This window comes from Shewanella sp. SM68, assembly GCF_025653925.1.
Lineage (GTDB): Bacteria > Pseudomonadota > Gammaproteobacteria > Enterobacterales > Shewanellaceae > Shewanella > Shewanella oncorhynchi.
This window is the reverse complement of the sequence record NZ_JAKKRU010000001.1, coordinates 346,030-403,700: the sequence shown is the minus strand read 5'-3', so window position 1 is coordinate 403,700 and position 57,671 is coordinate 346,030. Positions and strand designations below refer to the sequence as shown.

Here is a 57,671-nt window from a genome sequence, read left to right as displayed (position 1 = left end):
AGTGCCGATCCTCAAGCGAGTATTGACGAGCTATATCAATCTTTTGCGCAGTACCGCGCGCAACTCACTCAGCAATTGACTCAACTGTTAACCAGTGAGCAGGCTGAAGATGCATTGTTAGCGGCAGATCAAGTTCGCAAACTCAAATTTATGGCAAAATTACACGACGAGTTGACCAGAGTCGAAGACGCTCTGTTAGATTGATTTTCCGTGTTTATGTTACTTTGCTGACTCAAGTACGCTTGAGTTGGCATTACTAAGTTGGATATATATGGCCCTTTTGCAGATAGCTGAGCCCGGTCAAAGTGCCGCGCCGCACCAACATAGACTTGCCGTTGGCATCGATTTAGGTACGACCAATTCTTTGGTGGCGGCCGTTCGAAGTGGAGAGACGGCAACCCTGCCGGACGAACTTGGACAGCATTCATTACCTTCTATCGTGCGTTATACCCAAGATTCAGTCGAAGTCGGCGCACTTGCGGCGTTGAGTTCGGCGCAGGATCCGCAAAACACGATCGTTTCGGTAAAGCGTTTTATGGGCCGCAGCCTAGCGGATATTCAAGCTGGCGAGCAATCATTACCCTACGAGTTTGCCGAAAGCGAAAACGGTTTACCTTTATTTGTGACTCCCCAAGGCCAAGTGAATCCCGTGCAAGTATCTGCGGAGATTTTACGTCCGCTGATCGCCCGCGCTGAAAAAACCTTAGGCGGCGAACTGCAAGGCGTGGTGATCACTGTGCCTGCGTATTTCGATGATGCCCAGCGCCAAGGCACAAAAGATGCCGCAGCTTTGCTGGGTGTTAAAGTGCTACGTTTGTTGAATGAACCGACTGCTGCTGCGATTGCCTATGGTTTAGATTCTAAGCAAGAGGGCGTGATTGCCATCTATGATTTAGGCGGCGGTACTTTCGATATTTCTATTTTGCGCTTGAATCGCGGTGTATTCGAAGTGTTAGCCACTGGTGGTGATTCAGCGCTTGGCGGCGATGATTTCGATCATTTACTGCAAGCACATATGCAACAAGTGTGGCAGCTTAGCGACATCGACTCACAATTAAGTCGTCAGTTGTTGATTGAATCGCGTCGAGTCAAAGAAGCCTTAACGGATGCAGCAGAAACTGAAGCAAAAGTGATCCTTGCCGATGGTACTGAACTGACGCAAATCGTTACTAAAGCTGAATTTGATGCCATGATTGCGGCATTGGTGAAAAAGACGATTGCCAGCTGTCGCCGTACCCTGCGTGATGCGGGCGTGACGACGGATGAAGTGCTTGAAACTGTGATGGTTGGCGGTTCAACGCGCGTGCCATTAGTGCGTGAACAGGTCGAAGCTTTCTTCGGTAAACCACCCCTGACGTCTATCGATCCCGATCGTGTTGTCGCCATTGGCGCGGCCATTCAAGCCGACATTTTAGTGGGTAACAAACCCGAATCGGATTTGTTATTGCTCGATGTGATCCCTTTGTCATTAGGCATAGAGACCATGGGCGGCTTAGTGGAAAAAGTGGTATCGCGTAATACCACGATTCCGGTTGCACGGGCGCAGGAATTTACCACCTTTAAAGATGGTCAAACGGCCATGGCATTCCATGTGGTGCAGGGCGAGCGTGAGCTCGTCGCTGATTGCCGCTCACTGGCGCGTTTTACCTTAAAGGGTATTCCGCCGTTAGCCGCTGGTGCTGCGCATATTCGTGTGACCTTTCAAGTGGATGCCGATGGTTTACTTAGCGTGACCGCGATGGAGAAATCCACCGGCGTGCAGTCTAGTATTCAAGTTAAGCCGTCTTTTGGTTTATCGGATACTGAAATTGCCACTATGCTGAAAGATTCGATGAAGTATGCCAAAGACGATATAGGTCGTCGTATGCTGGCCGAGCAGCAAGTGGAGGCGGCGAGGGTACTCGAGTCTTTACATGCAGCGTTAGCGAAGGATGGCGATTTGCTGAATGCCGATGAGCGTGCTCAGATCGATGCTACTATGGCCAATGTGGCGCAAGTTGCCGCGGGCGATGATGCCGATGCGATTAAACTCGCGATTGAAAAACTGGATGAGCAAACCCAAGATTTTGCTGCCAGACGTATGGACAATTCTATTCGAGTGGCATTTAAAGGCCAGTCGATCGACAACATATAGGTGATGTAATGCCCCAATTAGTCTTTCTTCCCCATGCCGAGTTGTGCCCTGATGGCGCTGTGCTTGAGGCGAATGTTGGTGAGACCATTCTCGATGTTGCGCTGCGTAATGGCATCAATATCGAGCATGCCTGTGAAAAGTCCTGTGCTTGCACGACGTGTCACTGTATCGTGCGTGAAGGCTTTAATGATCTTGAGCCAAGTGATGAGCTAGAAGATGACATGTTAGACAAAGCATGGGGACTCGAGCCCGAAAGCCGTCTATCTTGTCAGGCTAAAGTGGTCGACACTGACATGGTGATTGAGATCCCTAAATACACGGTTAACATGGTTAGCGAAGGCAATTAATATTGCTTCGATAATGATTAAAACCAGTCCACGTGACTGGTTTTTTGCTTTTGGCGTTGAGCATTTGTGCAACTAATCTTGTCTATGCCTCTAGTTGTTTGATTTATCCTTGCGCAGGCGTATTATGCGCTCAAAATTAATGGTTGCCGGAGACCAAATGAGAATAGCGATTTTATCGCAAGGGCCAGAGTTATATTCAACGAAGCGACTCGTTGAAGCGGCTCAATTACGTGGTCATGAAGTACACGTAATCAATCCCCTTGAATGTTATATGAATATCAACATGCGGCAATCGAGTATCCACATTGGCGGGCGAGAGTTACCTGCATTTGATGCCGTGATCCCCCGTATTGGGGCGTCGATTACCTTTTATGGTTCGGCGGTGTTGCGCCAATTTGAGATGATGGGCGTCTATGCCTTAAATGATTCAGTTGGAATTTCCCGCTCACGGGACAAATTGCGTTCTATGCAGCTGATGTCACGCCGCGGTATTGGTTTGCCTATTACCGGTTTTGCCAATAAACCGAGTGATATTCCAGACTTAATTGATATGGTGGGTGGCGCGCCTCTGGTGATTAAATTACTCGAAGGCACCCAAGGCATTGGCGTGGTATTAGCCGAGACCCGCAAAGCGGCTGAGAGTGTGATTGAAGCCTTTATGGGCCTTAAAGCCAACATCATGGTGCAGGAATATATCAAAGAAGCCAACGGCGCAGACATTCGCTGTTTTGTGCTCGGCGATAAAGTGATTGCCGCCATGAAACGTCAAGCTATGCCCGGTGAGTTTCGCTCTAATTTGCACCGTGGTGGCACGGCGAGTTTAGTCAAACTGACTCCTGAAGAGCGCTCTGTAGCTATTCGTGCGGCGAAGACGATGGGATTGAATGTGGCAGGGGTTGATTTGTTACGCTCAAACCACGGTCCAGTGATCATGGAAGTGAACTCCTCACCAGGGCTTGAGGGGATTGAAGGCGCCACCACGAAAGATGTGGCGGGTGCTATTATTGATTTTGTTGAAAAAAATGCGATTAAAGTAAAAAAGGTGACGCAAGCACAGGGTTAGCACCCTTGGTGTCGAGTATTGACTACGGAATATCAACACTTGATTCACCTCCTTATGGGTAACGGCGTTAAGCACTAGCTTACCCATTCAAGCGAACCGAATAGGGGAAAACGATGACATTAACTTGGATAGATTCGTTAGATATTGCGTTGGAATTACTCGAAGCACACCCAGAGGTTAATCCTACTCAACTGCATTTCACCCAACTGTATGAGTGGGTGTTAGCTTTGAATGATTTTGCTGATGATCCTAAGCATTGCAATGAAAAAATACTGGAAGCAATTCAGCAGTGTTGGATTGATGAAAAGTAGTGAGCACAGTTGTAGTCCGGCTTTTTATGTGAGGCATCTTGTCCTTCAGAAGATTAACTAAGGTGATTTATCTCACGTATTTGCAGTGGCGCAGAGAATATTTGGCGAGAGTTTGATCACAGTCAAGTTCATTTTCAGTGGATATCGTAATTTGTTGTATATTGGTTAAGGCATTTATATGGCTTAACTTTATTATCGCAACTGCAAGGATGTTCACATGAAACTTTTGCTTGTATTGTTATGTATGCTTGTCCCTTCAATGGCTTGGGCTCATCCAGGTCATGGCGGTGTTGGTTTATTCCATCACTTGTTAGATCTTGCTCCCGCAGTCATTTTAGTCGCTTTAATTGCATGGGCTGGTATTTGGGCAAAAAACAAAAAATAATCCCATTTTTTAATGAGTTAATGAACCCTGCTAAGGATTTATCCTCCTAGCGGGGTATTTTGCGTGATCAAGCTGATTACGAATAAAGCGAATGTGCGCAATATCTCAGACTAATTTGCTATAAAGATAGGATTTAGCTTTTAAATTTCGTATAATCCGCGCGAATTTTTTAAACTTGCTGACAAAGGAAGCTAGTTATTATGGCGATCGAACGCACATTTTCTATTATCAAGCCAGATGCTGTTGCAAAAAACCACATCGGTGCTATCTACAATCGTTTTGAAACTGCTGGTCTTAAGATCGTTGCAGCTAAAATGTTACACCTGACCAAAGAACAAGCTGAAGGTTTCTATGCTGAGCATAGCGAGCGCGGTTTCTTCGGTGCTCTGGTTGCATTTATGACTTCTGGTCCAATCATGGTCCAAGTATTAGAAGGCGAAAACGCTGTTTTAGCTCACCGTGAAATTTTAGGTGCAACTAATCCAGCTCAAGCAGCTCCTGGTACTATCCGTGCTGATTTCGCAGAAAGCATTGACGAAAACGCGGCTCACGGTTCAGATGCTGTTGAATCTGCTGCTCGTGAAATTGCTTACTTCTTCAGCGCTGAAGAATTGTGTCCACGCACTCGTTAATTCGATGCTAAGACTGAAAAAGGAGCCTAGGCTCCTTTTTTATTGGCTGCAATTTAGCGAATATAGATTTCCGTGTTGCAATGAAGCTAATGCCTCTATACAAATCACACGTCAATTCAAAGTGTTAAAACTTAATTAGAGTTTGTTTTTATTAGTCTTTTTAAATTTTGCACATTTTTTTAATTTTCTTGCTTGAAATTTTCTCTCCCGTCCTTATATCTATTTCAGGATCGCTCGATGAGGATCCTAGTGTGAATTCTGTGCCGTAAGGACAGAAGATTTAACTCGGCAGACTCTACAAGCGTTTTCATCGTGAAAACCGTCCGCCAATTCTCCATATTGCTTAAGACAAGGATATGAATATGCGTAATTATGATCTAGCTCCCCTGTACCGTAGTGCCATTGGTTTTGACCGTTTAGCTCAGCTGGCAGAACATGCCGCCGCTAATAATGGCAATACTGGCTATCCCCCATATAACATTGAATTATTAGGCGAAAATCGCTATCGCATTACTATGGCCGTGGCCGGATTCTCAATGAATGAACTTGAGATCAGCAGTGAGGGTGAGAAATTACTGGTGAAAGGCAACAAAGCTGAAAGCCAAACCGAGCGTAAATACTTGTACCAAGGCATAGCGGAACGCGGTTTTGAGCGCACTTTCCAACTGGCAGACTATGTCACTGTGCTCGGCGCAAGTTTAGAAAATGGCTTACTCAATATTGATTTAGTGCGTGAAATCCCTGAAGCGTTGAAACCACGCAAAATCGAGATCACTTCATCGCGCTTGCTAGACAGCCAGTCATAATTGACACTGTGGTAACCACCTAAAAACAAGGGGAGCATAATGCTCCCCTTGATGTTTTTGTGTTCACGCAAAAATGTCCGCGAGATTTCCGTGAGAAAGCTACGCTTTCATGGCCTTTTCTCCGCGAGCCAAACCCACCACACCGGAGCGAGAGACTTCGACCAATTTAGTCACTTCACCTAGTGCATGGATAAACGCATCGAGTTTCTCTGATGTGCCGACCATTTGGATGGTATATAAATTGGCGGTGACATCGACAATTTGGCCGCGGAAAATGTCCGCCATCCGTTTAACTTCTTCCCTAAACTCGCCTTGGGCGCGGACCTTGATAAGGGCTAATTCCCGTTCAATATAAGCAGACTCGGTAATATTCGAAACTTTTAACACATCGATGAGTTTATGTAGCTGCTTCTCTATTTGCTCTAACACCATTTCATCGGCAACGACTGTGATGTTAAGCCGCGACAGTGTGATATCGTCCGTTGGCGCCACCGTTAAACTTTCAATGTTATAGCCGCGCTGTGAAAACAAACCGACCACACGAGAAAGGGCGCCGGATTGGTTTTCTAATAATACAGATATAATTCGACGCATTAGCATTTCTCCGTCTTGGTCAGCCACATTTCATTCATCGCACCACCACGGATCAACATTGGGTACACGTGCTCAGTTTCATCCACCATGATGTCGATAAAGACCAGTCTGTCTTTCATCGCCAGCGCTTCTGCCATTTTTGACTCAAGTTCGGCGGGATCGCTGATCGTCATACCTACATGGCCATAGGCCTCGGCAATTTTGGCAAAATTAGGTACTGAATCCATATAGGAATGTGAGTGACGGCCAGAGTAAATCATGTCCTGCCATTGTTTAACCATGCCAAGGAAACGATTGTTTAAGTTGATAATTTTAACCGGCGTATCATATTGCAGCGCGGTCGAAAGCTCTTGAATGTTCATCTGGATTGAACCATCACCCGTGACACAGACAACCGTGGCATCAGGCATCGCCATTTTAACCCCCATTGCGGCGGGTAGGCCAAACCCCATGGTGCCTAGACCCCCTGAGTTGATCCAGCGGCGCGGCTTATCGAACGGATAGTACAAGGCGGCAAACATCTGGTGCTGGCCAACATCAGAGGCGACATAGGCATCGCCATTGGTCAGCTTATACAAGGTTTCAATCACTTGCTGTGGTTTGATGCGACCACTGTTTTTGTCATAGGCCAGACAATCGCGGCCGCGCCATTGCTCAATATCATTCCACCAAGTGGCGATGGCATCGTTGTCATTGTGCTCGTTCGATTCATCTAACAGTGTCAACATGCTGTCTAAAATACTGTCGGCCGACCCTACGATGGGAATATCGACGTGGATAGTTTTTGAAATAGACGAGGGGTCGATATCTATGTGCAAAATGGTCGCGTTCGGGCAATATTTTTCCACATTATTAGTGGTTCTATCGTCGAAGCGCACACCAATACCGAAGATCAAATCGCAGTTATGCATTGTCATGTTGGCTTCGTAGCGACCGTGCATCCCTAACATGCCTAGGCTGTTTTTGTGGGTACTTGGAAAAGCCCCTAGTCCCATAAGTGTGCTGACGACGGGAATATTTAATCTCTCAGCTAATTGTAAAATTTGCTTATCACAACCCGAGATAATGGCGCCGCCACCGACATAGAGCACAGGCTTTTTAGCCGCTAATAGTGCCTGTAGTCCACGACGGATCTGTCCTTTATGCCCCGAGGTTGTCGGGTTGTATGAGCGCATTTTCACGCTTTCGGGATAAATATATTCGTGCAGTAGCGCTGGGTTTAAGCAATCTTTTGGCAGGTCGACGACCACAGGCCCAGGACGGCCGGTAGAGGCAATATAAAAGGCTTTTTTTATCGTTTCAGGGATTTGAGTGGGATCTTTAACTAAAAAGCTATGTTTGACCACTGGACGAGAGATGCCGATCATATCGCATTCTTGGAAGGCGTCATTACCGATAAGGTTGCTCGGTACTTGACCCGATAATACGACGAGGGGAATAGAGTCCATGTAGGCGGTGGCAATACCGGTAATCGCGTTGGTGGCACCGGGTCCTGAAGTGACTAATACCACACCCACTTTACCCGTGGCGCGGGCGTAGCCATCGGCCATGTGTACGGCGGCTTGTTCGTGGCGAACGAGTATGTGTTCAATACCTGGGATAACGTGCAGGGCATCGTAGATATCTAAAACTGAACCGCCAGGATAGCCAAAAATGTGCTTTACGCCTTCATCAATCAAAGAACGCACTATCATGCTGGCGCCGGATAACATCTCCATGTGGAACTCCTATTGCATAGTACCGTTACGGTAAACAGTATTTTGTTACAGCGACGGTAATCGCTCTAAAAATTAAGCCTGAAGGGTAATTCAGACTCCGAAATGCTGAACTGACTTCGTAGAAGACAAGTGATTCATCCTTAGGATGCAGCAACTGTTGCAATGAACAGAATTTCATCATATTCAAAAAAAACAACATTTCAAGCCTTTTATGTAAAAAGTAACCAACTTGAAACAATTTCACGTTTGAATGGGTGGAGAACTTGCTGGAATCGCCAAGTAATCTAGGCTGATTTATGGACTTATCTTATATTTTTCAGATTGTTAGATGTTTAAAAAGCAAAAACGGCACTAAAAGTGCCGTTTTGGTGTGGGACGTTAGATAAGCAGATACTTAACTGTTGCGATTAAATATTACTTATTTGCTACATTAGTGAAAGCCAATGCGCTGTTTTATGCGATCAAACATGTGTTGTAGATGAGGCATTGGCATCCATGATTTCTTAAAAATAGATCCTTAAATCGTCGGCTGTATTTGATGCTTTGGACGATTGAATTGGCAAATGCCGACTAACGCAATAGAGCCTAACATGAGGGCGGAGAAGGGCACTGCTGTGCCATCATAGAACACCGCTAATAACGGCCCCGCTAACGCGCCACAGCCAAATCTTAAGGTGCCAATAACCGCTGTTGCCGTTCCGGTTTCTTGTTTGAACTTCATCAGCACTATCGCATCGGCGTTGACCGACATCACCCCTAGGCTGCCCATCAAAGGAATAAGCATGATCACGGTAAAATGATAGCTCATATCCAGTAGGTTGACGGTTAATAAACCAGCTCCCGCAATAGCGCCAAAAAAGGTCGATACGTGCAACATACGCAGCGAACCATAGCGGCCGACAATGCGAGTATTAATGATATTGGCCAACATCAAGGCGCCAACGTTGGTGCTAAACAAGATGGCAAAATAGGATTTATCTAAGGCAAAGACTTCCATATAAACGAAGGGTGATGCGGTGAGATAACAGAAAAACGCAAAAGACGTTAACACGCCGCTGGCAATGTTTAACTTAACGCCAGGTCGGGAAAATACGGTCGCATAGGCACCAAGAAACGATTTTTGGCTGCGGGTATCCATATCTTTATCGCTGGGCATTTTTAGCGCAAACAGCACGAGTAATAACAGGGTTGCGGCATAGGCAGATTGAATGAAGAAGATTAAATGCCAATCACCGAGCTCGAGGATCACGCTGCCAATACTAGGGGCCAGTAATGGCGCTAACATCATGATTAAACTCACGTAAGACATACCTTTGGCGGTATTATCGCCATAGACTTCTTTGATGTATCCCGGTACCACCACAGTCGCTGCTGCGCCGATAAAGGCCTGCAAAAAGCGTAGCCCAAGAAAGACTTCGACTTGACCAGCAAAACCAATCAGTAAACTGGTTAGCATAAAGCCACTCAGCCCCATTATCACCATAGGGCGACGGCCAATGCGGTCAGCTAAGGGACCGAAACACAACATGCCCAGTGCATAACCTGCTAAGTAGATACTCAGGGACTGTTGCACTGTTGTGATATCGGTATGAAAACTAAGGGCCAATGTCGACATCGCAGGTAAGTACATGTCGATGGCTAATGGTGTGATCGCGACAATCGCCGCTAGCATGGGAATAAGCAGTGCTAAATTCGGTATACGTCTACCGTTATGGGCAGAAGGTTGTGATTGTGGGTCCACTGTTACCTCGGGTGGCGAAAGAATTGAAAGCGTATTTCTCAGGGTTATGCGGCGTGGTTTAAATTGTACTAGGACAATTCACTCTAATCCGTCCATTTTTAGCCAGCATCTTGCGCTAATTGGCAGTGTTTGGGGAAAAGTGAATTGTGCTTCGATCAATTTTCACGGTAAGGCATTAAGCAATAGCATAGTAAAGCGCTAGGACAAATAAACCAATCTTTGCGATGATTTCTTTACCGTATTTTACCGATTAAATTGTAACTAAGTAGCAAGTCTCGATAATCGAGGCATAACCTTGGCGGCTCGAGCCGTTATCCTCCAATATGCTTCATTCAAAAGTGTTAGTTGTCATCTGAGTGTCACTGCTTTGTCATCTAGGTGTCTTTTATGCTGACTAATTTAGTGGGCTTTAGCTTCACCTTACTAAAAATAAAATATTCAGGAATGACACGATGAAAACACAACGACTCCCGCTTGCAGCCGCCATTATGGCGAGCTTATTACTCGGTGCTTGCAGCGGTGATGATGGCGCTGCAGGTGATAAAGGCGACAACGGCCTAAATTCACTGGTTAAAGTGACCGCATTAACTATCGGTGATGCAAATTGTCCCGCCGGTGGTCAGCGAATCGATACCGGATTAGATGCCAACCATAATGGACAATTGGATGACAATGAAATTGCGGTCGCGCAAACCCAATATGTTTGCCAGCCACAAACTGCAAGCTTAAAAGCTGAGTTAATTGGTCGTCATCAGACTGGCGTTTATGGCTTAAGTGCCGCCGAAATCGTTGAATATCACAGTGCATCTAACCGTATTTTTGTGGTTAATGCGATCAGCGGCAAAGTTGACATCATAGATGGCAGCTTATTAGGGACCTCATCAAACGCCACAGATCCTTTAGCATTGAATAATCTCGACAAATTAGCAGAACTCGATGTTGCTAAGGATGTGGGTCAAGCCTTTATGGGTAGCGTTAACAGCGTGAGTATTTCAGGCAACTTGTTAGCGGCTGCCATTGAGCGTGGTGACGCTGCAGGCAATAAAACTCAAGCCAATGGTTTTGTAGCTTTTTATCAGCTTAATGGCACAGATGCTCCGCAGTTTATCAGCGCCGTCGAAGTCGGTGCTTTACCCGATAATGTAGTGTTCACCCACGACGGTAAAACCTTACTCGTGGCCAATGAAGGCGAACCTAATCCTGCTTATACCTTAGATCCTGAAGGCAGTGTTGCGCTGATTGCTATTACTGACGGTAAGCCCGCAGCTACTGCGACCATCATAAATTTTAGTGCGTTTAATCAGGGCGGTGCGCGTGCAAGTGAAATCACTGCTGACATTAAAATTAATGGTCCAATGGCGAGTGTGGCGCAGGATTTAGAACCTGAATATATCGCCATTAGCCAAGATAACCGCCGTGCATTTGTCAGTTTACAAGAGAACAATGCTATTGCCGTGATTGATATCGCCAATGCGAAAGTCTCTAAGATTTTACCGCTAGGCCTTAAAGATTACGGGCTTGGTGTGAATAAAATTGATGCGAGTGACAAAGATAATCTTGTTAACCTGCAAAGCTACACAGGGGTGTACGGTCTGTATCAACCCGATACCCTTGCTAGCTACCGTTGGAATAACACTGACTTTATTGTAACTGCGAATGAAGGAGATTCCCGTGACTATGCGGCTTTTTCGGAAGAAACCCGCGCAGGGGATTTAGTGCTCGACCCGAATCACCCACAATTTGCCGCCGCAAAAGATAAAACCCAATTAGCGCGTCTTAAGGTAACGAAGAGCATGGGGGACGATGATAAGGATGGCGACTACGACAAAGTCGTGAGCTTTGGTGCTCGTTCCTTCTCGATTTGGAATGCTGATGGCCAGCAAGTGTTTGACAGTGGCAGTGATTTTGAACGTATTACCGCCGCACTACTGGGGGATAAGTTCAACAATAACAACGAAGAAAATAAAGGTGATAGTCGCAGTGATGACAAGGGGCCAGAGCCAGAAGCTTTAGCCCTAGGCCAAATTGGTCAACGACTATATGCCTTTGTTGGTTTAGAACGTACCTCTGGCTTTATGATCTATGACGTGACTAATCCTTTTGATGTGCATTTTGTCGACTATGTTGTGAACCGTGATTTTGAAGCTGACTTCGTTGTCGATACCGCTACAGGTGCAGTCAAAGGTGATGCAACATTGGCGGGTGATTTGGGACCAGAAGGGATGAAATTTGTCAGTGCCGATAAAAGCCCTAACGGTAATCCTTTGTTAATAATAGGCAATGAAGTTAGTGGCACCACGAGTGTTTACCAACTCAAGATCAAGTAATTGAGTTTTACTCAGTCACCTGAGCATCGCGCTTTGGACGTGGGCCTTGTGAGTTCTTGATATAACCGCTCTAAAATCCACCATTGGCGGCATGAATACCGCCAATGGTGAGGGTTTAGGCTATCCAACCGAGCCATAGCCACCATAAATAATCCAGTGGCATGAGTGCAACTAGAGTTATTGCCGCTAGAGGTAAGGTGATGCGAAGTAGTTTAGTTAATGGCTCTTGGGATAATTGCATCGCCAAAATCAAAGGAGCCACCTGATAAGGAAAAATCACGGTTGAGAAACCGATCACCTGCGTCATTAATACCGCAGGGGTGGAGAAGCCAGTTGCATTGGCAAAGTCTGCTGCCATGGGGGATAACACAGTCGGCACGCCTGGAACCGTTGCCACTAATCCTGTTAGCGTCGCGATTAACGATAACGACATAAAATTCAGGAACGATGCCCCTTGCTGCAATGGTAACCATTCACTGAACAGTTGACCTAGCGCAGTGCCGAGCCCGGAATGATTGACCAATGCTCCCAGACCTAAGGCCGCCGCGACAAAAATGACGGTCGACAAATCCACTGAACTATTAAAACTCTTAGGCTCAAGCACTCCCCATTTTGGGAGCAATAACAAGATAGCCGTTGTTAATCCTACCCAAGCGGGGTTGATGCCGTGCAGCGAGTCAGTCACCCAAAAGAGCAAAGTAATCGCCAGTAACAGTGCAACTTTCTTTTGCATACCAAGGTTATAAGCTTCTTTTTCAATAACGCGTTCAGGCTGATTTTTATCAATTTTTGCAGGAAATAGGAAGATAACTAGCGCCACAATCAATATCGATTTGAGTAAACCAAGGATTGGAAAATGCAATAAGAGATACTCAGTATAACCAAAGTGGATATTGAATAGATTCTCACTGGAACCCGCTAATATCATGTTGGGAATATTCGCGGGCAACACGGCAAAACTGGGCATGTTACACGCCAGTGCCAAGGCGGTCGCAATGCCTATCCGCCCATGGCTACCACGAGCAAAACCGACTTGCTTGGCTAACGCCATACCAATAGGCACCAGTACCACTGCACGGCCAACGGATGAGGGCATCACAAAGCCAAGCAGCACGGCACTAAAGACCAAACCCGCAATTAAGCGTGGATAACTTGTGGTCAGTATTGGGGCAATCAAACTGGCCATTCTGCGACTTAAACCTGACTGAGTGATTGCACTGCCGATCACAAACCCTGAAATGATTAACCACACCGCAGTTGAGCCGAATCCGGAGAAAAGTATACTCGGCTCAATGAGTTTAAAAATGGTGGCAAGGGCAAAAAAGATTAACCCCGCCATAAAGGGCGGGAAGAAACCTGTGCTCCAAAACATCAAGGTCACTAACACTACGCCTGCGCTGTAGGAAAACACCGCGGGATGCTGACTTAGCGGAAAAAGCGCAAGTAAAGTAGCGATCAACAGTGCACTGAAAAACGCTAGCTGTTTAACGCCAATAAAACGTTTCATGTTTACCGACCTATTGGGTTGAATACGTAAAAGATGCCTACTAAGATAACTGACTTGGTTTGGCGTTTTAAGAAGGTAATATGTCAAAGTATGTTCCTAAAGCGACATTGTTAACACCCAGTGATGCGGCGTTTATCATAGATGCCAATCGGCCCGTGCTGACCCATACTCGCAATATGGCGGCGGAAGCGGGCATCGAACCTCACTCGCACCCGCGGGGTCAGCTACTTTGGGCCGCCAAAGGTTTGTTACGTGTTCGCAGTGAAAATGCCGTCTGGGTGGTACCCTCAACCCATGCCGTTTGGATCCCTTGCAATCTGCCCCATCAAGTGAACAGTGAAACCCACGCCCATACTCGCAATATTTATATTGACCCTAGCTATGGCGTTAGGCCACAGGATACGCAAGTGGTGATGGTGACTATGACAGCGTTGATGCGCGAATTAGTGCTTAAACTTTGTGAAAGTTCACATCTTATGGACAGTGGACAACTGCATCGGCTGGGTTTGGTTGCCATCGATGAGCTCCAAACTCTGGACAGTCTGGATGCCCATTTACCCGCAGGCTCAGATCCAAGACTCAGCCGCTTGATCCAAACGCTGATCCGACGTCCAAAAGTGAGTTACTCACTGACCGAGTTAGCCGAAATGGGCGGCGCGAGTGTGAGAACGATTGAGCGACTATTCAAAGCTGAAACTGGGCTTACTTATCGACAATGGCGACAAAGATTTCGTTTGTTAAATTCGCTTGAGAGCTTAAGCCAAGGGGAGAGCACGACTATGGTGGCCCATAGTTTAGGTTATTTGAGTGTCAGCAGTTTCAGTGCCGCCTTTAAAATGCAATTTGGTTGCACGCCGCAAGATTACCCGCAGCATAAGCCTATGAAAAGCGGGCGCTAAATCAGGCATCATAAAACCGTCTATAAAAAGCTAGAACAACATCTAGGATGCTGTTCTAGCCTTCAATTTATCAAAGTATCGTTAAGCTAATGCGCTATTTTAATTGGCTATTTCAACTTGTCATTTCAATGCCGCTGGGACGATAGGGTAATAATCCCAGACTTGGCCATCGGTCATTGAGCGCACCAGTTTGATGTATTCGGCATGGGTCCAGGCAAGCGGTGTGGCAGAGTTGGTGCCTTGTCCGAGTTGGTAATGATAGCGGGTGGCATCGCCGACACCGTCCCACGCTTGCTCGGGTAACATCATGCCCGCATTCGCAAAGGTTTCCATGCCTTGCACATAGGTGTTGATTAACTGCTGCTTGGTTTGCTGCGCGTTATTGCCTGTTAGCTCGCCTTTTGCTTGGGCGAGTGCTAATTCAAAATGACCACGCTCGCCGGTGAAGAAGGGCCAGACTCGGCCGCGTTGATCGGCGCTGTTGCTGCCAGATTCCGCATAGTTTTTGCCAGTAACCGTATCCTCGCCGTAACCGTCGTTGCCATAACGTCTAAAGCCTGGGATAGTGCTGCCATCTTTGGCGGTAAACTCGTATTTAAGGCGTAGGTTGTGCTCAAGCTCTGTATTATCAATCAGTTGAAGGCTTTGATTGATTAGCTTGTCAGTTGTACCGCGCACGCCATAACGTACTAGTTCTAAAAATCCGCCATCGAGGATCTGACGTTGATCTAAACCTTGCTTACCGTTATTTGCCGCCAGTGTATCGCTAGTATTTGGCTCTCCATTCGGGCTTAAACGTAAATAGTAGGGCGCGCTGACGCCTGCGCTGTTTTTCAATAGCCCTTGGGTGGTGACTAAGTGTTTTTCTAAACTATTACTTAAGTCTTTGGCGGCGGTAAGATAACGGGCGCTTGAAGTAATATCTTTAGCTTCTTTGGCAATTTCACTCGCGGCAACAAGACCGGCGATCACGGCAGCCGTTGTCGAGGGGGAGTAACCCGCTTGTTCTTCCCAACGTTCTTGCTGAGTTTTAGGTGGGGTGATTTGGGTGTGATTCCAATCCAGATTGACCTCACCGCCACTGATCAAGAAGTCCGCTGCACCTTTGAGCATCTCTTGATACCAGTGACTGATCTCATCAGGGGTGAGTACACCCGCTTGCCAGAGTTTCCAGCCGAGCATGATAGGCATGGCGGTTTGATCGAGCTGCACGCCGACCCATTCAATTTGGCCATCCACATGGGTCTTTTGCAGGAACCAACCGGGCGTACCCGTAAAGCCAGGCGTCTTTTCGGTCACTTGCACTTTTTTCAGGTATTCGAAGGCCACTTTGGGCGTTTGCGTGTCACCCATGGCGAGGAATGCCATGGCGCATTGGTAAAAGTCGCGCGGCCATACCGCCTTATAGCCAGTGCTCGGCACGGCTGCCGAAACCGTATCGCCCCAAGGATTAGATAACGAGGCGATAAGTGCGCCCGCATAGGTTTTATCTTCCTGCGCTTTCAAGACCATAGCGCTGGTATACAGCAGCTTGCCGCTATCTGTGGTGTTGTTAGCCATGTTAGCAATGGCGGACAGTGAGTTTAAGTAATCGTGCCAGCCGGTGTTGTATTTGCTGAGCACAGCATCATAACCTGCGGCTAAGCTGGCATCGGCATTGGCTAAACTCTGTGTTTCATCTTTACCAAAACCGATGGCGAGATTAAAAGTGACGGGTTTGGCTTTGATAAGCGTAGGGTAACTCGCGGTAAAGGCGATATTGCCAACGGTCGATTTATCTTGCGCACTGGTCGTTTGATAGGGCGTATCGAGTTTGCCGTTATCGGCCAAATCGGCTAGGCCATCGGAGACACCGACAAAGCCAGTCGTAGCCTGCACAAAATTCAGATCGGATTTTACCGTCATTACGCTACTGTCTTTGGCGGCGGTATAGGCCACCAGCGCCTGATTATTAGCATGAGTGTTGGCATGACTGTCAGTATGAGTGTCGATGCGGCCGATATCATTGGCGCCCGCATTGTCGATATGCGGATTGACATACAAATGCGGTGTAATGCCATCTTCAAAGGCGGTAAAGGTGACACGCATCATCAAAGTGTCGCGGTCTGGATCGGTAAAGATATGCTTTTCAATCTGATACTTACCTTCAACATCTTTATTGATAATTTTATAGGCAAGGGATTGCGGGCGACCGTTAGCATCGGTATCTAAATATTCTATGCTGCTGATGGTGTTCTCTTTTTCGGTATCGACAAAGCCATTACCTGTGACCACAAATTGCAGTTCTTTGAGCTGCGCATTATGGATAAGACCATACATGGTTTCGGTTAAAATACCTTGGGCGAGGGAGAACCAAACGCGGCTAATGGGATTTTGCTTGGCATCTTGATATTGACCTTGGGTATAAGGCTCGTAAGACGTCCCAATACCAGTTTTACCCGAAAATGCCCAAGTCGGCGCTTTACCTGGTGCGCCGGGCGCAACCTGCTGCACACTTGGCGCTGCATTCACACTTGTGGCAGTTGTTGCTGAATTCGATGTGGGTGAACAGGCTGTGAATCCTATTGTCCCTAATAGACTTGCGGCGACGGCAAGCGCTAGGCGGCTGCGCTTTGTTAACGCTTGTGTGTGACGGTTTTGGTTGGTGTGCAGATCCTGCTGCGGCGTAGGACTCGATTCCATCTCGTTCTCCCCAAATAATGGTTTTATTTTTATAGTGATTGAAATTGATAAAGATATTTTATGCTGCTGTGATTAGCCAAATGACCGAATTCACCGCGCTTAACATGCATTGCTGCATGTCGCCTAATGTGTATCGCTGTTATAAAGAGCTAACTTTTATGTGTTAATTTGCTTGTGGCTTTCGTGATTAAGTGGGTCTTGCGGTTCATCGCTTCACTTTGATTATTTGAGTTATTTTGTTCGACAATGTCTTGGTCGACAAATAATACGGCAATGCCTGCACACATCATCAAGACGCCACCTGTGATCAGTGCATAAATAGGTTGACCATCGAACAGACCATTGAGCACTAAACCCAGCACACTGGCGGCAAGAAGCTGCGGGATCACGATGAAGAAGTTAAAAATCCCCATGTAAACGCCCATTTTTTGCGGGGGTAACATGCCCGACAACATGGCGTAGGGCACAGATAAAATTGACGCCCACGCGATACCGACACCTATCATAGGCAGCCATAACAGGCTTGGGTCTTTAATAAAAAAGAAACTAATCAAACCTATACCACCACAGAACATATTGACTGTGTGGGTCAGCTTGATGCCAATACGCTTAGCCAGCATAGGAATAAAAATCGCGGCAATGGCGGCAAAACCATTGTAGGAGGCGAACAGTACGCCGACCCAATCTGCGCCGTCGTTATAAGCTTGGGACAACACATCGCTGCTGCCAAAATGGTAAGAAGTCACGGCGGCAGTGGTGTAAATCCACATGGCAAACAGTGCGAACCAAGAGAAAAACTGCACGATCGCCAGTTGATGCATGGCTTTGGGCATATGGAACAAGTCATCGACCACGCTAAATACCATGCCGAGCTTATTGCGTTCAGCGGGTTGTGAATTGCCCAAACGCAGCGCGCAATATAGTTGTAATGGGCCAAAGGCGAAAATCCCTAAGCTTAAGATATACAGTTGTTTATCTAAATCCTGCGCCCAAATAGTGAAGGTGAGCAGGGCGCCGAGACCCATCCACACGAAGGAGGCAAATTGATAATCCTTGCGGGTACGAGTGCGGGCTAAGGTTTGATCTTCAGCATTGACTTGTTTTGCGTTAAAGCTGGCTAATTCTTCAGGGGAATATTCTCTTGACGATACGACAGTCCAACTGACGGCGAGCAATAATACTGTGCCGCCAAAATAGAAGGCATAACGTACTGAATCGGCAATTTCACCTGCTGGTGCAGTATTCGCAACATCAAAAAAGTGAGTCAAAATATAGGGTAAGGCCGAAGCGACCACAGCGCCAATGCCGATGAAAAAGCTTTGCATGGCATAGCCTTGGGTACGTTGGCTTTTCGGTAAATTGTCACCGACGAAGGCGCGAAACGGCTCCATGGCGATGTTGATCGAGGCATCCATAATCCATAACATGCCTGCGGCAATCCACAGAGTAGGCGAGTGCGGCATGATAAAAATGGCAAGGGTAGTAAAAATCGCGCCAATCAAAAAATAGGGGCGGCGACGGCCAAGGCGTCCCCAGGTGTTATCACTCAAATAACCAATAATAGGTTGAACCAATAAACCCGTCAGTGGTGCGGCAATCCACAGTATGGGAATTTCATCGATAGAAGCCCCTAAGGTTTGAAAAATGCGGCTGACGTTGGCATTTTGCAGGGCAAACCCAAATTGAATGCCTAAAAAACCGAAACACATATTAAAAATTTGCCAGAAACTCAACTCAGGTTGTTGCTTGAATGCATGCGGCAACTGAGGCGCTGCGGCTTGATGGGGATCTTGCTGGTAATTCGAAGACATTGAACTTCCTTTCTGTTGCCGGCAGTCGTTCTGCCTTGAGTGCTTATTGTTTTAATTGTTTTGCCTAGCAATGGATTGGCACTGTACTTTGCTTTTATGTGGTGAGCTATTTCATCACAGCCAAGAGCATACAATAAAAGCTAAGAGTCAGATTCATGGCTTATTCATGGTAGTTTCGCGCATGCCATGAATGAGTGTACTCTGTGAAAAAATGGCGAATATACTCCTCCCTCAGAAGCATATTCGCCGATAAATTCATTTCAAATTTGGGCTAACACCTTAATTCAAAGGGGTTAGCCCAAGTGAGTGGCCTAAAGCCAGTCAGCAGAAAGAACTTAAGCCTGATAGCAATCCTTGTATATAACCCTATCAGAAACGACCTCACAGATTTCAAACCCCACAAGCAGAGGGTGAAACGAGCGGATTTATAGTAGCCTCGGCGTAGATTTTTGCACAACTGCTTACATACGTATTCATCATGGCTTAGTAACTGGATGGAAACATAGGTGTAACGCATCTAGACGGTTTATCAATAGTCATAGGCTTGCTGGAATGCTCAAATAACTCTCTAATCTTGTTGGAATACTTGATGATCAGTCATTGCATTATTTTTTAGAAAAAAGGGTATTGTTATTGCGGATGTTAACTGAGTGATAAAATCAACCGCAGCATAACTGACGGCGAGTTCAATGCACTTAATCAGAGTCAGCATGCAATCAATATCCAGTACGGATGCCGATAGCTTGACTCGAAAGTCGCGCACTCTGCACTATGATAATAGCCAGCCTAGATATGGTGGGATCAGATAGGTACTTAGCTTATGATGATCGCCAGATTAAGTGTTTTTCGTTCGATTATTTTAAATTTTTTCAGTTGATTAAAGGATCCCTATGTTTGTTGTCTCGCTTACCTATAAAAAGCCAATTGCAGAAGTGGAGTTACATTTAGCCGCCCATATTGCTTATCTTGATGAGTATTATGCCGCAGGGACTTTTGTCGCCTCGGGTCGTAAGGTGCCACGTACCGGTGGCGTCATCCTCGCCAAGGCTGAAAGTCGCGCGGCGCTAGAGGCTATTTTGCAGCAAGATCCTTTCTGCATTGCCGATGTCGCTGAGTTTGAGGTGATAGAGTTTGTGCCGACTAAAACGGCGCCAGGGTTAGAGCCGTTGCTTGAAGTGATTTAACCTACATCTTTGTTTGAAAATTATTCCGTGCACTTGGTTATAACAGGCTTGGCGGGTTGGGGGACATAGAGTTCCCCCCATTTGGGTGTTAGTCGGTGTTTATGCTGTTTTCGGGGCGAACTTTTCCGATATTCTGCGACCTAGTTTGGTATTATGCCGTTTTCCCTCTTGAAACCTTACGCAGGTTTCCGCTGCGCGAGTCCCGCTTTTTATGTCTATTCAAACGCTGTTATCGACGGCTCTGGCGAAACGCCATGATTTTTTACAACAAGCAGAACAGGATCAAACCGATTGTTTTCGGGTGTTCCATGGCACAGTCGAAGGCGTCAGTGGCTTGAATATCGACCGTTATGGCGATACTTGGCTAGTGCAGAGTTTTCATCAGACCTTAACCGACGAAGAGTTGGTTGATGTCGGCACTGTTTTGTTGCAACAGGCCGATTTGCCGATAGTGTATAACGATCGTTCATTAGGCCATTCCCGTGTATTGAATGCCTTATCTCCCGCACTGACAGAGATTGCGAGTTCTGAGCGAGTAATGCAGGAAAATGGCATCAAGTTCAGCACTAAACTGCGCCACGAAGGACAAGATCCGCTGTTATTCCTCGATATGCGTATTGGCCGCGAATATGTGCGGGCACACAGCCAAGATAAAACTGTGCTGAATTTGTTTTCCTACACCTGCGGCATTGGTACTGCGGCAGCTATCGGCGGCGCGACTCAGGTGATGAATGTTGATTTTTCTTCCTTTGCTTTAGCGACGGGCAAAGCGAATGCGGCGTTAAATCAGGTGTCGAATGTATGTGAGTTTGTGCAGAGTGATGCGTTTCCGGCATTGCGCCAATTGGCAGGCTTGAGTGTGGGAGGGCGTCGCAATCAAAAATTACCGAGTTATCCCAAATTGGCGCAAACCCAGTTTGATCTGGTGTTCCTCGATCCGCCGCGTTATGCCAAGAGTGCTTTTGGTATTGTCGATTTGGTTAATGATTATCAAGGTTTGTTTAAGCCCGCATTAATGGCGACCAAAGTCGGTGGCACTATCGTTTGCTGTAACAATGTGGCGAAAGTCGAGCGCCAAGCATGGTTCGACAGTTTAGTGCGCTGCGTTGAAAAACAAGGCCGTACAGTCACTACGTACACTTGGCTCGATCCCCATGAGGATTTCCCTTCGTTCGATGACAATCATCCACTTAAAATAGTGGCGCTGGCATTAAGTTAACTATACAAACGGCATAGTGATAAGAACTACATAGTGATATTAACAAGCAGGGCACCCGATTCGGTGCCCTTTTTATTTGTCCATTTATGTGCCGCTAGATGGGTTGCAAGTGGAAGGCAATCGCGACGCGGTTCCAGCCATTAATGGCAATGATTAAGCTGGTGAGGTCGACAATTTCTTTCTCGGAATAATGCTCTGCAAGCGCCGCATATTGACTGTCATGCACGGGGGCAGTAGCAACTTGGGTTAAGATTTCTGTCCAGAGCAGCGCTGCACGTTCCCGTTCATTAAAGATTCCATCGACCTCATGCCAAGCGGCAAGTAAATCTAAACGCAGCTGTTCTTCACCGTCGCTTCTGGCTTCTTCGGCGTGCATTCGCTGACAAAACGCGCAGCCATTGAGTTGCGATGCTCTGAGCTTGACTAAATGCACCAGTAATGGCGTAAAGTGGGAGTCGCCGGCTGCTTTGTCTAAGCTTAACAGTGCCTTGGCGAGTGCGGGTTGTAGCTGATAAATTTGCTGGCGTGGTATACGTTCTGACATAAAAGCCTCCTATAAGCTGAGGCTTCAATCTAAGCGGTTAGCGCGACCTAGGATTGGAGATTTGCGACATTTTACGCTTTTTGTATTGCCCTGGAGTTTGCTGTGTCACCCGCACAAAGTGTTGATGTAGATGGGCTTGATCGTAAAATCCGCAATCGAATGCAACCTGCACTAGGCTGAGGTTAGGTGATTGGCTGAGTAGGTTACGGGCGACTTTGACTCTGTTTAATTGCAGTAACTGCGCCGGCGACAATCCGGTTTCTTGTTTAAATCTTCGTTCAAACTGGCGGCGACTTAAGGGCAGTTGCTTATAGAAATCCTCTAAACTGGTTTGGGTTTGAATAAGCTTTGGTAAATTCGCCTGCACTAAGCCAACCATAGCGCTTTTATGTCGAGTTAACACCGCAGTAAATTGCCGCAGGGAGAGTTGCAACAACCAGTGCTCAAGTAGGGCGATGCGTTGGGCCGGCTGATTAGTTTCCGCCAGTTGTGATAACAGTTGCTCCAATCCAGTTAGCTGCAATTGCGTCGCATCAATAGTCGTCACTGATGAAGTAGACAGAATATCTTGCAGTTCAATGCCGAGTAAATGAAACGCGCCGCCGGGGTGAAAGCGAACTGTCATCAGCTCGATTCCTGGCAAAAAGGCGTGGGAATGTCGGCTCTGACCACAATGAAACAATACTTGAGGCTCTTCGCCGCTGAGCGTTTGAGTCAGTGTTTGTGTTGGCGTTGGGAAATAGAAATGCAGGCTAGTGCCGCCGTCAGGATAAAATGTCTGCTCAATGCTCTGCGGTAAATCAGTCGCTACGCGCAAATGAAAATAGCGCTGCACCCAAGGGCGAAGTGGCGCTAAGGGTTTAAAATGGCTAAAGCCTAAGTGCGCGAGTTCAGTTTCGAAACGTTTAAAGCTGCGCATTTCTAATAAATTTGCCCGATATCGCAAGCTGAGCACCATAAGGAAGAAAGTAAGGTCAGATTAATCTAACTGAGGCATTTTTGCACCTGTGTTGCTTGTACGCATTTGCCTTGGGCTGGATTGAACAGTCTGTGGTGTTGGCTAGTTTGCGAGGGTATTTAAAGCCTGTGTATTCGGTTCATGCTGATTTGTCGGCCTAGGCAAGAACTGAATTTACGCCAACATCAGCTAAGATGCTTCGAGGAGGATTAACTTTTACGTTTTGTATTGGGATAAACAGGTGCTATCTGGCAATAAAAAGTCACCAAGGACAAGGTACATCCTTGGTGACTTTCTGTTTTTTTACTCTGTATTTTCACACTCGCTTAAACACGTTGTTAACGCGCTAACGTTAACATGCTGAATTTAAAATACTAAACTTAAAGTACTTTGAATCTGATTGCCGTGCCGCCACTGCTGGCGAGTGCGAGGTTTAGGCTATCTTTAGCGATCACCTCTTTTGTTTCAATCACATAATCATAGGGATTGGTTTTCCAATCGGCCTTTGAACCATCGCGGTAAATTTGTGCTTGATAACGTTTATTCGGGGAGAGGAAATCCAGTTTGACCGTGACCTTGCGTGCGGTTTCATCCGTGAGTGCGCCTAAGTACCAATCACCTTGATCCTTCGCTTGGCGGGCAAAGACCACATAGTCACCGACTTCACCGGCCAGCGCGACACTTTGATACCAATCTGTGGGCACATCGCGGATAAATTGGAAGGCATCTAAGTGCTTTTCATAATTGCGCGGTAAGTCTGCTGCCATTTGGATTGGGCTATAGAGCACAACGTACAAGGCGAGCTGTTTGGTCAATGTGGTTTGCACACGATTTTCAGCATCCAACCCCTTGGGCGCTAAGTCAAAAATTCCCGGGGTAAAGTCCATTGGACCCGCAAGCATGCGAGTAAAGGGTAACATGGCCGTGTGTTCAGTGCTGTTTGGTGGGCTCCCCCAAGCATTGTACTCTTGGCCGCGGGCACCTTCGCGGGAGATCCAGTTCGGATAGGTTCGGCGCAGGCCTGTGTCTTTGATCGGCTCGTGGGTATTGATACTGATATGGTGTTTCGCTGCTTCAGTGACATTGTGCAAATACTCACCGACCATAAACTGGCCGTCGTGCCACTCGTGACGGGTAATGCCTTTGTTATCGATGCGCTTGATTTGGCCACCATCGGCGACATAGCCTGTCTTGACTTGAGTAACACCGTGCTGCTCATACAGGGCGAAGGCATCTGCCATTTGCTCGCGATAATGCGTGACTGAACCCGCTGTTTCATGGTGGCCGATTAAACGTACACCTTGCTTTGCTCCGTAGGCTGTGATGGCGGGCAGATCGAAATCAGCATAGGCCTTGGTAAAGCTAAATTGATCGCCGTTGTGGAACCAGTCGCCGTCCCAACCTTCATTCCAACCTTCTACTAGTACGCCATCAAACTGATATTTAGCGGCGAAATCCATATAACGCTTTGTTTCACTGGTGGTTGCGCCATGGGTTGGGCCCGAGCCCCAGGTATTTTCGTTTAAGTGCATTCCCCACCAAATACCGACGTATTTCCCTGGTTTTACCCAAGTAACATCGCCGAGTTTATTGGGTTCATTGAGGTTTAGGATGAGGTGCGAATTGAGTAGCCCAGTTGCTTTGTCGGCAATTTGAATGGTGCGCCATGGCGTATAAAAACCCACTTGGGTTTTGACGCGAATACCGTCGGACCAAGGCGTGAGATCCGCCTTTAGTTTGCCATCTCGCTGTTGATCTAAGGTCATGGCGGCAAAGTCCACCAAGGCGGCTTCGTGGATACTTAAGTGCGTACCGTCTGCGAGTTTAAAGGTGAAGGGGGTATGGGCTCTATCGACGTCTTTAAGCGCTGTGGTGCGATATAAATATTCGTAGCGATTCCAGCCGCGGGCAGGGATCCACCATGCTGTGGCTTTATCGCTCTTGCCGACATTGAACTCGGTTAACTCGTCAGTGATGGATAGCGGCGAATTGGCGGGCAGGGCTGCTTGTTGGGCTAAGTGATAGCGAAAGCCAATCCCATCGTCAAAGGCTTTAAATTCGATTTCGAGTTGCACCTTGCCATTACTTAATACAGCAGTCAGTTGATTGTGTTGATCGCGGATCCATTCCTGTTCGCCCCAAGGTTGTTGCCACTTTTCATCGGCACTTTGTTTATCGCTGCTTTTTATCTGTAATCCTTGACCGAGTTCGCCAAGGGATTGAAAAACTAAGCCTAAGCGGCTCGGTTCTATGACTGTCTTGCCGTGAAAATCGATTTTATATTCGGGGCGGCCAGTATCATCACTCAAGCTGATTTGAATTTGTTGGTTGGGTGAGCTGACGATAACGGTTTTGGCAAATACGTTGGCACTAAAAAGACTCGTGACCGCAAGGGCGATAGCTGTAGGGCTTAATAGCGCTTGCGATAGCTTTTGTCGCGATGAGCACTGGCGAGTGTGGCTGTTTGTTAAGTGGCAGTCTGTTACGTGACGGGCAGTTAAGTCGCTGCGAGTGAACTGAATAGGGTTGGTCTTGATGAACATTCCTTGATCCTTGTTTTTATAATGAATGTGACTCACAGCATACTAGTGGCGATGGCTTTTTAACCGCAACGGCCTGCATACGTATTCACCACATTAAGGCGTGGCGTGACAGACGTGACGAGAAGCATTGCGAGGGCACGAACAAAAGATGTGGTTTGCTTTTGACTCGGGTAAACTGCGCGCTTTCTTTTTGCTTAAAAATGCAATTTAGCGTGGGATTTACAGTGGGATTTACAGTATTTGGAGCCGCAGTAGTAAGGTCAAACCGTGAAAATTAGCCAACGTTTGCAACAGATAAACAGCATGATCACTGGTCATTACGATCATATTTGGGATTGCTGCTGCGATCATGGTTTGCTCGGTATGCAGTTGTTAAAAAGGAGCGCTGCCCGCCACGTGCACTTTGTTGATTGTGTCCCTTTGCTAATGCAGGCACTTGAGCTGCGTTTACAGCGTTTCTTTCCTGCTGACATATCAGGCCTTAATCCCAACTTAGCGCCACACTCAGATCCAGACTTAAACCTAGACATAGATCCCAATTTAAGTTGTCATACTCAGTGGCAAGTGCATTGCCTCGATGTCGCGGCTTTACCGCTCGAGCAAACCAGTGACAAAGATAAACAGTTGATTATCATCGCTGGCGTGGGTGGTGAATTGCTGGTGGAATTAGTGCGGGCAATTCTAGCTCAACACCCACAGCGGCACCTCGAGTTTATTTTGTGTCCCGTGCATCATAATTACTATGTCAGGCAATCACTTTCGGCCTTAGGGCTAGGGCTTAAGTCGGAACTCTTATTGGAAGAGAATCAACGTTTCTACGAAATCCTCCATGTCAGTACAATCGTGGCTCCAAATGGTCTGCCTATCACTGCTACGGGGTCGTTAATGTGGCAGACGTTAGATGAAGTAAGTTTGCCGCGAGCACACCGCTACCTGTCGCAGGTGATTGGCCATTACCAACGCATGCCGGCGCACAAGCAAACTCCTGAAATTATTCACGCCTATCAGCAGCAATTGGCCCAGCTCTTGAGTGAGCATAGTGAGCTTGAATGCGCTTGAGCATTTTGCCGCTTGGGCATTACGTTAAGAATGACTATGAGCACCAAAGATGAGGATCAGGCGAAAGAGATGATACATCGCGATCTCGTTGTTAATATTATGGGCAAAACGATTTTAGCATAAACCGTTAACAATCAATCTTGTAATCGTTAAAACCTATTAATCACTCGGACTGGACTGAGTGTGATCATTGCCTCTGTGGCAGTTTTTGATCTGCATTTGGCGCATTTTCGTTTATGCTGCGACTCCTTTTCGGCAAATGGCTACGACTATGCGTTTATTGAGAACTACCCAAGATCCTGCGGTTAACCTACAGACGGCACGCGTTTTTTATCGCAGAGCTGCCCGCGCGATAGTGTTATCGGGTGAAGACATTTTGCTACTTTATACCCAAAAATACCGCGACTACAGCTTACCCGGAGGCGGAATTGATGATGGCGAGAGTCTTGAAGATGGACTGATCCGCGAGCTACAGGAAGAAACCGGTGCCTTAGACATTCAAGTGTTAGCGCCCTTTGGTCGCTATGAAGAGTTTCGACCTTGGTACCGTGAAGGAGCGAATGTAGTGCACATGGAGTCATTCTGTTATGTGTGCCGTATTGACATCACATTGGGCGAGCGTGGTTTAGGTGAGACTCGATTAGAAGCCCATGAGATTAAAAATGGCATGCGACCTCAATGGCTCAATATTCATCAAGCTATCGCCCATAATGAAGATATTCAGCGTAATCATCCCCATAAAGGCCAATCAATAGAGCGTGAAACTTTTCTGCTAAAAAAGATAGTGTTGGAATGTTTGTAAGTTTTATCATTTTTAAATCATAACTTTAAACTATGATTTTATTTCATGTCAAACTTGGTTTTCTTGGTTTATTGGCGATTGAACGCCGTTATTTTAACCTGATTTTTTAAGTGGATGTGCTTCGAGTCTGTGCCTGACTCAGTGGATGTTTAAGACAATTTCTCACTCTTTTGCCGCAGCAGGGAAGACAATGCAGATTATTTTATTGACCCACGAACGCGAGTTAACTCGCAAAACGAATACTGGCCAACTTGCGTTAGCCGCATTCCCTGAAGAGGTGAAAAGCATCGTCTGGTCGAGAACGGCACCTGATAACGATTTAGTGGCTATGTTGGCATCGCAGCAGGCTAAACTGTTGTTTCCAGCAAGTGATACTGAGCACACTGGGCCCATTGATCATAATGCCTTAGATACGGTTTTAGCTGAGCCAGCGCTCTCGAACGCACAAGCCTTGTTAGTGCCTGCGCAATCTACAGTCATAGCAGCACAACGAATGCCGAACCAAGTGGTGATTTTAGATGCGACTTGGCAGGAGGCGCGTAAGATGCTGCGCCAGAGTCCCTATCTCAAAACAGCCGCACGAGTCAGTTTGCCGCCACTTATGCCTGAATCCGCCTTTATATTGCGGCGTAATCAGCAAGAAGGGGGCTTGTGTACCGCAGAATGTATTATTGCGCTTTGGCGCCAGTGTGGCAGAGCAGAACAAGCGACGCTATTAGCGTCGCTGTTTGCTGAATTGAATAACCGTACTTGATTGCAGTGTTTGAGAGAGTGTTCGAGGAAGTGCATGAATAGATAATTAACGACTTTTAGCTTTGACCCATAGATAAATCACCATCAGTTAAATCATAGTCATTTAAATAACAGTCAGATAAATACACAGAAAGTGGCTCATGGCACCGCCGAGCACAAACAAATGCCAAATGGCATGATTGAATGGAATGCGTTTACCGACGTAGAATACAACCCCTAAGGTGTAAAATAACCCGCCTAAGATCAATAGATTAAAGCCTACCTCTGACATCGCCGCCGTTAAATCGCCCATCACAGTGACACATAGCCAGCCCATAGCGAGATACAAGACTAAGCTTAACTTTTTGAATTTGTGAATAAACAGTGTCTTAAATAGGATCCCACCAATTGCAAGCGACCAAATAGCCGTTAAAACCACTATCGACTGCGTGCCTTGTAAGCTTATCAGCATCAAAGGTGTGTAAGTTCCTGCAATTAAACAGTAAATAGCGCAGTGATCGGCGATCTTCAGTTTATGTTTCCAGCCTGAATGGCTAACGCTGTGATATAACGTCGAGCATAGGAAAAGCACTATGATGCTCGCACCATAAATGGTTACGCCCGTAAGTTGAATTGGCGTTAGGTGATCTTGACCTTTAAGCAGCATGAGTACCAATGCCACAATCCCCGCAATGACACCTAGGCCATGGGATACACTGTTAGCGATCTCTTCTTTGATACTATATGGTCCAGATTTTACTGGTTTTTTAACTGTATTTGGCTGTTCGATAACACTTTGACTCGACATGGTAGATACACACTCGTAAACGATAATGACTGAGTCTATCAGTTAGAAAAATAAATCACCATATTTAAGCGTACACTTGTAAGCTTAAATTTATGGTTGGCTTCTATTTTTCATCTTTTAGATTTTTAACGCCGTCTTGCACTCCCATCAGTGCATCGCATTGATGATGCTACTCGCTTCAAGACGTGAGATTTAACATTCAATTTAGCGCGATTATGATCCCAATTCCCAGCCTTATTTGTCTTAACTGGCAAGTGGCTTATCAAGCACTGGCGTAAAGTACTGTGCTTGTAGCAGGTTGCATTCGCATTGAACTTTGCTCTGTTTTCCTCCTCTAATCTGCGTTGAGCACTCGTAAGTAAATGCAATCAATAGATAATTCGCTTTCAATATTCACCAACCCGATATTGGATTGATATTGAATTAGAGTGTAATCGTTCCACGTTAAGCATCATTGAAATCAATGGATACTATACAAAACCTAAGGATGGATTTTGCCTTTTCAACATCAACCTAAGGCCGCGCCTTTATTGACTGCATCTCCTACAGTGATAGCGATTGGAGATGATGCCAATAGTGCTTTTCTGATTTCGGTCACATCGCCAGAAGGCGAGACTTTTATCGCCTTTGATCATCACCTCGGTGAACTGGATGCTGCTCAAACGCCTGTTTTTACCACTGATACGGAGCCATTAGCGTTCAATAGCGATACAGGTCATTCAGCCTCTAAGCATGACATCAAAGGCATAGCTCAAGATAAAACCCAAGATTTGGTACTGCAAGAAATCCATGCTGAACATCAACATCAACATCAACATAAATTGGTTCCTGAGTCTGAATCCAAACCTGAACTGTCTAGGACAATACAAACTAGTGCTCAGGGATTGGGTACGGGATCCGTTTTGCGTGCTCGTCAGCCATATGTCAAAGAATTAAGTCTGTTATTTTTCGTACTCTTAGTGCATGTGTGTTTATTTTTACTTATCTGCATTTTGTGGCGCCCGCAGTTAAATCCCTTTGGATTGAAGGAAATAGAAAGCCGTGGCCCTAAAGTGGCAGCGATCAAGGCTTACTTTATTTATGCTCCCGCGGTAGAGAAGGCTGAAAGCGCTGCGCTAGAAACAGAGAGCAAGGCCGAGGATAAGACTGAAGCGACAAGTTCTGTTACGCCTACAATTGTTCCCACGCCTGCAACTCAAGTTAAGCCTCTGCCAATACTTGAAAAGGTCATGCCTGAAACAATAGCACCCGAAAAGGCCGTCTCTGAAAAAGTAGAGTCGGAAAAAGTGAAGCCGGATACAGTTAAACCGAACATCACTCAATCGAGCCAATCTCAATCAAAGAAAACTCAATCAATTGCCCCAAGTGATGAACAACCCACTGAAACGATGGCAACAAAACCAACGAATACGTTGGATACCTCAGAATTAAAGCCGCAGCTTGGCGTTAAGAGTTCGCCCGCAGCAGAAGGTGAGAGCACAATAGCGACAAGCTCAAGCATGAGTTTATTCACTCAGCAATATTTTGAACGTCAGCGCGAGCAAGCGCTCGATGATCTCGTCATTGAACAGGCCGATAAGTTCACCCGGAAATCGAATATGAGTGAAATGAGCCCAGAGATGGAAGTGTTATTTGTCCCTAACGCCGATGATTTCGGTGGCACGACGAGTCTGGATTTACCCTTAGATCCAAATCGGATTGTGCGTAAAGGGGATATTTGTTATCGCGTGGTACAAGTCGGCACTCAAGTTAATCCTAACGCCGAAAATTTAGGTTTTCCCATTAACTGCAGTGGCAAAAAAATCAATCAAGCTATTAATGATGCCATTCAATCTCGATTAAACAAAATGATGCTCAAACCCCATAAATAGTGACTTTCTTTTATGATTTATTTTCATTCTAATTATGGATTTTTTAGTTTAATTTTATTTAATCAATTAAAAACAATTAATTATGAATCTTTATTTTGGATTGGTGGTTAAGGTTTTTAATTGCTTTTTTCCTTGTTTGTTGCTGCCACTTCTGTCTATACTGCGCACTCATCTTGTCGGAGTGCCTCTTGGCTGAGACCGTTTATTCGGGATCCGTTGAACCTGATCAGGTTAAAACCTGCGAAGGAAACAAGCGTAATAACACACATTAAATCGCTAAAATAGACGGCTTGAACACCTGTTTACTCAGCAGTGTTTTAAGCCTTAATGTTTAGATTTAATCGTTATTGAGCAGGGTAACTCAATTTTTGAAGCCAGTGTTGGCCACAAAAGTTGATTGCCATGTCCAGCTATCAACAACTCAATTCTCCAGACAAGCAACTCCATTTTTTAACGTGAGATTGCTTATGTCCAGTTCAAACCCAAACCCAGCTGTAGCTGCCAATGCGATAGAAATCACAGCACCAGAATCGACAATCCCTAATAAATCGACAGTGCCTAATAAATCGGCTGAGTCTAGTCAATCAATCGTGCCTAAGGCGCCGAGTCGCCGCGAAACCCGTGCGCAGTCCCAAGCCTTTATCGATACGTTAGCGCCACTGCAACATCCTAATTCACAAAAGATTTATCTCGAAGGTTCCAGTGCCGATATTCGCGTTGGCATGCGGCAAATTCTGCAGACTGACACATTTGTCGGCGGTACTGATGATGCGCCTATCATGGAAAAAAATCCGCCAATCCGCGTGTATGATTGCGCCGGACCTTATTCCGATCCTGAGGCCGACATCAATGTGCGTCTAGGCCTTGGTAAATTAAGACAAAACTGGATTCTAGCCCGCAACGACACAGAGCAATTATCCTGCGCGACCTCAGACTTTACCCAACAAAGACTCGCCGACGACGGTTTAGATCATCTGCGTTTTGAGGCAGGCTCGAGTGCCATTGTCCGCCCACGCAGAGCGCTGCAGGGCAAACGAGTCAGTCAATTACACTATGCCCGTCAAGGGATTATCACGCCAGAAATGGAATATGTGGCGATCCGCGAGAACATGGCACTTGCGCAAGTACAGGATGAAATCCTCAATCGTAAAGCCAAGGGCGAAGCCTTTGGTGCCTTAGTCGGCGAACCGATTACCGCCGAATTTGTCCGCGCCGAAGTTGCCCGTGGCCGCGCGATTATTCCGCTGAATATTAACCATCCCGAAGCCGAACCTATGATTATCGGGCGTAACTTTCTGGTGAAAGTGAACGCCAATATCGGTAACTCGGCGGTGACGTCTTCCATCGAGGAAGAAGTGGAAAAGCTCGTCTGGTCTACCCGTTGGGGCGCAGATACGGTAATGGATTTATCCACGGGTCGTTATATTCACGAAACCCGCGAGTGGATCATCCGCAACTCACCAGTGCCCATCGGCACAGTGCCGATTTATCAAGCGCTGGAGAAAGTGAACGGCGTGGCAGAGGATTTAACGTGGGAAGTGTTCCGCGATACCTTGATTGAACAAGCTGAGCAAGGTGTTGATTACTTTACTATTCATGCTGGTGTGCTGCTGCGTTATGTGCCGATGACGGCTAAACGTGTTACTGGGATCGTTTCTCGCGGCGGTTCAATTATGGCCAAATGGTGCCTGAGTCATCACAAGGAAAACTTCCTCTACAGCCATTTTTGTGAGATCTGTGAGCTTTGCGTCGCTTACGATGTATCCCTGTCTTTAGGTGATGGTATGCGTCCCGGATCGATTGCCGACGCTAATGATGCAGCCCAGTTTGCAGAGCTTGAAACCTTAGGTGAGCTAGTCAAAATCGCGTGGGAATACGACGTACAAACCATTATCGAAGGGCCGGGACATATCCCGATGCAGCTCATTAAAGAGAACATGGACAAGCAGTTAGTTCACTGCGACGAGGCGCCGTTTTACACGCTTGGCCCACAAATCACCGATATCGCACCTGGGTATGATCATTTCACCTCCGGCATAGGCGCGGCCATGATTGCTTGGTATGGCTGCGCTATGTTGTGTTACGTCACGCCAAAAGAACACTTAGGACTACCGAATAAACAAGATGTTAAGCAAGGTTTGATTGCCTATAAGATTGCCGCCCATGCTGCCGATGTGGCAAAAGGTCATTCGAGTGCGCAAATTCGTGATAATGCGCTGGCAAAGGCGCGGTTTGAATTCCGCTGGGAAGATCAATATAACTTAGGGCTCGATCCTGAAACCGCGCGTGCTTATCACGATGAATCTTTACCGCAGGAATCCGCTAAAGTCGCGCATTTTTGCTCTATGTGCGGCCCTAAATTTTGTTCGATGAAAATCACCCAAGATGTTCGCGCCTATGCCGCTGGCTTAGAGGCGGCACAAGCGAAGGCGGAGCAAGTTGAAGCGGCTGCCCAAGCTATGCAAGTCACAATCAAGACGCCGCAGGAGTTGGAAGCGGCAATGGCGCTAAAATCGGCACAATTTGCTGCCTCGGGCGCCGAGATTTATCACGTTAAAGACAAGCTCGTCGCCGAAGCTGAGGAAGCCTAATGATGCTGGGTATTCATGGGGGGAAATTGCCCATGAATACCGAGCGCCCCGCGTTTGTCTGGACTATAGCCGGTTCAGACAGCGGCGGCGGTGCCGGTATTCAGGCGGACTTGGCAACGATTCAGGATTTGGGCTGCCACGGTTGCAGCGTGATCACCACAGTGACGGCGCAAAGCTCAGTGGCGGTCACTTTAGTCGAGCCCGTATCAGCGGCGATGTTAATGGCTCAGTTGACCACTTTACTTTCAGACTTGCCACCCAAAGCGATCAAAATCGGCTTACTGGCAGATCAATCTCAAGTCGCATTGCTGGCAGATTGGATCGCGAGTTTTAAAATCCACTATCCATCAGTGCCTGTGATTGTCGATCCTGTGATGGTCGCCAGTTGTGGTGATGCATTAGCAGTAGATAACAGTCAGGATATAAAAAGTACGGCTAAATCAGCCTTAGATTTTAGGCCTTTCAAAGGTTTAATCGAACTTATCACGCCCAATGTGCTTGAACTTGGGCGGTTAACTCACAGTGATGTTTCGACCAAATCGCAGTTCGTTGCTGCAGCACAGGCTTTATCCCAGAGTTTAGATTGCAGTGTGCTCGCTAAAGGGGGCGATGTGAGCTTCGGCAGCACTGACATTCTTGCTGATACTCATGCTAAAACTCACGATAACACTCATGCTCAAACTCAGGCTAATGTTCATGTTAGCACTCTCGATAGCAACGGCTGGGATTTTGAGCTTGCCGAGGATTATCTGGTTTGCCATCAAGTACGCGCTAGCTCTGAGCTGCATCAAAATGGGCGTTTCTGGTTGGCAAGCCCGCGGGTTAATACACGTCATAACCATGGCAGCGGCTGTACTTTGTCATCGGCCATTGCCGCCGTGTTAGCGCAGGGTTTTGTATTGCAAGATGCGGTGGTTGTTGCAAAAGCCTATGTGAGTCAAGGCTTAAGCGCGGCGATTGGTTTAGGGCAAGGTCCAGGGCCGTTGGCCCGTACGGGGTGGCCCAATGACTTGTCCCGCTATGCCAAGATAAATCTGTGTGATGGCAATTTTATTAGTTATCACCTCAACCAACATTTTGATGTTGGTAATGATTTAGTTGCAACAGTTTTTTCCGCAACAGATCAGGCAACCGCTCAGGTAAGAATAACTTCGACGCCAGCTCAATACATCTCATCCCACGGTTTTAAAGTGCTCGATGCCGATCTTGGTGTTTATCCCGTGGTGAGTGACTTAACCATGCTGGAGAGTTTGTTAGCTGCGGGCGTTAAAACCGTACAGTTACGGATAAAAACCGATTCAAGCGAGTCAACCGCTGCAGTGTTAGCCGAATCTGATTCAGGTAAGTCTGCGCTAGGTAGATGTGAGTCAGGCAAATCTAAGTCAGGCGAACCTGAGTTAATTGGCTCTGAATTAGAGGCAAAAATTCAAACGGCTATTGCCTTAGGCAAGCATTTTAATGCGCAGCTTTTTATCAATGATCACTGGCAGTTAGCGATAAAATACCATGCCTTTGGGGTACATTTAGGCCAAGAAGATCTCGCCGTTACCGACTTAGCGGCCATTCAAGCCGCGGGACTCGCGTTAGGTCTATCCAGCCACAGTTATTTCGAGTTGCTATTGGCGCATCAATACTCGCCATCCTACATAGCGCTTGGGCATATATTCCCAACCACGACGAAGCAAATGCCTTCTGCGCCCCAAGGGCTCGCAAAACTTAAGCACTATGTGGCGTTACTCCAAGACCATTATCCCTTGGTCGCCATTGGCGGCATCGACTTAGATAATCTGGCAAAGGTGAAAGCTACTGGGGTAGGCAATATTGCTGTGGTGCGCGCAATAACGAAAGCTAAGGATCCGTTAGCAGCGTTCGCAGAGCTGAGCCAAGCTTGGGAGCAATGTAGCTTGTCTGAAGAACTGGCTGTAAAGCATAAGTTGGTTGCAAAGCATGAGTAAAAAACCACCGCTTTCTCACGCAGACGTTCTCAGCGACGGAACACAAAGCGCTCATACACTCAGTGATGCTGATTTCATCCGCTATTCTCGGCAAGTCTTATTGCCAGAAGTCGGTGAGGCAGGGCAATTACAACTGGCCGACGCCAGCGTTGTTATTGTAGGGCTTGGCGGTTTAGGGCAATTGGCGGCGCAATATCTGGCCTGTGCAGGTATTAGTCGCTTGACCTTAATCGACATGGATAAGGTTGAAGTTTCGAATCTACCAAGACAATTGCTATTCACCGATGCCGACATTGGACTCAATAAGGCGCGAGTTGCCAAGCAAAAGCTTAAAGGCTTAGCGCCGCAGTGCACTGTTACTGCCCATGAAACAGCATTTAGTGCTGAGACATCAGCTCATCACTTCGCTGAGGTTTTACAATTAAAACAACAGGGTAAAAGAGTGCTCGTGCTTGACTGCACTGATAACTTTGCGACTCGCCAATCCATTAATCGCTGCTGTATCGAAGCTGCTTTGCCTTTAGTCAGTGCATCAATCGCAGCATTTAGCGGTCAATTGTTTGCAGTCAATCAAATGCAGCTCCCCTCTGGCGGTTGCTATCACTGTATTTTCCCCGCACAGACAAGAGTGTCGCAGAGCTGCAGTACCCAAGGTGTACTCGGCCCCAGCGTGGGCGTGATGGCGTCAATGCAATCTTTGGTGGCTATACAACTCTTGCTGAGTGTGGACAGCGGTTGTGATGAACCGAAAAATGCCTTGTTGGGGCGTTTTTGGCGCTTCGACGCTAAGTCACTTGCATGGACAGCTGCGGTATTAACGCGGGATCCCCACTGTGACGTGTGTGGTCCCAAAGGGGCTTATCTATCATCAAATAAAGATAGTCTTGAGGTTTGATATGATTTTAATTCACATAAACAATATCCCGCAGTCGTTATCTGAACCGACGTCACTCGCGGCTGTGATCCTCGCGCAAGATATAGCCCTCGATTCGGTTGCTATCTTGTTGAATGCTGAGGTGGTTCCGCGCAACCGCTGGCAATCTATTCTCTGCCAACATGAAGATAAATTAGAACTTTTCTCAGCTGTAGCGGGAGGCTAGTATGTTAAAGATTGCCGATGTGGAGTTTGAGTCGCGGTTATTTACAGGAACGGGAAAGTTCAGTAATAGCCAAGTGATGATCGAGGCGGTAATGGCTTCAAAATCGCAGTTAGTGACAGTTGCGATGAAAAGAATTGATTTTAAAATGGGGCTTGATGATTTACTCACGCCGTTACGTCAAGCGGGTGTACGGCTATTGCCTAACACTTCGGGGGCGCGAAATGCCAAGGAAGCGGTGTTTGCGGCTGAGCTTGCCCGTGAAATGCTGGGAACTCATTGGATTAAGCTCGAAATCCACCCCGATCCTAAGTACCTGATGCCCGATGCAATTGAAACCTTAGCAGCGGCCAAGATTCTCTGTGATAAAGGCTTTATCGTGTTGCCCTACGTGCATGCCGATCCTGTGCTGTGCCGTCGCTTGGAAGAGGTGGGCTGCGCTGCGGTTATGCCACTGGCGAGTCCGATTGGCAGTAATCAAGGTTTAGTCACTGAAAGCTTTTTAAAAATCATCATAGAGCAGGCGCGGGTGCCAGTGGTGATCGATGCCGGCATTGGCGCACCTTCGCAGGCTGCGCGGGCAATGGAGCTGGGCGCCGATGCGGTGCTCGTTAACACCGCCATCGCCAGCAGCGCGTCGCCGATAGTGATGGCCGAGTGCTTTAAGGAGGCGGTGCAATGCGGTCGGCGAGCCTTTGAAGCTGGGCTTGGCCGAGTACAAACGGGCGCGGTACAGACCAGTCCTCTGACGGGATTTTTAAATCAATGAGTTTTGTAGCGGAATTTGCCAACATCCCACGGGATAAACTGTTACTCGATTTGTATTCTTGCACAGCCCAAGATGTCGAGCGGGCGTTAGTGAGTCCAGTAGGGGATTTACGCAGCTTACTGGCCTTGTTATCACCTGCGGCTGAACCTTATATCGAAACCATGGCACAACATTCAGCGGCGCTTACGCGGCAGAGATTTGGCGCGAATCTGGGCATGTATTTACCGCTATACGTCTCGAATCTGTGCGCTAATGAATGTGATTACTGTGGTTTTAGCATGAGTAACAAACTCAAACGCAAGACCTTGAATGAGCAGGAGTTGATGGCCGAGATGGTCATTATCAAAAATAGGGGGTTCGATTCTATTTTACTGGTGTCGGGTGAGCATGAAACTAAGGTCGGTATCGATTACTTCAAACAAATTTTACCATTGGTAAAGCAGCAATTTAGCCATGTGGCGATAGAGGTCCAGCCCATGAGTGAGGACCATTATCGCCAGTTAGTCGTGCTAGGTTTAGATGCTGTGATGATTTATCAGGAGACCTATCAGCCAGAGACTTATGCTAGCCATCATTCCCGAGGTAAAAAAATGGATTTTGCCTATCGCTTAGCAACACCGGATAGAGTTGCGGCGGCGGGCGTTGATAAAATTGGTCTTGGAGTGTTACTGGGGCTGGATGATTGGCGTTTAGATGCGTTAATGATGGGATATCATATTGACTATTTAGAGCGTCGCTATTGGCGCACTCGCTTTAGTATTTCGCTGCCAAGGTTAAGGCCTTGTACTGGCGGGATCACCCCAAAAGTTATGCTATCGGATTTAGGTTTAGTACAAATGATTTGTGCATTTAGACTTTTTAATCATCAGCTTGATATCAGTATGTCGACAAGGGAAAGCCCTGAGCTGAGGGATAATCTTTTACCACTTGGAATTACTCAAATCAGTGCGGGTAGTTCGACACAACCGGGCGGCTATCAAGCACCCGACAGTCAACTCGATCAATTTGAGATAAGCGATGATCGCAGCGTCGAGCAAGTCATCGAACAGATGCAACGGCAGGGTTTTAATCCCGTATTTAAGGATTGGGAAGCCAATTGGATCACAGGATAAATAAGACCGTAAATAAATGGTGAGAATGCGGATAAAACCTGTACTTTTGCAGGTAATTGGTCAATAATTAACCCATTAATCACAGCGTGCAGGAATACCGTTATGCAAATCCAATCTGCTTATTCATCCGGTCTGCAAGGCTTGCAAAGTGCTCAATCTGGGCTCACTCAAGCAACAATAGATGTGGCTAAACCTACACCGACTCAAAGTGCGGCTCCGGCTGAATCTACAAGAGATGTTGCGCAGCCTGATAAAACCTCGGCATTACTTAACGCTAATGAGTCATTAAGACAAGGGGAAGCGTCAACAGAAGTGATTGAAACTGATTCTGAAACGATAGGTTCGATCATTAATATTAAGGTGTAAATATCATGTCGGTTGTGGCGCTATCACCTAAGGTTGGAGCGCCATCCTCTTCATTTTCGGCACATGATAAGATGCTCAGCTCGAATCTAAGCCAGAGTCAAAGCCAGAGTCAAAGCCAGAGTCACGCTAATAGCACTTATCAAGGAGCCAGCGCTCACACTGCAGGCTCCGCAAAAATTGAAGCGAGTGGTGTCCATGAACTACAGGTTACTGGAACTTCATTTGCTCCAGTTCAAGCCACGCCTATTACTTCATTAGCTGCTAACGTTTCCCAATCTCTCCACTCATCACCGAATGTGTCTTTTGCTGCTTCTAGTGCTGTTTCATCAACTGCAGCACCTGTACTTCCTGTACTGAATGGTGCAAGCCAAGCACCCAAGATCGATCCTTTTTCCGTACCAACGCCAAGGAGCAATCCTCAGGTAAATACGTTAAATGATCGAGCGAGCTTACATGCCGATGCGAGTTTTAGTTTGTTAACAGGACCAAGATCCATTTCTGGTGTACGCGGGGGACAGATTGCGGCACCTATTTCTACTCAGGTATTTTCGCCAGTCGCGGGTACGAGTAATAGCGGACTTGGGGTAAATTCCTTGGCTACAATAAGTCCAAATCTCAGTGTAACGAGCAATATTCCCGTTGATATTTTTACGCCTCTGAGTCCATCAATTGGCACTAGTGGTACTGATATTCCTGCTTTCAATCCATCTAGCACGGGTGATGTTTCTCCAATAATGCCTGATTTAGCTGCAGTGTTTGGACCACAAACTGTCTTTACTGGAGCTGCGTTAGTTGATCCCTCTACGTCTGATTCTGTAATCAACAGTGCTGTAAATAAGAGTATAGCAACGAGTGCAGGGCCTGTTGGTCAGTCAAACTCTGCGCAAGCCTTAGATCAATCAGCTAGCAATGATGTTGCTCAACCGACTGTGTTAGAACAATTTACTCAAGTTTTCGGTGAAGCTCAGGCTCAAGCTGGTCCTGTAGATGCTCCTGCGACAGCGTCTAATCCAGATGATAGTCAACAAGTCTTAGCTGCTGTCTTTGCCCCAAATGATAATCAGCTTGAAAAGCAAGTACAGGAAGAAGAATCGCAGAAACAGCAAATTGCAGCAGCGGAAGAGGCAAAGCAGCAATCACTGGTTCAACAGGCTCAGGAACAAGAGATACAAGCCCAAGAAAAAGTGCAGGCTCAACAGCAACAGCAAGTCGATGAGCTTAAAACTCGAGATTCAGAGGTTAAAGCCCATGAGCATGCCCACGCAACCGTCGGAGGACAATACGCTCAGAGCCCGAGTTTTAAGTATGAAAAGGGTGCTGATGGCCAACGTTACGCCACCGATGGCGAAGTGCAGATTGATGTCTCTCCAGTGGGAGGCGACCCGCTTGCAACGATAAACAAAATGAAGCAAGTTTATGCCGCAGCAATGGCTCCTGTTGACCCGTCATCAGCGGATATCCGTGTTGCCGCGGAAGCCTTGCAAAAAATGAATGAAGCTAAGGTGATGCTGGCAGAGGAGCGACAAAAACAAATTGTTGACTTGCAAACGACTCAAACATTAATAGACGCAGATGCACAAATCAAAGAGTTGCCACCGTTAGAAAAACATACACCTGTAGTGACGGGAGACGTTGATGAGTCCGGTAATATTGCTCAGCCCCAAGAGGCTGTATTCACCCCCGCCTCTACTGCGCTTGATAAGCTAAAACAAGCGATCGAGGCGCAAACGGCCAACACGAGAGTCATTGATACTGGTTCGAAAACCTCTTCTGATATCAGTGACTCAGTCACTACATCGACCACAGTGGAAACGATTGAGCCACCGACCGCAACTTTAGCATTTGGAGAAGCTTCAACTTCAGCGGATTTAGCGACGGGTTTTATCTCAAGATCCGATAGTGCTGCAAGCCGTTATTATGTCGCGGTTGCACAAGCCAGTGCTGGACCTTCAGCTCGTGTCGATATGACGTCGCAAGCCAATATTCAGTCTTCGTATCTGGCATCTTCAAATGAGCTGCTTAGCAATTTGCAATCTACGGATGTTTTGTCCGCAAACGATGTAAATGAGCAGTCTTCAAATATCAGTGCTAGCGCGAATACGAATGTGTCTTTGCAGAGCGAGTTATATGTGAAGGATGACCTTTTACAGGAGACGGGATTTATTCAGCCGCAATATTTGGGTGATCAACAAGCGCGCTATGTCGACTTTAGTGTGTAAGATTAGGCTTTAACTATTCCCATGATTCGCTGTTCATCATCTTTTTCGAAACAACTTCTCAGTACCACTAAGAACTAACCATTTAATCAGCAGTTAGCACTTATCGTTTTGCTCACTCGAATTGATAACTCGTTTGGTATCTTGCTGTTAATGACTATTCGTCGTTTCAATTCCATGCTGTTTTAAAATCAAGGAAGCAAGCAGTTTTGATGCAGGCCCTTGTTGATCCCTATTAGGGATAACTAAGCTCAACATGATGCGACGTTTTTGGCTACCCTCAAGATGTAAACGTACTAGATTACCCGAAGCCAATTCTTCTTGGACTAAGAAAGAGGGGATCCAACAGAAACCAATACCTTGATTTAAAATGACTTTAGCTTCATGGAAGTTAGAGACTGTCCAGCGCTGCTCAGCTTTGAGCCAGCCGATATCAATGTTGGATTGTACACCAGTATCTTTAATCACTAACTGTAAATATTGTGCCAATAGTTTATCGTCTTCAATTGTGCCTAAATCAGCGAGTGGGTGATTTGGATGACAGACGAGGTAGAGTTCTTGTTCACATAAGGGTTCGGATAAATACCCTTTAGGCGGCACCCCTGCACAGATAGCAATATCGACTTTACTCTGCAGAATGAGCTCTTGAGTACCGGTGATCACTGAGTCCAGCATGATGATTCGAGTGCCACGACTGTGGGGCAGAAACGCATTGAGGGCACACACTAAGCTTTCCATCGGATAGATAATTTCACGGGCAATCGTGAGTGTCGGCTCCCACCCTTGTTCAAGATTACTCGCAAGTTGTTCTAACTCGTTGACGGCTTGGGTGACATGCCGTGAGCGGCGCAGCAGCACTTCGCCCTGCGGGGTGAGATAGGCTTTACGGCCTTTGACTTCGAGTAGCTCGATACCTAATTGATGCTGTAATTTGGCAACGGCATGGTTAAGTGACGATTGACTCTTGTTGAGTTTTTCGGCCGCTTGGGCATAGCCGCCAAAATCGACCACCGCTTGCAAAATACGCCATTGTTCTAAGGTAGATTTAGCTCGAGTCATTATAATCTCAAAAAAACGATAGATTGGGGCTTATAGTGGCCACTTCTTACGACTTTTTCAATTAAATATCATAGAGTCAGTCATTTTCACGACATACAGCTAACTATGTCGCGCTAAGTTATTGAGGGGATAGATAGGCGAATAATGACAATTAGCTGTGTTTGCGCCCGAGCGAGTCACAAACACATCCTAAGCATTAACACTTAAAACGCACAAGAACCTATTGCGTCGAAAGCTTGATTGTTGGAGCTGTCAGCATGTTCTGAAGCGGTGCTATTTGAGATCCTTTGGATCAGCGCAGCACTATCAACGGGGGCGTCAATGACCGCTTTTAATTGGTCACTGAAGCTTAAAGCGTCTTCATTGATGACTAATACATTGAATAATTTTAGTTTGTCTTGGCAGTTGAATGTGGATTGAGCTATCAGCTGGGCTAGCGATGCTTGCCAGAGTGATTGGTAGTAGAGCGGTCCTTCGTTGGCGATAGCATTGAAGCTATAAGGATAATCTTGTGTTTGTGGCCAGTCTTGGCCAAAGCTCGCATTAAACTCTGCACCGAGATCGGGGTAGACTTGTGCACTTGAGTTTTGGTAAAAGTTGACTGCAACCTTAGCGCGAAAGACTTTAAGCTGCTTCGAATAAGCTTTAGCCAGTGTTTCACGCTCCTGTAAATAGGTGTGCTCAAATTGCGGAAATAGTTGATGGCGTAGCACTTCAGCTAACCAGAGGCTCGCCACAAAATAGCTATCTTGACTCTGTCCCATGGCATTGTTGAGGTAGAAATGGCTCGCTTTAGCAAGGGAAGTGACAGCCTCTGCGATGGATTCGGTTAATTGCTCAATGTCTTTGTAGTTACTCAGCTGTGGTTTGAGATCCAACGCTTGTTGTCCAAATTGCTGGCCGAGTACACTTTGACGCAATGTCTGCTGTTGACTACCTTGCTGTGGATTTGGGTTATACGCCACATAGATTTCGCCTAACAATCTTTGCTGGTGGTAGACCCTGACGATATGTGGCCGATTGGGATCGGCAGGTATTTTATCGACCTTAGCGGTTTCTATGGTCTCAAAGTGTAAACCAAACACTTGCAGATAAGTAAAGCTGTGACTCAAGACGTCAGAAGTTTGCCATGTCGGCCCCTTGGCTGATGCTTGTTGTGACAGGGTTCGCCCAATATCCCAGGGAGCCACTTGCAGATCTTGGGTTTGGCTATCAAGAAAAGCTTTGACTAATTCAGGGGACGATAACTGCTGCGAACTAAGCACTAATGCGCTGTAATCGGTAAAGCCTGCAGCAGTGGCGGCTTGTTGGCGCTGCTCAGCAATTCGCTCTAATGCCGTTTGATTGGCTTCACTGGCTCTGGCTTGGTAGGCCTGCCATACATTTTGGCGACATACGGCGTTTTCCTGCGTCAGTAAGTAACTGGCGATAGTGCCAGAAAAGTCGCTCTGCTTTGAACTGTCGGGCTTCGGCTCGTCACTTTTATCCTCTTTTTTATGCAGATGTTGCTGCTGAGTCACTTCAGGTTGGCATTGGCTGTCATTGAAGGCAAGACTAAATTGTTGACTGCCTAACCCTTGGCCTATGCTGGCTTGTGCAGTATGTAATTTCGCTTTCTCCTCGGCGCGCCAATGTTGTTGTAGCAATTGTTTAAGCTGTTGGCTCAGCAGTATTTGTTCTGCATTGCCTTGGGCTAAGGCATAGGCGAGTTGGCTCAATTCAGTTTGGCTGAGAAGTTGCGACAGGGTGTCGGCGAGGTGTAGCTGGCATTGCAGTAGACCCTCGCGTTCCTCACTTGGTAAGTTAAACCCACGGTAATAGTTGAGTCTGTCGTTGATATTATTAAGCCCTAACATCTGTTGCTCAAAAATAAGTGCGCGCTGGGCCAAGGTTAATTCAGACGCAGTTAAACGCGCATTGGCGAACACAGTCGCAAGATCAATACTTGGCAAACGCAGGCATTGTTCAACTAAAAGGGGAACAGGGCTTGGCGCCGCATAGGCGGCATTCGTAACATAAAGGCTCAAGCCAAACAGGCTAACCAGTAAAGTGGGTTTTAACATAGGTTATGTGTTCTGCATCTGTGATGGAATGAGTTAACTTTGACTTAGTATCCAATTGAGTTAGCTTCAAGTCATTGTTATGCATGAAACCCTGTTCTGTTCTGGATGTCAACGATAAGGGTGGGAGTCGTAAATGTATTACTATTCAAGGAAGGAGTTACAATGAGCAGCTGAACACTTACATATTCCAGATGAACTAGATGAATGGTGATCTTTCGGCTTTTGATATCAGCCATTACTAACTCAAACCTTGAGGACGCAATGACTGATATCCGCTTACTTCAGACTGAAAAGGTTAGTTTAAATCCTGATTAGGTTGATTTTTCACTGCGATAATCGTGGCGCGTTTGGGCGCAGGATAACCTTCAACCGTTTTGGTGATTTCGTTAGGATCTAGGTATTCAACCAGTGATTCGTTGGGCATCCAGTCGGTACGGCGTTGCTCGGCAAGGGCTGTGACATCGGTATCGACACAACGTATATCAGTGAAATCACACTTCTTTAACCAGAGCATGAGCGCGGCAACAGATGGAATAAACCATACATTATTCATTTTGCCATATCTATCTTGAGGCACGAGTACGGCATTTTCGTCGCCATCTATCACCAAGGTTTCTAGCACGAGCTCACCACCGGTGCGCAATTGATCACGCAGCTGTAACAAGTGATCGATAGGCGAACGTCTGTGATACAAAACGCCCATGGAGAAAACCGTGTCAAATGCATCGAGCGGTGGCAGCTCTTCAATACCCAATGGTAACAGGTGCACTGGGTGATGGGGGCCAGCTAAACGTTTGACGGCTTCAAACTGACATAAAAACAACGGTGAAGGGTCGATACCGACGACACGTTTGGCACCTGAGCCCAACATGCGCCACATGTGATAGCCACTGCCACAACCGACATCGAGCACAGTGCGGTTGTTTAGCGGCGAAATATGTTGCTTAACGCGGTCCCATTTCCAGTCACTGCGCCATTCGGTATCGATATGTATGCCATGAATGTGGAAGGGGCCTTTACGCCATGGCATAAACAGACGCAGCAGGTTTTCTAGCTTCTCTTTTTCGCCTGGGCTGAGTTGCTCGCCGCTACCGACGGTCACGCTATCAACAAAATCCACTTGGTCGGGTGCCGGATAGTGCAGCTTGTTGAGCACTTTTTCCCACTTTGGCAGGTTGCCGTGTTTATGCTCCCGTTGCCACTTGCCTAAAATGCTCGGCAGGGTTTCGAGCCAGTGCTGTAGATTCGAATCGGCGATTTGTTGGTAAAATGAGCTAAAGCTGATCACTTGATGGCCACCATAGAAGCAAAGTTAAAGCATTGGAACCAGAGACTAAAATGGCTAAAGCCTTGGCTGGTGAGTCGTTGTTGATGCGTGGTTAAGGTGTCTGGCTTCATGACATTTTCCAGCGCACTGCGTTTTTGGCTGATCTCAAGTTCGCTGTAACCATTAGCGCGTTTAAAGTCCAAATGTTGCTCTTCCAATAAGGTTTGGATAGGAGCATCTTCGAAGCGAATTTTTTCAGACAGCACTAAAATCCCGCCGGGATTAAGACCCTGATAAATCTTGGCTATCAGGGTTTCTCTGTCTTCTGGTGGTAAAAATTGCAAGGTAAAATTGAGTACCACCAATGACGCATTTTGAATATCGATATCGCGAATATCACCGCAAACCAGATCGACATCCGTATCGCTGACATAGGCATTCAGGTTCTCTTGGCAGCGTGCGACCATAGATTCACTGTTATCTACAGCGATAATGCGGCATTGGCGGCCTTGGATTTGGCGGCGAATACTTAAGGTGGCGGCGCCGAGTGAGCAACCCAAATCGTAAATTTGAGTATTTGGCATGACGAAACGATCTGCAAAATCGCCTATGGTATTGATAATTTGCGTATATCCAGGCACTGAGCGGCGGATCATGTCACTGAAGACGCCTGCTACACGGTTATCAAACTGGAAATCGCTAATATGCTCGCTCGCTTGAGCGTAGATAGTGTCTTGAGAAACGTTCATCTGAGATTTTTCATGGGAATTCAACTGTGCATTTTAACGAATCAGAGCGATTAGCAGCAAGTCTCATGCTAGTAATTTGCGATAAATTTTTGTCTAATACTTAATAGATAACAAAATCGTTACATGTACATCAAGTACTAAGGGCTCAACTTGAAGTTTGTGATCCACTTAATTGTGATCTTGTGCAGCTGTTTTTTGAGCATAACGGGGCAGGCAAGTCCGTTGTCCTCTGAGCCATTAATCATCGTTATGGGTGAGGATAGCTTTCCCTATCAATATGTCGACAACGATGGCGAGCCGACTGGATTACTGGTTGATTTATGGAAAGAGTGGGCTAAACAAAGCCATACCCAAGTCGTTTTTGTGGCGCGCCACTGGCATGAGTCCCTTGATCAACTGCGGCAAGGTAAGGCGCAAGTGCATATCGGCATGGGGAAAATCCCAGAGCGAGAGCAAGAATTTGATTTTGCGGTGCCCATTGCGGATGTGGGCACTTTTTTGTATTTGCATAAATCCTTGCAGGGCAAAAAATCCATCAAAGAACTGATCCCCTTTCAAATTGGTGTGGTAGCGGCTTCATCCCATGAAGCGGAATTACACCGTATCGAACCGCAGCTTGTGTTTAAACGCTACGAAAGTCGTGAGAAATTATTGGTAGGGGTCGCCGCGGGCGAGATCGTAGTCTTTGCGGGGTTAGAAGGCTATTTGAAAGATCCCGACTCATCCCAAGAGATTGCCGCAAACTTTCCCAATACTGCCCGCCTTCAAATTAAGGCGATGCAGTTTGTACCCGCAGTTCAAAAGGGCAATCTTGCATTAGTCGATAAAATCAATAAAGGTTTCACTGCGCTCGATGCGCACTTTATTCAGCAAACGGAGCGACGTTGGCTTGGCTATCAACGTCAACAAGCTGGGATTGTTATTTCGATGCAACTGGGCGTCGAGCCTTTTGTGGACTTAGGGGTCGATGGTTTACCCCATGGCTTGTATGTGGACATGTGGCAACTGTGGTCTGAGAAAACGGGTATTGCCGTTGATTTTATTTCTGGTGATATGAACTCTAGCGTGGACGATGTTCGTCGTGGTCTCGCCGATGCCCATATAGGTTATCCTGAAAGTGATGATGTTAAAACGGGCCTTACTCAGGCTTGGCATTTATATACAGTGAAGAGTCGACTCTTTCTCTATCAGCAACAGTTAACCGATTTAGACAGCTTAAAAGGTAAACGTATTGGTGTGGTGCCGACAGCGCCTTATTTGGTGGAGTTGCGTAAAGCATTACCCCAAGTGTCACTGCGTTATTACGACAGTATGGATGCCATGGTGGCGGGGGCGAGGTCTGGAGAAGTTATCGGTTTTATCGCCGCGGGTGCATGGACATCCCATTATTTACTGCTCAATAAAGGCTGGTCTGACTTTAGCCAGTATCCTGATCTCGAATTTAGCACCAACATTTATGTGTTGACCCGTAGCGATGATGCTGGCCTTACACAGAGGATAGCCAATGGGTTTAACAGTATTAGCAATCAAGAATTTGCTGAGATTGAACATAAATGGATGCTCAATCCTAAAGATCATGTTTTTACCCAAGCTGAGCGCCATGTCAGCCTAAGCCCAGCAGAACAGGCCTATGTGGAAAGTGTAGGCGAACTTAAAGTCGGTTATCTAAAACAATGGCCACCGATGGAGTTTATGGATGATCAGGGTGAGTTTGCGGGGATCAATAGCGATATCGTCAAATTACTCAAGGAACGACTCAAACTTAAGCTCACGCCCGTTGCCTTTGATGATTGGCATTCGTTAATCGAGGCGTTGCAAAAGGGCGAGGTGAGTTTAGCTGGCAGTGTCGCGCAAACGGCGGAGCGCCAGCAGCGTTTAGCGTTTAGTGAAGCCTATTGGCCATCGCCGTGGGCCTTAGTGTCGCAACTGGAACAAGTCTCGGTTTTTAATATTGCTCAGCTCGCAGGTCAAAGGGTGGCTGTGGTTGAGGGATATCATTTGGTGGCGCAATTGATGAGTCTGGAGCCTTCGCTCAAGTTAGTCATTGTGCCAAATACGCAGGCCGGATTAGCGGCAGTGACGAATGGCAATGCGGATGTGTTTATCGATAAAGTGGTGACTTTAGCTTCTGAGCTTAAAACCAGCCACTATCCGACATTAAAAATGTCGCTGCTCAGTGATCTCGCCGATCAACACAGTCATATTGGTGTTTATCCTCAATTTGCGCCGCTGGTGCCGCTGATTAATAAAGCTTTGGCTTTGGTTGATGCTCAACACCAGCAAAAAATATATACGCGCTGGGTGTCATTTTCTGTGGCGACAGAGAGTGCTAAATATCTGCAATGGCTGCGTTATATCGTGTTTGGCGTGATAATCTTGTGCTTAGTGATGGTGGCTGTGTTGTTAGTGAATCGCCGCTTAAATCGTGAAATCACCCAGCGATTGGTGGCAGAAAAACGTTTGCTGCATGTGGCTAATCATGATGCTTTAACTCAGTTGCCCAATCGTGCCTTACTTGATGACAGACTAACCCAAGCTTTGCTATCTCATCGCAGAGAACAGGCACATTTCGCTTTGTTATTCATCGATCTCGATGGTTTTAAACAAATCAATGACCAACATGGTCATCCTATTGGCGATGAATTACTGGTACTGGTCGCCCAAAAGTTAACCAAGGTTATCCGTGGATCAGATACCGTTGCGCGATTTGGCGGCGATGAGTTTGTTATCCTGCTAAATCGTGTGCAAGATCTCGATGCCGTTACCCAAGTTGCTGATAATATTCTACAGGCACTGTCGAGCCCTTTGCTTATTCAAGGCGTCAGTGTCAGCATAGCCGTTAGTATCGGCGTGGTGATTTACCCCCGCGATGGTGACACCGCAATAGGTTTGTTGAAAAAAGCCGATCAGCTTATGTACCAAGCAAAAAGTAGCGGCGGGCGTTGTTATCGCTCAGCTTGATGTTTTTTTGAACGCTCATGCTCAGATAGTGCGTTCGCCTCTAGTCAAGGGCGTAAAACTGTTTGATACTTCACCGCCTAAGTGTGAAGTACTTTGGTAATCGGCATTATTTTACTATAATGCCGCTTTTATCTCGTTTTGATTATTTCCAAAGCACCGGTTTCCGGATAAAGGATAGAGTTAGATGCGCAGTCATTATTGTGGAGACGTCAATAAGTCTCACGTTGGACAAGAAGTTACCTTGGTAGGTTGGGTTAATCGTAGCCGTGATTTGGGTGGCGTTGTCTTTTTAGATTTAAGAGACAGAGAAGGTCTCATCCAAGTGGTCTATGATCCAGACTTACCTGAGGTGTTCAATGTCGCTAGCACGCTGCGCGCCGAATTTTGCGTTCAGGTCAAAGGCTTAGTTCGTGCCCGTCCTGATAGCCAAGTCAATGGTCAAATGAAGACGGGTGAGATTGAAGTCTTAGGTCAAGCCTTGACGATTATCAACGCTGCCGATCCACTGCCATTGAGCATGGATAACTACCAGAACAACAGCGAAGAGCAACGTCTTAAGTATCGTTACTTAGATTTACGTCGTCCAGAAATGGCGCAGCGATTAATTTTCCGCGCTAAAGTGACCAGTTCTGTGCGTCGTTTCCTCGACTCAAACGGTTTCTTAGACATAGAAACACCGATCCTGACCAAGGCAACCCCAGAAGGTGCCCGCGATTATTTAGTACCAAGCCGTACTTATAAAGGTCAGTTCTTTGCCTTGCCACAATCGCCACAGTTGTTTAAACAGTTGCTGATGATGTCAGGCTTTGATCGTTACTACCAAATCGTAAAATGCTTCCGTGATGAAGACTTACGTGCCGACCGTCAGCCAGAATTCACCCAAATCGATATCGAAACGTCTTTCATGAGCTCTGAGCAAGTGATGGCGAAAACCGAAGAGATGATGCGTGGTCTGTTCCTTGAAATGCTGAACGTCGATCTCGGCGAGTTCCCGCGCATGACTTACAACGAAGCGATGCGTCGTTTTGGTTCAGATAAGCCAGATTTACGTAACCCATTAGAGCTGGTGGACATTGCCGATTTACTCAAAGAAGTCGAATTTGCGGTATTCTCTGGTCCTGCGAACGATGAAGAAGGCCGTGTTGCTGCACTGCGTATTCCGGGCGGCGCTGCACTGTCTCGTAAGCAAATCGATGATTACACTAAATTTGTTGGCATCTATGGCGCTAAAGGCTTAGCGTGGATGAAGATTAATGATCTAAGCCTTGGCTTAGAAGGCATTCAATCACCTGTGCTAAAATTCTTAAACGAAAGCATAGTCAATGAAATCGTGAGCCGCACTGGCGCGCAAACTGGTGACATTATCCTGTTTGGTGCAGATCAGGCGACTGTGGTTGCCGAATCTATGGGCGCACTGCGTCTTAAAGCGGGCGAAGATTTTAGCTTATTGCAAGGTGAATGGCGTCCACTGTGGGTAGTTGACTTCCCAATGTTTGAGAAAATCAACGGCAACTTCCACGCGGTTCACCATCCGTTCACCGCACCGCGTGGTGTAACGGCAGCTGAACTTGAAGCTAACCCAGCAAATCGTGTTTCTGATGCTTACGATATGGTATTAAACGGCTGCGAATTAGGCGGTGGTTCAGTGCGTATCCACAACCAAGAAATGCAGTCTGCGGTATTCCGTATTCTGGGCATTACTGACGATGAAGCTAAAGAGAAGTTCGGCTTCCTGTTAGAAGCGCTGCGTTACGGCACACCGCCACATGCTGGTTTAGCGTTTGGTTTAGACCGCATCATCATGCTGATGACGGGCGCAAGCTCAATCCGTGATGTGATGGCGTTCCCGAAAACCACCACTGCCGCTTGTCCGCTGACTAACGCGCCTGGTTTTGCCAATCCGCAGCAATTAGCTGAACTTGGTATTGCCGTGGTTGAGAAAGCTGTTAAAGCTGAAGACTGATCTTTTGTAAGAGGGCTTTGTAAGGCGACTTTTGTAAATCGACATTATGTAAATCGTTTTAGTGTAAGTCGATTTGGGTTAACCCTTGTCAGTTATTTTTAGTCGTACCGAAAACCGAGGCATGAGCCTCGGTTTGTTTTAGTGAACCGTCATTCCACCGCTTATCAATATCTGTTAGTTCAATCCTTTAAGTAAATAGCCGTTATTTAGTCTTATTCCACCTTCGGCTCTTGATAAGCTTTGCGATGGCACCTAGATGATACCTAAGTAGAGGAGACTTCCCATGGCAGGTCACAGTAAATGGGCCAACATTAAGCACCGTAAAGCGGCTCAAGATGCTAAACGCGGTAAACTCTTTACTAAATTCATTCGCGAGTTAACCGTTGCAGCCCGTGAAGGTGGCTCAGATCCCGACTCTAATCCACGATTACGTGTCGCCATCGATAAAGCCCTCGGTGGTAATATGACCCGAGACACGGTTGAGCGCGCGATTAAACGTGGCGCCGGTGAATTAGAAGGCCAGCAACTCGAAACCATTCTCTATGAAGGTTATGGCCCAGGCGGCACCGCTGTGATGGTTGAAACCATGACGGACAATCGTAATCGTACTGTGAGTGGTGTACGTAATGCGTTTAGTAAATCGGGCGGTAACTTAGGCACGGATGGTTCGGTTTCTTACCTGTTCACTAAGCGTGGAGTGTTATCCTATGCGCCGGGAACCGATGAAGATGCATTAATGGAAGCGGCGCTTGAAGCGGGCGCGGAAGATATTGTCAGCTATGATGATGGTGCTGTGGATGTGTTTACCGATCCCGTTGATTTCTATACGGTGAAAGAGCAGCTCGATAAAGCCCATTTTGTGGCGGATAATGCCGAAATTGCGATGATAGCCTCGACGAAAGCTGAGCTTGATCTAGAAACCGCCGAAAAATTTATGCGCCTTATCGACACCCTTGAAGATCACGATGATGTGCAAGAGGTGTATCATAATGCGGAAATCTCCGATGATGTGATGGCAAGCCTAGGCTAGATTGACTGTGAGCTGAATTGGGGCGTCAATTGATGCCCATTTCAGCTCGCAAACGCTAACGTAGGAACAGGGACGCAAATGTAGATCCCAAATAAGGTATTGAATGGCAATTATTTTAGGTGTTGACCCAGGTTCACGGATCACAGGCTACGGCGTGATCCAATGTCAGGGACGGCATCAGATTTACCTCGGCAGTGGCTGTATTCGCACTTCGTCTGAAGAACTGCCTGGCAGGCTCAAGCAAATATTTGATGGGATCACTGAGATTATTCGTCAGTATCAACCGGACGAATTTGCGATTGAGCGCGTATTTATGGCAAAAAATGCCGATTCTGCGCTCAAGTTAGGCCAAGCACGCGGCGCAGCCATTGTTGCTGCCACAGTCGCCAATTTACCTGTGGCCGAATACAGTGCGACTCAAATTAAGAGCGCCGTCGTGGGTACGGGGCGAGCACAGAAAGCCCAAGTACAACACATGATCCAACAACTACTTAAATTACCCGCAGCCCCACAAGCTGACGCCGCAGATGCACTCGGTGTTGCTGTGTGTCATTATCACACCAGCCAGAGTTTAATTGCATTGAGTGGCCGGGCAACGGCAAGAACATACGGACGGTACAGATGATAGGTCGTTTACGGGGCGTGCTCGTTGAGAAACAAGCACCAGAAATTTTGATCGATGTTAACGGTGTGGGTTACGAGTTGCAGATGCCGCTTACTAGCTTTTATGAGCTGCCTGAAGTTAATCATGAAACTATGGTTTACACCCACTTTGTGGTTCGTGAAGATGCACAACTACTCTATGGTTTTATCACTAAGCAGGAAAGGGCGTTATTTCGCTTACTGATCAAGACCAATGGTGTCGGTCCCAAGCTCGCACTGACCATTTTATCAGGCATGACTGCCGCAGAATTTGTGGGTTGCGTTGAGCGCGATGACATAGTGACCTTAGTGAAATTACCGGGTGTCGGCAAGAAGACCGCCGAGCGGTTACTGGTAGAAATGCGCGATAAGCTCAAGAGCTTGATGGAAGCCTCAGCAGGCTCAGAGCGTGAGTTCGTGCTGCAATCCAATTACTCACCCGCACCGACAGTCAATAGCGCCGAAGAAGATGCTATTTCAGCTTTAATTTCGCTGGGTTATAAACCACCGCAGGCGAGCAAATCGGTTTCTGCAGCCTACAAAGAGGGCATGGATTCAGAAACTCTGATCAAAGCCGCCCTTAAATCGATGCTTTAATTGAACAATGATGATAATTAAGATGAAAGCTGCGATAAGGAATAATAATGATTGAGGCAGACAGACTCATCCAGCCGCAGATCCAAGCTCAAGATGAATCCATCGATAGGGCGATGCGCCCTAAAATGCTCGATGAATACACGGGTCAAGATGACACTCGGGCACAGCTTAAGGTGTTTATTCAAGCGGCAAAGAATCGTAATGAAGCCTTAGATCATATGTTGATTTACGGTCCGCCGGGATTGGGTAAAACCACCTTAGCCATGATTGTTGCGAACGAGATGGGGGTGAACATTAAATCCACCTCTGGGCCTGTGCTGGAAAAAGCGGGCGATCTCGCCGCGCTTTTGACCAATCTCGAATCCGGTGATGTGTTATTCATCGATGAAATCCACCGATTAAGCCCTGTGGTGGAGGAGATTTTGTATCCGGCGATGGAAGATTATCAGCTGGATATCATGATAGGTGAAGGGCCGGCAGCGCGTTCCATCAAACTCGATTTACCGCCGTTCACTCTAGTGGGGGCGACAACACGGGCAGGGGCTTTGACTTCACCACTTCGGGCGCGTTTTGGGATCCCGCTACGGCTTGAATTCTATAACATCAAAGATTTAAGCACCATAGTCACGCGTTCGGCGCAGGTGATGGAACTGGATATTGATGCTGAAGGTGCATTTGAAATCGCACGCCGTTCACGTGGTACACCACGGATAGCTAACCGACTGCTTCGCCGCGTGCGGGATTACGCGCAGGTGAAGCATGATGGCGCTGTCACTAAGTTTGTTGCTGACCATGCACTAGACTTGCTGGATGTCGATAATGAAGGTTTTGATTACATGGATCGCAAGTTACTACTCGCCATTATCGATAAGTTTATGGGTGGCCCAGTTGGACTCGATAACTTAGCAGCAGCCATAGGCGAAGAACGCGAAACCATTGAAGATGTGCTAGAGCCCTTTTTGATCCAGCAAGGTTTTATCCAACGCACGCCCCGCGGCCGTATTGCAACCGCACGGGCATATCAACATTTCGAATTGATCAAACCCGAGTAATCATCATTTTGATGATACAGACTCTAAGAGGCGACCTAAGTGGTCGCTTTTTTTATAAAGAAAATTTGTCCTTGAATGTGGTCCGTATGAGATGTAAGTCATTTATTTAAGAATAAGAAATAGGGAGTGTTTAGAGGGATTGGAAGCTAATACTTATATTTAAAATTAATATGCAAGATCAGTAACAAATAGTCATTTCAAAGACGTGTAGAATTATTTGTACCTTAATTGTTAAACCATAATTTTAGACGTTGTTAAAATGCATAATTAGCACAATTGATACATAGTGTATCTCTGTTTTAATGCAATTTATCTATGTTTATCGGTATTTTAGCGCTTTGGCTATCTGTGGATATTGCTAGATATGCAGATTTAACAATAGTTAATCAATACACTGTTCTTCTAGATAACTTTAATAAGGATTAAAAAGTGTGATCCGCATCACATTTTTTAATGTGCAAAATGTTGCATTCATGTTTCTTATTAACAGTCTTAAAATCTGCTTAATATCCACATCTTGGTGATTAACTCTGTATAAGAGTGGTAAATAAGGGTATTAAAAAATAGCATTCAAATTAATTAACCAAATAAATCACAATAATTAACAATTTGTTTTTGTTGGTTAAAATTTTGAGCATTGACGGAGTTAAAGTGAATCCTCAGTATCAGGTGCAACACTAGTACAGCAATAGCTGTACAAGCTGTAAGCATAAAAATAATAGTAAGATCTAGGGAGCATTCATACATGATCAAAAGAACTAAAGTAGCGTCAGCTATTAACTTAGCTATCGTTGCATCTATCACTACTGGTGCATTTGTTACGTCAAGCGCATTTGCTGCTGAAGAAAAAGCAAAAGTTGAACGTATTGAAGTGACAGGTTCACGCATTCAACGCCAAGATATGGAAACAGCATCTCCTGTGACCGTTATTGATGCTGCTGCGATTAAAGCGGAAGGTTTTACTTCTGTTGACCAAATGCTGCAAGTACAGACTTCGATGGCGGGTGCGGCAATTGGTTCAACAACAAACAACGGTGCAGACGGTGTTGCACAAGTTGATTTACGTGGCATGGGTTCACAACGTACGCTTGTGTTATTAAACGGTCGCCGCATGGTGAACTCTGGTTCCGGTGCTAACAGCTCTGTGGATTTGAACTCTATTCCAGTCGCTATGATTGCACGTGTTGAAATTCTGAAAGACGGCGCTTCAGCTGTTTACGGTTCTGATGCGATTGCTGGTGTAGTGAATATTATCACTAAGAAAGACTTTGAAGGTTTCCAGCTCGATTTTAACGGTAGTGGCACTGACAAGGGTGACGGTAAAAATGGCGACGTAAGTGCACTATACGGTTTCAATACCGATGGTGGTAATTACACCTTTGGTGCTGCTTTTTCTGACCGTCGTGGCGTGATCCAAGGTGACCGTGATTGGACTGAACCTGGTGCAAGTTCATTTATCCCTGAAGGTACTTTAGGCGGCAAGATTAAAGATGCCAATGGCAACTGGGTAGACCGTTCATACGGTTATGATTTTACCCAAGATAGTTACTATCAAACACCAAGTGAACGTCGTAGTTTATTTGCTAACATGACTCAAGAGTTAGGTAATGATGTTGTGTTAACTGCAGATGCTATTTATACCAACCGTCGTTCTAACCAGCAAATGGCTGCTCAACCCGCTGATCTTATGCTAAATGTTTGTGGCGCGGCGGGCGTTCCAGCCGGAGCTCCATGTGTAACGCTTGATAGCGGCATGATCGCAGCAGGTATTAAAGCCGATGATAAGGGTTTAGTTAACTATCGTCGCCGGACTAACGATGTAGGTCCTCGTATTTATACTCAGGATACTGATACTTGGCGTTTATCAGGTGGCTTAGCGGGCACCTTAGATGTTCATACTGGTATGAACTGGGATGTAACCTACACCTATGGTAAAAACCAAGCTAAAACTGCAGTAGATAATTCTATCAATGCATCAGATATGCTTGATTCGATCTATGCAAATCCTAATGCATGGTTTAGTGGCACCCCATTAACACAGCAAATGATTAACGAAATCGGTTATTCAGAGCAAGCAAATGGTGGTAATGAGCAACAAACACTTTCTGCTGGTTTAAATGGCGAATTGTTTGATTTAAAAGCAGGTGCCGTTGGTTTTGCGATTGGTGCAGAATACCGTCGTGAAAGTGGTTTTTATAATCCTGATCCTGTAGTTGTTGCTGGTGAAAGTACTGCTGCTCAACAAGACCCTACAGATGGTAACTATAACGTTATTTCTATTTTCCAAGAAGTAAGTGTGCCTTTCACTGAGAAATTAACGGGTGAATTTGCGCTACGTTTAGATGATTACTCTACTTTTGGTAAAGCAACCACTTGGAAGATTGGCTTAACTTATGCAGCAACGGATGAGTTAATGGTTCGTGGTGTAGCGGCTACTGGTTTCCGTGCTCCAAGTGTTGCTGAATTGTATGGTGGTAACTCAGGTTCGTTTGATTATTTAGATGATCCATGGGGCAATGCTCAAGATCCACAAATTTTAGTAAATCGTACATCAGATCCAGATTTAAAGCCTGAAGAATCAGAGTCTTATACGGCTGGTTTAGTGTATTCGCCAAGCTATCTTGATGGTATGTCTGTGACTTTGGATTACTGGAGTTTCAAAGTTGATAACGCGATTGCACGTATGGACACTCAAGCAGGTCTAGATGCATGTCATAGATTCCAAGTAGATGGCGATGCAACAGGTGCAGCATCTTGTGAAATTTTCAATATCGGCGCTAATGGCGATTTAGATAATTTAACGAATGCTTTAACTAACGTGGGTACACAAGACACGAGTGGTGTAGATTTCAACTTAGCCTACAGCTTTGAGCTTATTGGTTTAGATTGGAAACTAAACAATGACACAACTTACTTAGTTAACTTCGAGCAGGATGGTGAAAGCTATACTGGTACTATTGATGGTAACTTTGGTGCTTATGCCCGAGTTCGTAACAACTTTAGCTTGTCAGCGGGTCAAGATGATTGGAGTGTTATGTACTTCAATCGTTATATCGGCGGAATGACAGATCTAGCTCAAGGTACTGATGTAGACTCAATTTTGTACCATAACATTTCTGGTACTTATCATATCAATGATATGACGACTGTCAGTTTAGGCGTTAAGAATTTCACTGATGAAAAACCAGTTACTGTTTCTAACGGTAGCGATGGTGGTACAGTTCCACAAGTATATGACACAGTCGGCCGCGTGATTTACGGTGGTGTAACTGTTAAATTCTAAGCTAAGTTCAGACTCTTAGTTTCTAAAAAGCGCCTTAGGGCGCTTTTTTATTGGGAGTTTATGAGATGATTTTAGAGTCGCTAATCATCAGTTGATTGGTTGTTAATATCGTATTTTGTTCACAGTTTTCAACATCACACTTCTTAACGAATGTAATAGCGCTAGAGTCGTCTCGATTCGCATGGTAATATAAATGATATAGATTCTCGTTTGGGCTTTAAG

The 57,671-nt window shown here is 46.4% G+C and carries 45 protein-coding genes and 1 riboswitch (1 of these 46 running past the window's edge); of the genes, 31 read left to right on the top strand and 14 right to left on the bottom strand.

The window, feature by feature from the left end:
* The 8 genes from hscB to L5M40_RS01705 form a co-directional block, all read left to right on the top strand.
* Positions 1-204, top strand: the 3' portion of a protein-coding gene (gene hscB / locus L5M40_RS01740; RefSeq protein WP_113940596.1) for a co-chaperone HscB. It extends 321 nt beyond the left edge of the window; the window shows 204 of its 525 coding nt (coding positions 322-525); the start codon falls outside the window, past its left edge; the stop codon is at positions 202-204.
* A 67-nt stretch (positions 205-271) separates the two neighbouring features.
* Complete coding sequence (gene hscA, locus L5M40_RS01735; RefSeq protein WP_198572276.1) at positions 272-2,134, top strand: Fe-S protein assembly chaperone HscA; 1,863 nt, start codon at positions 272-274, stop codon at positions 2,132-2,134.
* An 8-nt stretch (positions 2,135-2,142) separates the two neighbouring features.
* Positions 2,143-2,481: an ISC system 2Fe-2S type ferredoxin gene (gene fdx, locus L5M40_RS01730; RefSeq protein ID WP_006081852.1), complete on the top strand. Its 339-nt coding sequence runs from the start codon at positions 2,143-2,145 to the stop codon at positions 2,479-2,481.
* 157 nt (positions 2,482-2,638) lie between these two features.
* Entirely contained in the window at positions 2,639-3,544 is a 906-nt protein-coding gene (gene rimK / locus L5M40_RS01725; protein ID WP_006081851.1) for a 30S ribosomal protein S6--L-glutamate ligase, read from the top strand.
* A gap of 113 nt (positions 3,545-3,657) precedes the next feature.
* Positions 3,658-3,855: a Fe-S cluster assembly protein IscX gene (iscX, locus tag L5M40_RS01720; protein WP_028759821.1), complete on the top strand. Its 198-nt coding sequence runs from the start codon at positions 3,658-3,660 to the stop codon at positions 3,853-3,855.
* A 217-nt stretch (positions 3,856-4,072) separates the two neighbouring features.
* Complete coding sequence (locus tag L5M40_RS01715) at positions 4,073-4,240, top strand: hypothetical protein (protein WP_081729028.1); 168 nt, start codon at positions 4,073-4,075, stop codon at positions 4,238-4,240.
* Between the two features lie 200 nt (positions 4,241-4,440).
* Positions 4,441-4,872: a nucleoside-diphosphate kinase gene (gene ndk / locus L5M40_RS01710; protein WP_011789197.1), complete on the top strand. Its 432-nt coding sequence runs from the start codon at positions 4,441-4,443 to the stop codon at positions 4,870-4,872.
* Between the two features lie 362 nt (positions 4,873-5,234).
* Positions 5,235-5,678, top strand: a complete 444-nt coding sequence (locus tag L5M40_RS01705; protein ID WP_028759822.1) for an Hsp20 family protein — start codon at positions 5,235-5,237, stop codon at positions 5,676-5,678.
* A 99-nt stretch (positions 5,679-5,777) separates the two neighbouring features.
* Here the strand turns inward: L5M40_RS01705 and ilvN are convergent, their stop codons facing one another.
* From ilvN to L5M40_RS01690, 3 genes are all read right to left on the bottom strand, one after another.
* Positions 5,778-6,272, bottom strand: coding sequence for an acetolactate synthase small subunit (gene ilvN / locus L5M40_RS01700; RefSeq protein WP_028759823.1), 495 nt, complete (start codon positions 6,270-6,272; stop codon positions 5,778-5,780).
* Entirely contained in the window at positions 6,272-7,990 is a 1,719-nt protein-coding gene (locus L5M40_RS01695; protein ID WP_105252618.1) for an acetolactate synthase 3 large subunit, read from the bottom strand. Before L5M40_RS01695 ends, ilvN begins: the two co-directional genes overlap by 1 nt.
* 517 nt (positions 7,991-8,507) lie before the next feature.
* The gene (locus L5M40_RS01690) at positions 8,508-9,731 is read right to left on the bottom strand and encodes a multidrug effflux MFS transporter (RefSeq protein WP_263176222.1); all 1,224 of its coding nucleotides are present in this window, start codon (positions 9,729-9,731) and stop codon (positions 8,508-8,510) included.
* Between the two features lie 452 nt (positions 9,732-10,183).
* Between L5M40_RS01690 and L5M40_RS01685 the strand changes: the two genes are divergently transcribed.
* Positions 10,184-12,058 carry a choice-of-anchor I family protein gene (locus L5M40_RS01685; RefSeq protein WP_263176221.1) on the top strand — a complete coding sequence of 625 codons (1,875 nt, stop codon included), beginning with the start codon at positions 10,184-10,186 and terminating at the stop codon, positions 12,056-12,058.
* A gap of 115 nt (positions 12,059-12,173) precedes the next feature.
* Here the strand turns inward: L5M40_RS01685 and L5M40_RS01680 are convergent, their stop codons facing one another.
* A complete protein-coding gene (locus tag L5M40_RS01680) occupies positions 12,174-13,565 on the bottom strand; it encodes an SLC13 family permease (protein WP_263176220.1) in 1,392 nt (463 codons plus the stop codon).
* A gap of 80 nt (positions 13,566-13,645) precedes the next feature.
* Here L5M40_RS01680 and L5M40_RS01675 point away from each other — a divergent pair, with 80 nt between their 5' ends.
* A complete protein-coding gene (locus L5M40_RS01675; protein WP_173244669.1) occupies positions 13,646-14,464 on the top strand; it encodes an AraC family transcriptional regulator in 819 nt (272 codons plus the stop codon).
* A gap of 120 nt (positions 14,465-14,584) precedes the next feature.
* Here the strand turns inward: L5M40_RS01675 and L5M40_RS01670 are convergent, their stop codons facing one another.
* Positions 14,585-17,146: a glycoside hydrolase family 15 protein gene (locus L5M40_RS01670; RefSeq protein ID WP_263176219.1), complete on the bottom strand. Its 2,562-nt coding sequence runs from the start codon at positions 17,144-17,146 to the stop codon at positions 14,585-14,587.
* A gap of 149 nt (positions 17,147-17,295) precedes the next feature.
* Positions 17,296-18,957 carry an MFS transporter gene (locus tag L5M40_RS01665; RefSeq protein WP_263176218.1) on the bottom strand — a complete coding sequence of 554 codons (1,662 nt, stop codon included), beginning with the start codon at positions 18,955-18,957 and terminating at the stop codon, positions 17,296-17,298.
* Between the two features lie 890 nt (positions 18,958-19,847).
* Between L5M40_RS01665 and L5M40_RS01660 the strand changes: the two genes are divergently transcribed.
* Positions 19,848-20,141, top strand: coding sequence for a YciI family protein (locus L5M40_RS01660; RefSeq protein ID WP_198572268.1), 294 nt, complete (start codon positions 19,848-19,850; stop codon positions 20,139-20,141).
* Between the two features lie 211 nt (positions 20,142-20,352).
* On the top strand, positions 20,353-21,360 hold the full coding sequence (locus tag L5M40_RS01655; RefSeq protein WP_263176216.1) for a class I SAM-dependent rRNA methyltransferase: 1,008 nt from the start codon (positions 20,353-20,355) through the stop codon (positions 21,358-21,360).
* Between the two features lie 94 nt (positions 21,361-21,454).
* Here L5M40_RS01655 and L5M40_RS01650 read toward each other — a convergent pair whose 3' ends face one another.
* From L5M40_RS01650 to L5M40_RS01640, 3 genes are all read right to left on the bottom strand, one after another.
* Positions 21,455-21,904: a carboxymuconolactone decarboxylase family protein gene (locus L5M40_RS01650; protein WP_263176214.1), complete on the bottom strand. Its 450-nt coding sequence runs from the start codon at positions 21,902-21,904 to the stop codon at positions 21,455-21,457.
* 37 nt (positions 21,905-21,941) lie between these two features.
* Complete coding sequence (locus L5M40_RS01645) at positions 21,942-22,862, bottom strand: helix-turn-helix domain-containing protein (protein ID WP_263176212.1); 921 nt, start codon at positions 22,860-22,862, stop codon at positions 21,942-21,944.
* Positions 22,863-23,242: 380 nt separating this feature from the next.
* A complete protein-coding gene (locus L5M40_RS01640; protein WP_263176210.1) occupies positions 23,243-25,405 on the bottom strand; it encodes a glycoside hydrolase family 97 protein in 2,163 nt (720 codons plus the stop codon).
* Positions 25,406-25,672: 267 nt separating this feature from the next.
* Between L5M40_RS01640 and L5M40_RS01635 the strand changes: the two genes are divergently transcribed.
* The 3 genes from L5M40_RS01635 to L5M40_RS01625 all read left to right on the top strand — a co-directional run bounded on the left by L5M40_RS01635 (position 25,673) and on the right by L5M40_RS01625 (position 28,020).
* Positions 25,673-26,464 carry a tRNA (adenine(22)-N(1))-methyltransferase gene (locus L5M40_RS01635; protein WP_263176209.1) on the top strand — a complete coding sequence of 264 codons (792 nt, stop codon included), beginning with the start codon at positions 25,673-25,675 and terminating at the stop codon, positions 26,462-26,464.
* Positions 26,465-26,735: 271 nt separating this feature from the next.
* Positions 26,736-27,266, top strand: a complete 531-nt coding sequence (locus L5M40_RS01630; RefSeq protein ID WP_263176207.1) for an NUDIX hydrolase — start codon at positions 26,736-26,738, stop codon at positions 27,264-27,266.
* Between the two features lie 190 nt (positions 27,267-27,456).
* Positions 27,457-28,020 carry a tRNA-uridine aminocarboxypropyltransferase gene (locus L5M40_RS01625; RefSeq protein WP_411569006.1) on the top strand — a complete coding sequence of 188 codons (564 nt, stop codon included), beginning with the start codon at positions 27,457-27,459 and terminating at the stop codon, positions 28,018-28,020.
* 102 nt (positions 28,021-28,122) lie between these two features.
* Here the strand turns inward: L5M40_RS01625 and trhA are convergent, their stop codons facing one another.
* Positions 28,123-28,806, bottom strand: a complete 684-nt coding sequence (gene trhA / locus L5M40_RS01620; protein WP_263176203.1) for a PAQR family membrane homeostasis protein TrhA — start codon at positions 28,804-28,806, stop codon at positions 28,123-28,125.
* Positions 28,807-29,300: 494 nt separating this feature from the next.
* Between trhA and L5M40_RS01615 the strand changes: the two genes are divergently transcribed.
* The 9 genes from L5M40_RS01615 to L5M40_RS01575 all read left to right on the top strand — a co-directional run bounded on the left by L5M40_RS01615 (position 29,301) and on the right by L5M40_RS01575 (position 40,786).
* The gene (locus L5M40_RS01615) at positions 29,301-30,677 is read left to right on the top strand and encodes a hypothetical protein (protein ID WP_263176201.1); all 1,377 of its coding nucleotides are present in this window, start codon (positions 29,301-29,303) and stop codon (positions 30,675-30,677) included.
* A gap of 167 nt (positions 30,678-30,844) precedes the next feature.
* A riboswitch (TPP riboswitch) is annotated at positions 30,845-30,943 on the top strand.
* A 201-nt stretch (positions 30,944-31,144) separates the two neighbouring features.
* Positions 31,145-33,268: a phosphomethylpyrimidine synthase ThiC gene (thiC, locus tag L5M40_RS01610; RefSeq protein ID WP_263176200.1), complete on the top strand. Its 2,124-nt coding sequence runs from the start codon at positions 31,145-31,147 to the stop codon at positions 33,266-33,268.
* A gap of 2 nt (positions 33,269-33,270) precedes the next feature.
* Positions 33,271-35,223: a thiamine phosphate synthase gene (gene thiE / locus L5M40_RS01605; protein ID WP_263176241.1), complete on the top strand. Its 1,953-nt coding sequence runs from the start codon at positions 33,271-33,273 to the stop codon at positions 35,221-35,223.
* A complete protein-coding gene (locus L5M40_RS01600; protein WP_263148129.1) occupies positions 35,216-36,118 on the top strand; it encodes a HesA/MoeB/ThiF family protein in 903 nt (300 codons plus the stop codon). Before thiE ends, L5M40_RS01600 begins: the two co-directional genes overlap by 8 nt.
* A 1-nt stretch (position 36,119) precedes the next feature.
* Positions 36,120-36,323, top strand: a complete 204-nt coding sequence (gene thiS, locus L5M40_RS01595) for a sulfur carrier protein ThiS (RefSeq protein WP_263176198.1) — start codon at positions 36,120-36,122, stop codon at positions 36,321-36,323.
* Between the two features lies 1 nt (position 36,324).
* Positions 36,325-37,089, top strand: coding sequence for a thiazole synthase (locus L5M40_RS01590; protein ID WP_263176197.1), 765 nt, complete (start codon positions 36,325-36,327; stop codon positions 37,087-37,089).
* A complete protein-coding gene (gene thiH, locus L5M40_RS01585) occupies positions 37,086-38,201 on the top strand; it encodes a 2-iminoacetate synthase ThiH (protein WP_263176195.1) in 1,116 nt (371 codons plus the stop codon). Before L5M40_RS01590 ends, thiH begins: the two co-directional genes overlap by 4 nt.
* A gap of 102 nt (positions 38,202-38,303) precedes the next feature.
* Positions 38,304-38,567: a chemotaxis protein gene (locus L5M40_RS01580; protein ID WP_131524079.1), complete on the top strand. Its 264-nt coding sequence runs from the start codon at positions 38,304-38,306 to the stop codon at positions 38,565-38,567.
* A 5-nt stretch (positions 38,568-38,572) separates the two neighbouring features.
* Positions 38,573-40,786: a putative metalloprotease CJM1_0395 family protein gene (locus L5M40_RS01575; protein WP_263176193.1), complete on the top strand. Its 2,214-nt coding sequence runs from the start codon at positions 38,573-38,575 to the stop codon at positions 40,784-40,786.
* Between the two features lie 147 nt (positions 40,787-40,933).
* On the opposite strand, the gene L5M40_RS01570 is transcribed toward L5M40_RS01575, so the two are convergent.
* The 4 genes from L5M40_RS01570 to cmoA form a co-directional block, all read right to left on the bottom strand.
* Positions 40,934-41,842: a LysR family transcriptional regulator gene (locus tag L5M40_RS01570; protein ID WP_113940376.1), complete on the bottom strand. Its 909-nt coding sequence runs from the start codon at positions 41,840-41,842 to the stop codon at positions 40,934-40,936.
* A 203-nt stretch (positions 41,843-42,045) separates the two neighbouring features.
* On the bottom strand, positions 42,046-43,905 hold the full coding sequence (locus L5M40_RS01565) for a M3 family metallopeptidase (protein ID WP_263176191.1): 1,860 nt from the start codon (positions 43,903-43,905) through the stop codon (positions 42,046-42,048).
* Between the two features lie 295 nt (positions 43,906-44,200).
* Complete coding sequence (gene cmoB, locus L5M40_RS01560) at positions 44,201-45,193, bottom strand: tRNA 5-methoxyuridine(34)/uridine 5-oxyacetic acid(34) synthase CmoB (protein ID WP_263176189.1); 993 nt, start codon at positions 45,191-45,193, stop codon at positions 44,201-44,203.
* Positions 45,190-45,921 (bottom strand): carboxy-S-adenosyl-L-methionine synthase CmoA, encoded by a 732-nt coding sequence (gene cmoA / locus L5M40_RS01555; protein ID WP_006081747.1) that lies wholly within the window; start codon positions 45,919-45,921, stop codon positions 45,190-45,192. Before cmoA ends, cmoB begins: the two co-directional genes overlap by 4 nt.
* Positions 45,922-46,071: 150 nt before the next feature.
* Here cmoA and L5M40_RS01550 point away from each other — a divergent pair, with 150 nt between their 5' ends.
* The 7 genes from L5M40_RS01550 to L5M40_RS01520 all read left to right on the top strand — a co-directional run bounded on the left by L5M40_RS01550 (position 46,072) and on the right by L5M40_RS01520 (position 57,449).
* Positions 46,072-48,882: a transporter substrate-binding domain-containing protein gene (locus L5M40_RS01550; protein ID WP_263256190.1), complete on the top strand. Its 2,811-nt coding sequence runs from the start codon at positions 46,072-46,074 to the stop codon at positions 48,880-48,882.
* Between the two features lie 184 nt (positions 48,883-49,066).
* Positions 49,067-50,845 carry an aspartate--tRNA ligase gene (gene aspS, locus L5M40_RS01545; RefSeq protein WP_028759851.1) on the top strand — a complete coding sequence of 593 codons (1,779 nt, stop codon included), beginning with the start codon at positions 49,067-49,069 and terminating at the stop codon, positions 50,843-50,845.
* A gap of 283 nt (positions 50,846-51,128) precedes the next feature.
* Entirely contained in the window at positions 51,129-51,875 is a 747-nt protein-coding gene (locus tag L5M40_RS01540) for a YebC/PmpR family DNA-binding transcriptional regulator (RefSeq protein ID WP_198573165.1), read from the top strand.
* Between the two features lie 103 nt (positions 51,876-51,978).
* Positions 51,979-52,500, top strand: coding sequence for a crossover junction endodeoxyribonuclease RuvC (ruvC, locus tag L5M40_RS01535; RefSeq protein WP_006081743.1), 522 nt, complete (start codon positions 51,979-51,981; stop codon positions 52,498-52,500).
* Positions 52,497-53,114, top strand: a complete 618-nt coding sequence (ruvA, locus tag L5M40_RS01530; RefSeq protein WP_028759853.1) for a Holliday junction branch migration protein RuvA — start codon at positions 52,497-52,499, stop codon at positions 53,112-53,114. Before ruvC ends, ruvA begins: the two co-directional genes overlap by 4 nt.
* A 47-nt stretch (positions 53,115-53,161) precedes the next feature.
* Positions 53,162-54,166: a Holliday junction branch migration DNA helicase RuvB gene (gene ruvB, locus L5M40_RS01525; protein WP_028759854.1), complete on the top strand. Its 1,005-nt coding sequence runs from the start codon at positions 53,162-53,164 to the stop codon at positions 54,164-54,166.
* Positions 54,167-54,911: 745 nt separating this feature from the next.
* On the top strand, positions 54,912-57,449 hold the full coding sequence (locus L5M40_RS01520) for a TonB-dependent receptor plug domain-containing protein (RefSeq protein ID WP_028759855.1): 2,538 nt from the start codon (positions 54,912-54,914) through the stop codon (positions 57,447-57,449).
* Positions 57,450-57,671: the final 222 nt, after the last annotated feature.

Bases quoted from the DNA above. Each gene is read 5' to 3' on its own strand.
- fdx (WP_006081852.1), top strand. From the start codon at position 2,143: ATGCCCCAATTAGTCTTTCTTCCCCATGCCGAGTTGTGCCCTGATGGC.
- L5M40_RS01655 (WP_263176216.1), top strand. From the start codon at position 20,353: ATGTCTATTCAAACGCTGTTATCGACGGCTCTGGCGAAACGCCATGAT.
- hscA (WP_198572276.1), top strand. From the start codon at position 272: ATGGCCCTTTTGCAGATAGCTGAGCCCGGTCAAAGTGCCGCGCCGCAC.
- ruvB (WP_028759854.1), top strand. From the start codon at position 53,162: ATGATTGAGGCAGACAGACTCATCCAGCCGCAGATCCAAGCTCAAGAT.
- L5M40_RS01600 (WP_263148129.1), top strand. From the start codon at position 35,216: ATGAGTAAAAAACCACCGCTTTCTCACGCAGACGTTCTCAGCGACGGA.
- L5M40_RS01625 (WP_411569006.1), top strand. From the start codon at position 27,457: ATGCAGATTATTTTATTGACCCACGAACGCGAGTTAACTCGCAAAACG.
- L5M40_RS01680 (WP_263176220.1), bottom strand. From the start codon at position 13,565: ATGAAACGTTTTATTGGCGTTAAACAGCTAGCGTTTTTCAGTGCACTG.
- thiH (WP_263176195.1), top strand. From the start codon at position 37,086: ATGAGTTTTGTAGCGGAATTTGCCAACATCCCACGGGATAAACTGTTA.
- ruvC (WP_006081743.1), top strand. From the start codon at position 51,979: ATGGCAATTATTTTAGGTGTTGACCCAGGTTCACGGATCACAGGCTAC.
- rimK (WP_006081851.1), top strand. From the start codon at position 2,639: ATGAGAATAGCGATTTTATCGCAAGGGCCAGAGTTATATTCAACGAAG.
- L5M40_RS01705 (WP_028759822.1), top strand. From the start codon at position 5,235: ATGCGTAATTATGATCTAGCTCCCCTGTACCGTAGTGCCATTGGTTTT.
- L5M40_RS01670 (WP_263176219.1), bottom strand. From the start codon at position 17,146: ATGGAATCGAGTCCTACGCCGCAGCAGGATCTGCACACCAACCAAAAC.
- L5M40_RS01580 (WP_131524079.1), top strand. From the start codon at position 38,304: ATGCAAATCCAATCTGCTTATTCATCCGGTCTGCAAGGCTTGCAAAGT.
- ndk (WP_011789197.1), top strand. From the start codon at position 4,441: ATGGCGATCGAACGCACATTTTCTATTATCAAGCCAGATGCTGTTGCA.
- L5M40_RS01665 (WP_263176218.1), bottom strand. From the start codon at position 18,957: ATGTCTTCGAATTACCAGCAAGATCCCCATCAAGCCGCAGCGCCTCAG.
- L5M40_RS01715 (WP_081729028.1), top strand. From the start codon at position 4,073: ATGAAACTTTTGCTTGTATTGTTATGTATGCTTGTCCCTTCAATGGCT.
- aspS (WP_028759851.1), top strand. From the start codon at position 49,067: ATGCGCAGTCATTATTGTGGAGACGTCAATAAGTCTCACGTTGGACAA.
- thiE (WP_263176241.1), top strand. From the start codon at position 33,271: ATGCTGGGTATTCATGGGGGGAAATTGCCCATGAATACCGAGCGCCCC.
- L5M40_RS01540 (WP_198573165.1), top strand. From the start codon at position 51,129: ATGGCAGGTCACAGTAAATGGGCCAACATTAAGCACCGTAAAGCGGCT.
- ilvN (WP_028759823.1), bottom strand. From the start codon at position 6,272: ATGCGTCGAATTATATCTGTATTATTAGAAAACCAATCCGGCGCCCTT.
- L5M40_RS01520 (WP_028759855.1), top strand. From the start codon at position 54,912: ATGATCAAAAGAACTAAAGTAGCGTCAGCTATTAACTTAGCTATCGTT.
- thiS (WP_263176198.1), top strand. From the start codon at position 36,120: ATGATTTTAATTCACATAAACAATATCCCGCAGTCGTTATCTGAACCG.
- cmoA (WP_006081747.1), bottom strand. From the start codon at position 45,921: ATGAACGTTTCTCAAGACACTATCTACGCTCAAGCGAGCGAGCATATT.
- L5M40_RS01590 (WP_263176197.1), top strand. From the start codon at position 36,325: ATGTTAAAGATTGCCGATGTGGAGTTTGAGTCGCGGTTATTTACAGGA.
- L5M40_RS01695 (WP_105252618.1), bottom strand. From the start codon at position 7,990: ATGGAGATGTTATCCGGCGCCAGCATGATAGTGCGTTCTTTGATTGAT.
- L5M40_RS01650 (WP_263176214.1), bottom strand. From the start codon at position 21,904: ATGTCAGAACGTATACCACGCCAGCAAATTTATCAGCTACAACCCGCA.
- L5M40_RS01565 (WP_263176191.1), bottom strand. From the start codon at position 43,905: ATGTTAAAACCCACTTTACTGGTTAGCCTGTTTGGCTTGAGCCTTTAT.
- L5M40_RS01570 (WP_113940376.1), bottom strand. From the start codon at position 41,842: ATGACTCGAGCTAAATCTACCTTAGAACAATGGCGTATTTTGCAAGCG.
- L5M40_RS01685 (WP_263176221.1), top strand. From the start codon at position 10,184: ATGAAAACACAACGACTCCCGCTTGCAGCCGCCATTATGGCGAGCTTA.
- L5M40_RS01660 (WP_198572268.1), top strand. From the start codon at position 19,848: ATGTTTGTTGTCTCGCTTACCTATAAAAAGCCAATTGCAGAAGTGGAG.
- L5M40_RS01645 (WP_263176212.1), bottom strand. From the start codon at position 22,862: ATGGTGCTCAGCTTGCGATATCGGGCAAATTTATTAGAAATGCGCAGC.
- L5M40_RS01675 (WP_173244669.1), top strand. From the start codon at position 13,646: ATGTCAAAGTATGTTCCTAAAGCGACATTGTTAACACCCAGTGATGCG.
- iscX (WP_028759821.1), top strand. From the start codon at position 3,658: ATGACATTAACTTGGATAGATTCGTTAGATATTGCGTTGGAATTACTC.
- ruvA (WP_028759853.1), top strand. From the start codon at position 52,497: ATGATAGGTCGTTTACGGGGCGTGCTCGTTGAGAAACAAGCACCAGAA.
- thiC (WP_263176200.1), top strand. From the start codon at position 31,145: ATGTCCAGTTCAAACCCAAACCCAGCTGTAGCTGCCAATGCGATAGAA.
- L5M40_RS01640 (WP_263176210.1), bottom strand. From the start codon at position 25,405: ATGTTCATCAAGACCAACCCTATTCAGTTCACTCGCAGCGACTTAACT.
- trhA (WP_263176203.1), bottom strand. From the start codon at position 28,806: ATGTCGAGTCAAAGTGTTATCGAACAGCCAAATACAGTTAAAAAACCA.
- L5M40_RS01575 (WP_263176193.1), top strand. From the start codon at position 38,573: ATGTCGGTTGTGGCGCTATCACCTAAGGTTGGAGCGCCATCCTCTTCA.
- L5M40_RS01630 (WP_263176207.1), top strand. From the start codon at position 26,736: ATGCGTTTATTGAGAACTACCCAAGATCCTGCGGTTAACCTACAGACG.